The 57671-nt window shown below is 41.1% G+C and carries 46 protein-coding genes and 4 pseudogenes (1 of these 50 running past the window's edge); 12 read left to right on the forward strand and 38 right to left on the reverse strand.

From position 1 onward, the window contains the following. A partial coding sequence (locus I8751_RS29975) for a HEAT repeat domain-containing protein (RefSeq protein ID WP_225894471.1) occupies nucleotides 1-548 on the forward strand: 548 nt, incomplete at its 5' end. A 261-nt stretch (nucleotides 549-809) separates the two neighbouring features. Here I8751_RS29975 and I8751_RS28110 read toward each other — a convergent pair. The 5 genes and pseudogenes from I8751_RS28110 to I8751_RS28130 form a co-directional block, all read right to left on the reverse strand. Beyond that, nucleotides 810-3191: a phosphoketolase family protein gene (locus I8751_RS28110; protein WP_214442367.1), complete on the reverse strand. Its 2382-nt coding sequence runs from the start codon at nucleotides 3189-3191 to the stop codon at nucleotides 810-812. Between the two features lie 524 nt (nucleotides 3192-3715). Continuing rightward, nucleotides 3716-3955: pseudogene (locus I8751_RS28115) on the reverse strand (DUF4351 domain-containing protein); the annotation flags it as partial. Nucleotides 3956-4166: 211 nt separating this feature from the next. Further along, complete coding sequence (locus tag I8751_RS28120; RefSeq protein WP_214442368.1) at nucleotides 4167-5072, reverse strand: peptidoglycan-binding domain-containing protein; 906 nt, start codon at nucleotides 5070-5072, stop codon at nucleotides 4167-4169. Between the two features lie 254 nt (nucleotides 5073-5326). Continuing rightward, nucleotides 5327-8119, reverse strand: a complete 2793-nt coding sequence (gene secA / locus I8751_RS28125) for a preprotein translocase subunit SecA (RefSeq protein WP_214442369.1) — start codon at nucleotides 8117-8119, stop codon at nucleotides 5327-5329. Nucleotides 8120-8442: 323 nt separating this feature from the next. Beyond that, the gene (locus I8751_RS28130; RefSeq protein ID WP_214442370.1) at nucleotides 8443-8979 is read right to left on the reverse strand and encodes a diheme cytochrome c; all 537 of its coding nucleotides are present in this window, start codon (nucleotides 8977-8979) and stop codon (nucleotides 8443-8445) included. On the opposite strand from I8751_RS28130, the gene I8751_RS28135 reads away from it, so the two are divergent. Continuing rightward, the gene (locus I8751_RS28135) at nucleotides 8912-9127 is read left to right on the forward strand and encodes a hypothetical protein (protein WP_214442458.1); all 216 of its coding nucleotides are present in this window, start codon (nucleotides 8912-8914) and stop codon (nucleotides 9125-9127) included. The two genes, I8751_RS28130 and I8751_RS28135, sit on opposite strands and share 68 nt — an antisense overlap. A gap of 24 nt (nucleotides 9128-9151) precedes the next feature. Here I8751_RS28135 and I8751_RS28140 read toward each other — a convergent pair whose 3' ends face one another. The 4 genes from I8751_RS28140 to I8751_RS28155 all read right to left on the reverse strand — a co-directional run bounded on the left by I8751_RS28140 (nucleotide 9152) and on the right by I8751_RS28155 (nucleotide 11877). Beyond that, nucleotides 9152-9514, reverse strand: coding sequence for a type II toxin-antitoxin system RelE family toxin (locus I8751_RS28140; RefSeq protein WP_214442371.1), 363 nt, complete (start codon nucleotides 9512-9514; stop codon nucleotides 9152-9154). Next, on the reverse strand, nucleotides 9504-9761 hold the full coding sequence (locus tag I8751_RS28145; RefSeq protein WP_214442372.1) for a type II toxin-antitoxin system RelN family antitoxin: 258 nt from the start codon (nucleotides 9759-9761) through the stop codon (nucleotides 9504-9506). The genes I8751_RS28140 and I8751_RS28145 overlap by 11 nt, the downstream gene beginning before the upstream one ends. A gap of 73 nt (nucleotides 9762-9834) precedes the next feature. Beyond that, nucleotides 9835-10743, reverse strand: a complete 909-nt coding sequence (locus I8751_RS28150) for an AAA family ATPase (RefSeq protein ID WP_214442373.1) — start codon at nucleotides 10741-10743, stop codon at nucleotides 9835-9837. Between the two features lie 105 nt (nucleotides 10744-10848). Next, entirely contained in the window at nucleotides 10849-11877 is a 1029-nt protein-coding gene (locus tag I8751_RS28155; RefSeq protein ID WP_214442374.1) for a bifunctional riboflavin kinase/FAD synthetase, read from the reverse strand. A gap of 50 nt (nucleotides 11878-11927) precedes the next feature. Here I8751_RS28155 and I8751_RS28160 point away from each other — a divergent pair, with 50 nt between their 5' ends. After that, the gene (locus tag I8751_RS28160; RefSeq protein ID WP_214442375.1) at nucleotides 11928-12128 is read left to right on the forward strand and encodes a hypothetical protein; all 201 of its coding nucleotides are present in this window, start codon (nucleotides 11928-11930) and stop codon (nucleotides 12126-12128) included. 72 nt (nucleotides 12129-12200) lie between these two features. Here the strand turns inward: I8751_RS28160 and I8751_RS28165 are convergent, their stop codons facing one another. Together I8751_RS28165 and surE are read right to left on the reverse strand one after the other, a co-directional pair. Further along, a complete protein-coding gene (locus I8751_RS28165) occupies nucleotides 12201-13097 on the reverse strand; it encodes an MBL fold metallo-hydrolase (RefSeq protein ID WP_214442376.1) in 897 nt (298 codons plus the stop codon). A 302-nt stretch (nucleotides 13098-13399) separates the two neighbouring features. After that, nucleotides 13400-14197 carry a 5'/3'-nucleotidase SurE gene (surE, locus tag I8751_RS28170; RefSeq protein WP_214442377.1) on the reverse strand — a complete coding sequence of 266 codons (798 nt, stop codon included), beginning with the start codon at nucleotides 14195-14197 and terminating at the stop codon, nucleotides 13400-13402. Nucleotides 14198-14469: 272 nt separating this feature from the next. Here surE and pheS point away from each other — a divergent pair, with 272 nt between their 5' ends. Then, a complete protein-coding gene (pheS, locus tag I8751_RS28175; RefSeq protein WP_214442378.1) occupies nucleotides 14470-15462 on the forward strand; it encodes a phenylalanine--tRNA ligase subunit alpha in 993 nt (330 codons plus the stop codon). 39 nt (nucleotides 15463-15501) lie between these two features. On the opposite strand, the pseudogene I8751_RS28180 reads toward pheS, so the two are convergent. The 5 genes and pseudogenes from I8751_RS28180 to I8751_RS28200 form a co-directional block, all read right to left on the reverse strand. Continuing rightward, nucleotides 15502-15774: pseudogene (locus I8751_RS28180) on the reverse strand (hypothetical protein); the annotation flags it as partial. Nucleotides 15775-15876: 102 nt separating this feature from the next. Continuing rightward, a pseudogene (locus I8751_RS30545) lies at nucleotides 15877-15981 on the reverse strand (Uma2 family endonuclease); the annotation flags it as partial. Nucleotides 15982-16271: 290 nt separating this feature from the next. Next, a pseudogene (locus I8751_RS28190) lies at nucleotides 16272-16694 on the reverse strand (transposase); the annotation flags it as partial. A gap of 85 nt (nucleotides 16695-16779) precedes the next feature. Continuing rightward, nucleotides 16780-20391 (reverse strand): pyruvate:ferredoxin (flavodoxin) oxidoreductase, encoded by a 3612-nt coding sequence (gene nifJ, locus I8751_RS28195; protein ID WP_214442451.1) that lies wholly within the window; start codon nucleotides 20389-20391, stop codon nucleotides 16780-16782. 863 nt (nucleotides 20392-21254) lie between these two features. Then, on the reverse strand, nucleotides 21255-21467 hold the full coding sequence (locus I8751_RS28200; RefSeq protein ID WP_214442379.1) for a helix-turn-helix domain-containing protein: 213 nt from the start codon (nucleotides 21465-21467) through the stop codon (nucleotides 21255-21257). A 459-nt stretch (nucleotides 21468-21926) separates the two neighbouring features. On the opposite strand from I8751_RS28200, the gene I8751_RS28205 reads away from it, so the two are divergent. After that, nucleotides 21927-22994: an SGNH/GDSL hydrolase family protein gene (locus tag I8751_RS28205; protein ID WP_214442380.1), complete on the forward strand. Its 1068-nt coding sequence runs from the start codon at nucleotides 21927-21929 to the stop codon at nucleotides 22992-22994. Nucleotides 22995-23013: 19 nt separating this feature from the next. Beyond that, nucleotides 23014-23376: a DUF4864 domain-containing protein gene (locus tag I8751_RS28210; protein WP_214442381.1), complete on the forward strand. Its 363-nt coding sequence runs from the start codon at nucleotides 23014-23016 to the stop codon at nucleotides 23374-23376. Nucleotides 23377-23388: 12 nt separating this feature from the next. On the opposite strand, the gene larE is transcribed toward I8751_RS28210, so the two are convergent. Next, nucleotides 23389-24216, reverse strand: coding sequence for an ATP-dependent sacrificial sulfur transferase LarE (larE, locus tag I8751_RS28215; protein WP_214442382.1), 828 nt, complete (start codon nucleotides 24214-24216; stop codon nucleotides 23389-23391). Between the two features lie 199 nt (nucleotides 24217-24415). Here larE and I8751_RS28220 point away from each other — a divergent pair, with 199 nt between their 5' ends. Beyond that, the gene (locus I8751_RS28220) at nucleotides 24416-24640 is read left to right on the forward strand and encodes a DUF433 domain-containing protein (RefSeq protein WP_214442383.1); all 225 of its coding nucleotides are present in this window, start codon (nucleotides 24416-24418) and stop codon (nucleotides 24638-24640) included. A gap of 56 nt (nucleotides 24641-24696) precedes the next feature. Here the strand turns inward: I8751_RS28220 and hrmK are convergent, their stop codons facing one another. Further along, a complete protein-coding gene (gene hrmK / locus I8751_RS28225; protein ID WP_214442384.1) occupies nucleotides 24697-26499 on the reverse strand; it encodes a hybrid histidine kinase/response regulator HrmK in 1803 nt (600 codons plus the stop codon). Between the two features lie 194 nt (nucleotides 26500-26693). Between hrmK and I8751_RS28230 the strand changes: the two genes are divergently transcribed. Next, entirely contained in the window at nucleotides 26694-27560 is an 867-nt protein-coding gene (locus tag I8751_RS28230) for a branched-chain amino acid ABC transporter permease (RefSeq protein WP_214442385.1), read from the forward strand. A gap of 22 nt (nucleotides 27561-27582) precedes the next feature. Here the strand turns inward: I8751_RS28230 and psaX are convergent, their stop codons facing one another. Both psaX and lipA read right to left on the reverse strand, forming a co-directional pair. After that, nucleotides 27583-27720 (reverse strand): photosystem I protein PsaX, encoded by a 138-nt coding sequence (gene psaX / locus I8751_RS28235; RefSeq protein WP_214442386.1) that lies wholly within the window; start codon nucleotides 27718-27720, stop codon nucleotides 27583-27585. Between the two features lie 221 nt (nucleotides 27721-27941). Next, a complete protein-coding gene (gene lipA, locus I8751_RS28240; RefSeq protein ID WP_214442387.1) occupies nucleotides 27942-28847 on the reverse strand; it encodes a lipoyl synthase in 906 nt (301 codons plus the stop codon). A 259-nt stretch (nucleotides 28848-29106) separates the two neighbouring features. Between lipA and I8751_RS28245 the strand changes: the two genes are divergently transcribed. The 3 genes from I8751_RS28245 (at nucleotide 29107) to rlmN (ending at nucleotide 37360) form a co-directional block, all read left to right on the forward strand. Then, the gene (locus I8751_RS28245; protein ID WP_214442388.1) at nucleotides 29107-29715 is read left to right on the forward strand and encodes a response regulator; all 609 of its coding nucleotides are present in this window, start codon (nucleotides 29107-29109) and stop codon (nucleotides 29713-29715) included. Between the two features lie 639 nt (nucleotides 29716-30354). After that, on the forward strand, nucleotides 30355-35979 hold the full coding sequence (locus tag I8751_RS28250; RefSeq protein ID WP_214442389.1) for a trifunctional serine/threonine-protein kinase/ATP-binding protein/sensor histidine kinase: 5625 nt from the start codon (nucleotides 30355-30357) through the stop codon (nucleotides 35977-35979). Between the two features lie 307 nt (nucleotides 35980-36286). Beyond that, complete coding sequence (rlmN, locus tag I8751_RS28255; protein ID WP_214442390.1) at nucleotides 36287-37360, forward strand: 23S rRNA (adenine(2503)-C(2))-methyltransferase RlmN; 1074 nt, start codon at nucleotides 36287-36289, stop codon at nucleotides 37358-37360. Between the two features lie 19 nt (nucleotides 37361-37379). On the opposite strand, the gene I8751_RS29980 is transcribed toward rlmN, so the two are convergent. The 10 genes from I8751_RS29980 to uvrC form a co-directional block, all read right to left on the reverse strand. Further along, nucleotides 37380-37559, reverse strand: a complete 180-nt coding sequence (locus tag I8751_RS29980; protein ID WP_225894473.1) for a replication restart DNA helicase PriA — start codon at nucleotides 37557-37559, stop codon at nucleotides 37380-37382. A 679-nt stretch (nucleotides 37560-38238) separates the two neighbouring features. Beyond that, a complete protein-coding gene (locus tag I8751_RS28260) occupies nucleotides 38239-38703 on the reverse strand; it encodes a hypothetical protein (RefSeq protein ID WP_214442391.1) in 465 nt (154 codons plus the stop codon). Between the two features lie 58 nt (nucleotides 38704-38761). After that, entirely contained in the window at nucleotides 38762-41887 is a 3126-nt protein-coding gene (locus I8751_RS28265; RefSeq protein WP_214442392.1) for an efflux RND transporter permease subunit, read from the reverse strand. Between the two features lie 21 nt (nucleotides 41888-41908). Beyond that, nucleotides 41909-43483 (reverse strand): efflux RND transporter periplasmic adaptor subunit, encoded by a 1575-nt coding sequence (locus I8751_RS28270; RefSeq protein WP_214442393.1) that lies wholly within the window; start codon nucleotides 43481-43483, stop codon nucleotides 41909-41911. Nucleotides 43484-43770: 287 nt separating this feature from the next. Next, on the reverse strand, nucleotides 43771-43971 hold the full coding sequence (locus I8751_RS28275) for an SUMF1/EgtB/PvdO family nonheme iron enzyme (RefSeq protein WP_214442452.1): 201 nt from the start codon (nucleotides 43969-43971) through the stop codon (nucleotides 43771-43773). Nucleotides 43972-44019: 48 nt separating this feature from the next. Next, the gene (locus I8751_RS28280) at nucleotides 44020-45093 is read right to left on the reverse strand and encodes an RNA-directed DNA polymerase (protein WP_214442453.1); all 1074 of its coding nucleotides are present in this window, start codon (nucleotides 45091-45093) and stop codon (nucleotides 44020-44022) included. 155 nt (nucleotides 45094-45248) lie between these two features. After that, nucleotides 45249-45602, reverse strand: a complete 354-nt coding sequence (avd, locus tag I8751_RS28285; protein WP_214442394.1) for a diversity-generating retroelement protein Avd — start codon at nucleotides 45600-45602, stop codon at nucleotides 45249-45251. Nucleotides 45603-45609: 7 nt separating this feature from the next. Next, nucleotides 45610-47649, reverse strand: a complete 2040-nt coding sequence (locus I8751_RS28290) for a caspase, EACC1-associated type (protein WP_214442395.1) — start codon at nucleotides 47647-47649, stop codon at nucleotides 45610-45612. Beyond that, nucleotides 47642-48049 (reverse strand): sugar ABC transporter permease, encoded by a 408-nt coding sequence (locus tag I8751_RS28295; protein WP_214442396.1) that lies wholly within the window; start codon nucleotides 48047-48049, stop codon nucleotides 47642-47644. The genes I8751_RS28290 and I8751_RS28295 overlap by 8 nt, the downstream gene beginning before the upstream one ends. A gap of 163 nt (nucleotides 48050-48212) precedes the next feature. After that, nucleotides 48213-50090: an excinuclease ABC subunit UvrC gene (gene uvrC, locus I8751_RS28300; RefSeq protein WP_214442397.1), complete on the reverse strand. Its 1878-nt coding sequence runs from the start codon at nucleotides 50088-50090 to the stop codon at nucleotides 48213-48215. A 466-nt stretch (nucleotides 50091-50556) separates the two neighbouring features. Here uvrC and I8751_RS28305 point away from each other — a divergent pair, with 466 nt between their 5' ends. Continuing rightward, on the forward strand, nucleotides 50557-50736 hold the full coding sequence (locus I8751_RS28305) for a hypothetical protein (protein ID WP_214442398.1): 180 nt from the start codon (nucleotides 50557-50559) through the stop codon (nucleotides 50734-50736). A gap of 21 nt (nucleotides 50737-50757) precedes the next feature. On the opposite strand, the gene I8751_RS28310 is transcribed toward I8751_RS28305, so the two are convergent. The 8 genes from I8751_RS28310 to I8751_RS28345 form a co-directional block, all read right to left on the reverse strand. After that, nucleotides 50758-51180: a response regulator gene (locus I8751_RS28310; protein ID WP_214442399.1), complete on the reverse strand. Its 423-nt coding sequence runs from the start codon at nucleotides 51178-51180 to the stop codon at nucleotides 50758-50760. A gap of 514 nt (nucleotides 51181-51694) precedes the next feature. Then, the gene (locus I8751_RS28315; RefSeq protein WP_214442400.1) at nucleotides 51695-52129 is read right to left on the reverse strand and encodes a hypothetical protein; all 435 of its coding nucleotides are present in this window, start codon (nucleotides 52127-52129) and stop codon (nucleotides 51695-51697) included. Between the two features lie 180 nt (nucleotides 52130-52309). Then, nucleotides 52310-53509, reverse strand: a complete 1200-nt coding sequence (locus I8751_RS28320) for an LL-diaminopimelate aminotransferase (RefSeq protein ID WP_214442401.1) — start codon at nucleotides 53507-53509, stop codon at nucleotides 52310-52312. Between the two features lie 96 nt (nucleotides 53510-53605). Further along, a complete protein-coding gene (locus I8751_RS28325; protein ID WP_214442402.1) occupies nucleotides 53606-53941 on the reverse strand; it encodes a thioredoxin family protein in 336 nt (111 codons plus the stop codon). A 182-nt stretch (nucleotides 53942-54123) separates the two neighbouring features. Continuing rightward, nucleotides 54124-54897, reverse strand: a complete 774-nt coding sequence (locus tag I8751_RS28330) for a PspA/IM30 family protein (RefSeq protein WP_214442403.1) — start codon at nucleotides 54895-54897, stop codon at nucleotides 54124-54126. A 162-nt stretch (nucleotides 54898-55059) separates the two neighbouring features. Further along, nucleotides 55060-55764: a PspA/IM30 family protein gene (locus tag I8751_RS28335; RefSeq protein WP_214442404.1), complete on the reverse strand. Its 705-nt coding sequence runs from the start codon at nucleotides 55762-55764 to the stop codon at nucleotides 55060-55062. A gap of 203 nt (nucleotides 55765-55967) precedes the next feature. Beyond that, nucleotides 55968-57218, reverse strand: coding sequence for a hypothetical protein (locus I8751_RS28340; RefSeq protein ID WP_214442405.1), 1251 nt, complete (start codon nucleotides 57216-57218; stop codon nucleotides 55968-55970). Between the two features lie 183 nt (nucleotides 57219-57401). Beyond that, nucleotides 57402-57671 carry the 3' portion of an HNH endonuclease gene (locus I8751_RS28345; RefSeq protein WP_225894474.1) on the reverse strand. It continues 174 nt past the right edge of the window, so only the last 270 of its 444 coding nucleotides appear in the window; its start codon lies off the right edge, out of view; its stop codon occupies nucleotides 57402-57404.

Genomic DNA, 57671 nt, shown 5'->3' on the forward strand with positions numbered 1-57671 from the left:
ACCCCGACATTCTCCCCATTCTCAAACAACGCGCCACTGCTGATGATAATGAATATGTACGCCGCGCAGCATTACAAGAATTAGCGCGGGGGTTCAAACATGACCCCGATATTCTTCCTATTCTCAAGAAACATGCCACATCTGATAAATATTCTGATGTGCGACAAGCAGCAGTGCAAGAATTAGCGCGGGGGTTCAAACATGATCCTGATACCCTCCCCATCCTCAAAAAGCGGGCGATTGTTGATAAAAATTCAGCTGTGCGACAAGCAGCAATGCAGGAATTAGCGAGAGGATTTAAAGATCACCCCGGCATGTTTGAAGTGTTCTACAACTGTGCTGTCAACGATCCCTTTCAGCGCGAGTACAATTTTCAAGAAAATCCTCGACAAGTAGCTATTGAGGCAATTATTGAACAATATCCTCACCATTCCCAGACCTTGTCACTATTACGCGATAAAGCAGAAAACGACCCAGATGAGCAAGTGCGCGAATTTGCTAAGAAGAAGTTAGCAGATTTTGGGCATGGGCATCCCCTTGGGAATTAAAAATTAAAAATTAAAAATGAAATCGAATTAATTCAATTTTTGGCGTTGCTGAATCATGGAATGAAATTGGATTTATTAGAATCTCAAACTCGTTATCCTCTCTGCGTCTCTGCGCCTCTGCGTGAGGTAAATCATCCCACAATTATGCAACGCCCAATTTTTAATTCTTAATTGAGCAAAGCAGGGGGCATAGAACACTGATTATTATTCTCCTGATATTCCCCTGCTTGCCTCAACAGCTAACTTTGTCAACTAAACCGATTAATACGGCCACTTCCAATCACGAATTTCTGGCATATCTTCACCATGCTCAGAAATGTAGTGTTGGTGTTCGATGAGCTTGTCTTGCAGTCTTTGCTTGACATAAGCCGCCTTAGCCCCCAACTTTGGTACGCGATCAATTACGTCCATCACCAAGTCAAAGCGATCAAGATCGTTGAGAACGACCATATCAAAGGGGGTAGTGGTGGTTCCCTCTTCTTTATAACCCCGTACATGTAGGTTATTGTGGTTGGTATGGCGATAAGTTAGGCGATGGATTAGCCACGGATAACCATGAAAAGCAAAGATGATCGGTTTGTCGGTAGTAAAAATCGTATCGAAGTCTTTACTGCTTAAGCCGTGGGGATGCTCACTTTTTGGTTGTAATGTCATCAAGTCGACTACGTTGACTACCCGCACCTTCAACTCAGGGAAGTTCTGGCGCAAAATATCCACAGCAGCTAAGGTTTCTAAGGTGGGAACATCTCCAGCGCAAGCCATGACTACATCTGGTTCGCTGCCTTGATCATTGCTTGCCCATTCCCAAATACCAATACCTTTAGTGCAATGCTTGATAGCTGCATCCATATCTAAATATTGCAACGATGGTTGCTTCCCAGCAACAATTACGTTGACATATTGGCGGCTGTTCAAGCAATGGTCTGTTACCGACAGCAGAGTATTGGCATCGGGGGGAAGATACACCCGCACTATTTCCGCTTTTTTGTTAAGCACATGATCAATAAAACCGGGGTCTTGGTGCGAGAAACCGTTGTGATCTTGCCGCCAAACGTGGGATGTCAGCAGGTAGTTTAGAGAAGCAATTGGTCTACGCCAGGGAATATCATTGGTGGTTTTGAGCCATTTGGCGTGCTGATTAAGCATGGAATCCACTATATGGATAAATGCTTCATAGCAGGAGAAGAACCCATGACGACCTGTGAGCAAGTAACCTTCTAACCAGCCTTGGCAAGTCGTTTCGCTGAGAATTTCCATCACTCGACCATTAGGAGATAAATTTTCATCTTCTGGAAGAGTTTCGGCAGTCCAAGCCCGATCAGTGACTTCCAACACTGCACTCAGGCGATTGGATGCTGTTTCATCGGGGCCAAAAATCCGGAAGTTTTGGCTTTCCAGATTGAGTTTCATCACATCCCGGAGGAATGTTGACATCACTTTGGTGGCTTCGGCGTAACTTGTACCCGGTTGGGGAACATCTACTCCATAATCTTGAAAGTTGGGCATCTTCAAATCACGCAGCAAAATTCCGCCATTAGCGTGGGGATTATCACCCATGCGTCGATGTCCTTCGGGAGCCAGTTCTGCCAATTCTGCAATTAACTTGCCGTTAGCATCAAAGAGTTCTTCGGGTTTATAACTCTTCATCCACTCTTCTAGCAATTTTAGGTGTTCTGGCTTACTTACTAATTCTCCAAAAGGGACTTGGTGCGATCGCCAGAAACCCTCTGTTTTTTTCCCATCTACATCCTTCGGCCCTGTCCAACCTTTGGGGGTTCTAAGGATAATCATCGGCCACTGGGGACGTTCGGTAAAGCCATGTACGCGGGCTTCTCTTTGGATGCTTTGAATTTCGGCGATCGCTATGTCTAAAGTCGCAGCCATTTGTTGATGCACATCTGCGGGTTCAACACCTTCTACAAAGTAAGGTTTATAACCATAGCCCACAAATAAGCTCTCCAACTCTTGATAGCTTAATCGTGCTAATAAAGTTGGGTTAGCTATTTTATATCCATTGAGATGCAGAATCGGCAGTACTGCACCATCACGCACCGGGTTGAGGAATTTGTTGGAATGCCAGCTAGTAGCTAAAGCACCAGTTTCAGCTTCGCCATCACCAACAACAGCAGCAACCACCAAGTCAGGGTTATCAAAAGCAGCACCATAGGCGTGAACAAGGGCATAACCTAATTCACCACCTTCATGAATAGAACCAGGGGTTTCTGGTGCTACGTGGCTGGGAATACCACCAGGAAATGAAAACTGTTTGAAAAGTTTCTGCATACCCTCAGCATCTTGAGAAATGTTGGGGTAGTATTCGCTGTAAGTACCTTCGAGGTAAGTGTTGGCTACTAATCCAGGGCCGCCATGACCTGGCCCAGCAATGTAGATCGTGTTTAGGTCATACTTTTTGATTACCCGATTCAGGTGAACATAGATAAAGTTCAGCCCTGGTGTTGTTCCCCAGTGACCCAGCAGTCTAGGTTTGACGTGTTCCAACTTTAATGGTTCTTTCAGCAGTGGATTGTCGAGCAAATATATTTGCCCAACTGAAAGATAGTTCGCTGCACGCCAGTAGGCATTCATTTTGTGCAGTTCTTCATCTTTTAAAGGCTTTGTCTGTGGAGTAGTTGTTAATGTCATCTTAAACTCCATTACAAAAGTAAATTGACAAGTTCATTTCGTATGACAGTTTAATCATTTACGGTATGTGAGTCATCTTACTCATGACAAATTTACCAGTTTTAAGCTGGGAAGCTAATGATTACGAGCTACTTAATACACTTTTTCTAATCTAGAAATAAACCTGAACAAATGCCGATAACGTCCTCTCACAAAGGCTAACAGGCTAAGTATAGTACTGAGTATTTTTTAAGATTAATTTTATTTATTTTTAAAAATAAGTAAGATAGAGAATTATCTTGTAATACATTCAAAATATCTAATGAACACAATTTAAAAATATTTCTTTTGATGGACGTTTATTTACACTACGCGGATTAGTTGTTTTTGATCTGGTTTAATACCTCCAAAGCGCAAGTGGCGTAGAGTTTTTATCACCACTGAAGATTAATTTGAGTGTTGTAAGCCAATCTTCAGCGATTGCACTCAAGTTAGTATTGCTAAAAACTACTTGATTTATTAATATTCTGCTCAAGCCAAGCAACTCAATCAGATACATCAGCAAAATCTAAAAACTCCTCTCCTAATACTTCTAATTGTTCAGTAGATAGAACCTTCAGTCGCTCAACTATTGATGAATCTATTTTTCCAAATCGCCGGCTTAAAAGACGTTGTAAAAAACGCAAAGCTTCCTTTTGTTCTCCCTTGTGCAAAATATCTTGATAAATAACTGACTATTGCATCATATCTTCGCTCAGTAGTTGACGAATCAAATCTTTCTTAAAATGGTGATTTGTTGAGGTTGTTGATTCAAGAACCAATGGGCAAAATCAAAAGGATATGTTTCTGCAAGAATTTTACACAAGTTGTCATATTCTGCCATTGTTGAAAATTGCACCTGATTTGACAGTTATAGGACTGGGAATAATAGGGTGGGCAAAACATTTTTTTTATCACCACATACGTTATGCCACACCCCAATTTAGATATAAAAACTCATCCGGGGAACTTCTTTACTAAATCGTCTCCAGGAATGATTGTTGTATAAAAAACATAACTACTATTAGCTACATAGCGGCGATCTTGTTTAATTATTGCCATGAATTCTCGATGCCCTTGGCGCATACGTCCTACTAAACAACCTGCACTAGCATTTTTAATATCATTGCTAGGGGCATCATAACCCCAGTGTTGATTAACGTAAAAAAGACCTGTGTCAGTTTTGTCACCAGTCCGTTGAAAATTTTTGTCGGAATCTCGGTGAACGGTAATCGGCCCAACTTGCACTAATGCTTCGTGACGTTCTGCATTACCGTGCGTCCCAACCGCCCAAGCTTTGTATTGTCCAAACTTAATTCTGGCGGCTCCTCCAGGATTCATCGGATTGACAGTGTAATATTTACCTGGTTCGGTAGTAGCTTGCCAATGATCTACGATTTTGGGAACTCCATCGACTATTTCGATGACAATTCGCCGATCATTAAATTCATTGGCAGCATCACTGTTAAGACTCCAATCACCATTCATTCCTTCTATATAAACGATGTTGTATTCTTTTGGTGCAGTGAATACTTGATATTTCTGTGCCAGCATGTATTTTACAATTCTGCTGGCAATGTCATTGCCTAGTTTTAAAGGAGGTTGAGGAAGATCTTCTGGTTTGGTCTCAATTAATTTTTTGGCTGTGACTGCTCCTAAAAATTCACTTTCTCCAGTCTTTGTCAATTCTTGAAATTTTTTGAGAGAGGCTACAGAAACTGGCCCAAACTTACTATCAGCTGGAGGTTCCAATAGGCTCAAACCAATTAATAATATCTGAATTTGACGAGCCAATTCTAAATCTTGAGCGATCGCCTCAAATCCCCATTTTTCTTCTTTTCCGAGAAAATCTTGTAGTTTCATATTGCACACCTGCCTATATTTACCTATTAATTAGGTATAAACGTCATTTTGACGTGGGTTTGATGTTTGAAACTATACTCTCATGTAAAAATTTCTGCCACAATTATTACTAATACTTTATGATTTATGGCAGGAAGGCAAAGACAATAATTAATTTTGTTTAGTAACATAATGTACCAATACACAAAAATGCAAAGCCTTTTTTAGAGTCTTTGCATCTTTGCGTGAGATTTTTTTATTTATGGAGCTTAACCCTAAACCATCTCGGATGATGTTTGGACTACTGGTTGAGGCTGGGGCTGGAACATAAACAGCGAGTAAACGACATCTCGGCGGATATTGACCATCATATCCAAGAAAAGTTCGTAACCCTCGCTCTTGTATTCAATCAGTGGGTCTTTTTGACCGTATCCACGTAATCCTACTGATTCACGCAAGGCATCCATTTGTTGCAGGTGTTCGCGCCACAAGGTATCAATACGTTGCAAAATAAAGAAGCGTTCGGCTTGCCGCATCAGTCCAGGCTGAATTTGATCAATTTGTGCTTCTTTGAGGTCGTAGGCAATTCGCACCTGTTCGTGGAGGAAAGCTTTGATTTCGCTGACAGACATATCCTCTAATTGATTTGGCTGCATGTCGGCAAGCAGGTAAACAAATTCTTTGACTTTTTCCACCAACTTTTCTAACTCCCATTCTTCCGAGGGTAAGTCTGGGTTGATGTAGAAGTCCACGATGTCATCCATCGTTTTTTCAGCGTACTTGATCACCTGTTCTTTTAAATCTTGACCTTCTAACACTCGACGACGTTCGGCATAGATGGCGCGACGTTGATTGTTCATCACCTCGTCGTACTCAAACACCTGTTTGCGGATGTCGTAGTAGTAGGTTTCAACTTTTTTCTGTGCGCCTTCCAAACTACGAGTCAACATTCCCGATTCGATGGGCATGTCTTCTTCGACTTGGAAAGCGTTCATTAATCCAGCCACGCGATCGCCACCAAAAATCCGCAGCAGATTATCTTCTAAACTTAAGAAAAATCGTGTCGAACCAGGGTCGCCTTGTCGTCCAGCACGTCCGCGTAACTGGTTATCAATCCGCCTTGATTCGTGGCGTTCTGTACCAATTACGTGCAAGCCACCCAGTTCTACTACTTCATTATGCTCTCGTTCAGTGAATTGTTCATACTCTTGCTTCACACAGTTGTAAGCTGCGCGCAATTTTTTAATTACAGGGTCATCGATGGGAGCTTTTTCTGCTGCTACAGCTACTTTGTCTTCTGCTTCTAGTTCTGGCAAACTGCGATCGCCATATTCCCGCACCGCAGTTTCTACTGCTTCTTTTAATAGCTGTTCTGCTTCTTTAGAAAGTTGAGTGGGGAAAATTTCGGGAGAAGCTTTCCAAGTTTTGATTTTTTTACCAGGAACAAAACCTTGACCGCCACCATGTCCTATAGGCAATCCGGCTGCTCTTTGTACACCGAAGACATCTTCATCTTCTGGCATTACAATCCGAGGCAACAAGTATTCCCGCAGTTTCAAACGCGCCATGTATTCGGAGTTACCACCGAGGATGATGTCTGTACCTCTACCTGCCATGTTAGTAGCAATTGTTACAGCACCCCTGCGTCCTGCCTGGGCAACAATTTCGGCTTCCCGTTCCACGTTTTCTGGTCTGGCATTGAGTAATTCGTGGGGAATCTCCATCTGTTTGAGCAGACGGCTGAGTAGTTCAGATTTTTCAACGCTAGTGGTTCCTACCAATACTGGTCTGCCGAGTTCGTGCATTTCGGCACATTCTTTGGCGATCGCCCCCCACTTGCCCATTTCGGTTTTAAATACCATATCAGACAAGTCTTGCCGTCTACGGTTGCGATTGGTGGGAATTACCGCTACTTCTAATTTATAAATTTTTTCAAACTCTGGTTCTTCTGTCTTGGCAGTTCCTGTCATCCCACCCAGTTTAGGATAGAGCAAGAATAAGTTTTGATAAGTAATTGTTGCTAGAGTTTGAGTCTCTGGCTGAATATCTACATGCTCTTTAGCTTCAATTGCCTGATGCAGACCATCACTCCAGCGCCGTCCAGGTAGTACCCGTCCGGTAAATTCATCCACAATTACCACTTCCCCATTCCGAACGATATAGTTCACATCCTTAAGGAACAGTTCTTTGGCTTTAATAGCATTGAACATGAAATGCGCCCACGGATCTTCTGGGTCAAATAAATCTGTGACCCCCAAAAGATTTTCTGATTCCGCAAAACCTTCATCACTTAACAGCACATTACGAGCTTTTTCGTCAACTTCGTAATGCTCATCTTTTTTGAGAGTAAATGCGATTTCGGCTGCTTTTAAATATTTTTCTGTAGGTCTTTCTACCTGTCCAGAAATAATCAGCGGTGTCCGCGCCTCATCAATTAAAATCGAGTCTACTTCGTCAATTACACAATAGTTAAACGGGCGTTGCACCACATCAGCCATTGATGTAGACATATTATCCCGTAGGTAGTCAAAACCTACCTCACTGTTGGTGACATAAGTAATATCACACTCATAGTTTTTCTGGCGTTCTGAGGGAGTCATACTCGCCTGAATTAGCCCCACACTCAGACCCAGAAAACGATGTACCTGCCCCATCCATTCCGCGTCCCGGCGAGCTAGATAATCGTTGACTGTAACAACGTGTACACCCTTGCCAGTCAGGGCATTTAAATAACTCGGTAAGGTGGCAACCAGGGTTTTGCCTTCCCCGGTTTTCATTTCCGCAATTTGTCCAGAGTGGAGAATGACACCACCCAACAACTGGACATCAAAATGCCGCAAACCTAAGACTCTCCTACCTGCTTCCCTGACCACAGCGAAAGCTTCAGGCAAGATATCGTCCAGGGTTTCGCCTTTGGCAATCCGCTGTCTAAACTCTGCTGTTTTGCCTTTTAACTCCTCATCAGAAAGAGCCTTAATATCTTCCTCTAAGAGGTTAACTTCACTGATATAAGGTTGGTATTTTTTAAGTTTACGAGCGTTGGGATCGCCCAACAAGAGTTTTAGCATGGCAGTTTATGGAACTAAATCAAGGGGGATGGGAATTAAAGGTTTGGCATTGATTATAAGAATTTCACCCAACCCAGCCGTTTTGGTTGTGGATGGGTATCAAAGGAGAATTAACTCAAAAACACCAAAAAGCAGATCCAATCATTTAATCAACTGATTGGGTTTATTTTATAGTTTAAATTTGAAACTCTTTTAATAGTATCATTTCACCTCCAACTGAGGCAGAGAACGCCGATCTTGCTGGGTAGCGATTGCCCGCCTTTTGGGGTGGGGAGCAGGGGAGAAGTTTCAATAAATCTTTTTCCTTGTCCCCCTCATCTTCCCTACTTCTCCCATTCTTGGCTGAGTCGGCGGAAATTATAGTCGTTAGCGCTAGGATGACAACTGACACAACTGCTAATTTGCACAGGACGTGGTAAATCTACTTGGGGATGTAAAGCTTTAAAATAACGAGAATTATTAACCCGATAGGGTGTTGCTTCATCTTTTAGCTGTGTGCGAGAAAAAGTAGACAGATATCTCCATACAAGAATGCGAGGCGGATCGATTAAAGGCTTGAGTTGTGCGCCGTAATGCTGTGAGTCTTCTAGGATATTTTTCCAGGTTTGGGTGGGTAATACAGCTGGTGGGAGAGCGATGTGACAGGTAGAACAATTTTCTAAGTATAGTTCTTGTCCTAGCTGGTACTGTGCAGGTACTACGTCAACGGTGCCAACTTCTGAGGCGGGAGTGGCACTGTAAACGTTAGTTGTCGATTCCAGAAGCCAACCCATAGTTAGACTCCAAGCTAAAATGACCAAAAATAAACCCAAGGGACGGCATTTGAGTTGGCGCGATTTACGCTTAACAAGATTTGACATTCCTCACATTCCCAGATACTTAGTTGAGCCTGTAGCTAATAATATGACTTTCCTGGGGTTAGAGGTGTTTCAGGCTTGGAATTTAGGAAAGACTTATTTATGTGCGATCGCTTTCCCAAAAAAATACAAAAAAATTATCAAGATTTAAAAATATCTAACAATCTTAACGGATTTAACCTTCTTGATTATAAAAATCAGCCACAATATCTCGAATTTCATTTGCCCCAATATCTTGTCGGTCAGACTTGGAACAAATTGTTAGTAGCAAAATATTTGTAGGTGACTCAAGTTGATAAATTAAACGATATCCGGCGCTTTTACCTTTTTGGATATTACTGTTGCGAACTCTCACTTTGTAAACAATATACTCCTCACCAAGACCGCCAATGCGATCGCCGACAAAGTTTCCTTGTTGGAGTTCCTCAATAATTGCTTGTACATCAGAGCGAATATTGCGAAATCTCTTTGAGAGTCTGTAAAGTTCCTCCTCAAATTCATCAGAGAAGCGAATTACAACCGCGTCATCACTCTGCATCAATTCTGTCCCATAGCTCACTAATCGGTCTAGTTTGCCCTGCTTTTGCTTGCTGCAAAGCTCTCCTCAAGCTGGCTTTAATCTCTTCAACTGGCGTATCGTCAGGGTCAACTTCTTCTACTTCTACTTGTTCTGGAACTAAGACAATTACCCGCACCTGATGAGGATAAGTCGTTCCCTGAATTGGCTCATCTAGAATTAAATTTCCCTGAGCATCAATTTTGCCAGTAACTTCGATCGCTTTCATTTCTTATCCACCTCGTTTGTAGGAGATCCTAACATGGTGAAATTTAAGCAGGATAAGGAAACCAAAGTTTACCTTAAGGAATAGCAACCGATCGCAATAATCGCTCGACAACAGTTCTAGCACTACGTCCACCCCTGGGAATTAGCCGATGGCAAAGAACGTGAGGTACGAGAAACTTTACATCATCGGGAATGGCATAATCACGCCCCAACAAAAAAGCTAATGCTTGGGTTGCCCGTTGTAGCGCCACAGTACCGCGTGGACTAACGCCCAAAGTGATTTCTTCATCTTGCCTTGTAGCTCTGACCAACTCTAAGATGTACTGTTGTAAAGATGTTTCTACTCGTACTTTGGAGCAGTACTCACGCAATTGAGCCACTTCTGCCAAGGTAATACAAGGTAATAAATCAGCTACATTGGCACTGTATGTTCGTTTTTGCAGCATTTCTAGTTCTTCTGCCGCAGAAGGATAACCCAAACTCAACGACAACATAAACCGATCCATTTGTGCTTCTGGCAACGGAAAAGTGCCTTGGTACTCTATGGGATTTTGGGTAGCAATTACAAAAAAGGGCTGAGGAACTGTACGAGAGACACCATCGACTGTTACTTGATGCTCTTCCATTACTTCTAGTAAAGCTGACTGGGTGCGGGGTGTCGCGCGGTTGATTTCATCGGCTAGCAGTACGTTAGCAAACACTGGCCCAGAGAGAAAAGTAAATTCACCGCTTTTGGGGTTCCAAATATTAGTGCCTGTAATGTCAGTTGGTAGTAAATCGGGTGTACATTGTAGCCGTTGAAACTTACCATCTACTGAACGAGCTAGAGATTTAGCGAGGAGAGTTTTGCCTACTCCAGGGACATCTTCTAGCAAGGCATGACCACCACCTAAGAGGGCGACTAGGACTAATTGTATTGCTTCGTTTTTCCCAACGATGGTACGAGCCAGATTTTGAGTCAGAGCATCAATTTTTTCTCTCATGTACCACAGGGATTGGTAATTGGGTAATTAAGAAATTGGAATGGAGAATAACCTATGCTTTGCTCTCCATTCCCTCATCTAGTATTCCCGCTTAGCAATCAAAATTCAGCATCCAGCACTTAAAATTTCTCTAGCAATGGTGCAATCAAGTTGAATTTGCGTTTTCAAAGCTTCTAGATCAGGAAATTTCTGTTCAGAGCGCAAAAATTCGATCAGCTGCACAGCCAGTTTTTTGCCATATAAATCATTAGCCCAATCAAATAAATGTACTTCTACAGATAAACATGTACCATTTACTGTTGGGCGATCGCCTATATTCATCACACCCAATATTTGAATAGGCGCATGAACATCTGGCGTTTCACTCACAATCGAAACGCGGACAGCGTAAACACCTTTGTGGGGTACAAACTTGTCGTTTGGTAGTTGAAGATTAGCGGTAGGAAAACCAATAGTTCTGCCTAATTGTTGACCTTGAACCACAACACCAACAAGAGTGTAAGGCCGCCCTAGCAGTAGGTTGGCATTTTTAATGTCACCACTTTCTAAAGAATGGCGGATTAGTGAAGTGCTAATGGGGATATCTTTGACGGGAGCGTTGTCTGCATAAGTTTGCAAGGGAACAATAGTAACTGGTATCTGATAATTGGCGGCCAGCAATTGCAAATCTTTGGCAGTACCACGGCGCTGTTTACCAAAACAAAAATCTTGCCCAACACTAACTCGCTGGCATTGCAGTCGTTGCACGAGAATCTTTTCTACGAAGTCTTCGGGAGATAAAGCAGATAGTTCTTTATCGAAGGGCAGTAGTACTAATTGCTCTACCCCAAGCGATCGCAATTGTTCAATTTTTTCATCCAATGGTGTTAATAAAGCACGGGGTTGTCCCGTAAAAAACTCCTGTGGATGGGGATGAAAAGTGACGACTGTGGAGTATGTATGTTCATTTTCATTTGACTGCGGACTAGCTCCTACTGACAACTGATTACCACCGTGTAAGACTGGTTGAATGACTCTATGATGGCCAAGATGCACACCATCAAATTTGCCAAGAGCAACAGCAGTTGGTGTTAGCAGCCCTTTGGTCGAAGAAGCAACCCACACAGAACATCCATTTTGAGACAAATTTAGCACTTGGATTCTGGGATTTTAGGTTTGTTTAGCTATCAGCCACAAGCTACCTTATGGAAAACCGCCACCAAGGAAGTCCAGGGGGAGCAGAGGAAGCAGGGGAAGCAGGGGAAGCAGGGAAAGTACTCTTCATCTTTGATGTGGGTTGGGAAAAAGGGAAAGATTTGAAATTACCCTTTGTGTTTGTACTATCCCTTCTCTCTTCGCTGACCTTTGCGCAAGTGTGTCCTTCTGTTGTTGCAGCATTACCGTGAAGTACGCTTTGGTGCTAACAGCTCTTGATCACCAATCTAATCTAAAATTGATGATTGCTTCGATTGCCACCTTTACACAGAAAACTTGCTGATAGGAAAAGATTCTGATAAGGAAACTGAGGCAGGAACCTGGAGTCGCATTCCTTCTCTTGCCATAATTGCACCAGGAAATTCTTTTGCTGCTTGTTCCCCGACACAATCCAAAAAGTCATCATTGTGGGCGGGATCATGGTGGTAAATCACCAAAGTTTTGACATTAGCAGCTTTGGCCAGTTTCACTGCTTCTTGCCAAGTAGAATGTCCCCAACCGATTTTAGGTGATGATGGTGAATGATATTCCTCATCAGTATAGGTGGAATCGTAGATCAAGATGTCCGCATTCCGAGATAACCAAAGAACATTTTCATCCAGTCGATCCGGAAAATGTTCTGTATCAGTAATATAAACAGCAGCACCACCGTGCCAGTTAACTCGGTATCCGACAGCTTCACCTGGATGGTTTAGCGATGCCGTTTCTATGGTAACGTCATTAATATGTATTGCTTGTCCTGGCTTGATGTCGTGAAAATTTAAATTTGCTTGCATAATCTGCAAGGGCACGGGAAAATTTGGATGGAGCATCTGGTCATTAAGGCGCTGTTCTATGGTGGAACCATCAGGAGCGATCGCGCCATAAATATAAAAATGATTGCCTTTGACAAAACCTGGGACAAAAAAGGGAAAACCCTGCATGTGATCCCAGTGAGAATGGGTAAAAAATATATGACCTTCTATCGGCATTTGAGGCAATAAAGATTGCCCCAAAACATGCAGTCCCGTGCCACCATCGAAAATTAAGCGTTTACCGCCCACTTGCATCTCAACGCAAGGGGTATTTCCACCATAACGGACGGTGTGTGACCCTGGACTGGGGATGCTCCCACGAACGCCCCAAAATTGCACAGTAAATTGGTTTTCTATCCTGGACATGGGTGTTGCTTGCTGGATTAAGCGGGCGATCAATTAAGACAGATGTTATTTGTTTGGTTAAATCTATGCTGTTTTACTGCATTTTGCTGGAAGGGTGTTTTACTGGTAAAACAGCATACACTGTTTAAGGTTGGTTTTGTAAATGCAGGTGAGGTACTGTAAGACAGTCGCCTCAATTTGTGCCAGCTTAGGTGTATCATTAATATCAATAGCGCTCCTACTTTATAGCCTAAATTTTGCGGTAAGGCATTTAACTAGATTTTGCGACTTACCCGTAGCTCAAATCATTTAAGCCAAACAATTTAGGGAAACTGAAACTCCCAATTAGACAATTGCTCCAGTGCATTGCCATAGGTAAGATTGTATTGTAATGGCGTGACGCTAATGTAGTTTTTACGGATTACATGCACATCAATAGGCACATTCTGCGGAAGATTTAAACCTTCTGGAGGTTCTACATCTTCTAAAACTTCTCCAGTCAACCAATAGTAAGTTTTGCCACGAGGATCGACTCGCTGATCAAAAACATCAACATAGCGGCGTATTCCCTGCCGAGTGAAAGTGACACCGGCAATTTCTTCCCACTTGACAGCAGGAACATTGACGTTAAGTAACATCAAACCTGGTAGAGGTTTTAACGCTAGTTGCTCCACGAGAATTTTGGAAAACTTGGCAGCAGATTGAAAGTCTTTGGATGTATGACTGGTAAGACTCAGCGCTATGCTGGGAATACCTTCAATTAGACCTTCCATGGCCGCAGAAACAGTACCGGAATAAAGAATTTCTGTTCCTAAATTTGCACCTTGGTTAATACCAGAGAGTACCAAATCAGGTGGTGACTCTAGTAAAGCCCACAATGCTAACTTTACACAGTCTGAGGGAGTGCCATCGCAAGCCCAAGCCTTAACGGCGGGATGAAAAATCGACTCGACAATTTCAGCGCGAATCGGTTGGTGCATGGTTAATCCATGTCCAGTTGCCGATCGCTCTCGATCTGGGCAAACTACAGTTACATGATGACCTGCTTCTGCCAAGCAGTTGGCTAGGGTACGAATACCTAAGGCAGAAATTCCGTCATCATTACTAATGAGTAATTTCATGGATCAATAGTCAACGGTCAACAGTCAATGGTCGACAGTCAAGGGACAATTGTCAATGTCTGTGATCACAAATATATAAAAAACTATGCTTGGGCATGGGGCATTGGGAATCGGGATAAGGTTTTTTGCAGCTTTCAATAAAGGGAAAAGCGATCGCAAAACTTGATCGCTTCTAAACTGGTAAACAGAAGTATAGTTTTGACTGGGATTTTCCTGTTGCCCGTTGCCTGTTCCCTTTTAATATTGATTAATTGACTAATAACTAATAACTAATGACTAGCAATTTAGAGGCTCAACTTTTAGCACTACGCCAAGAAGGAGAAAAAGCGATCGCCGCCACCGATACCCTAGAACACCTAGAAGAACTCAGAGTTAAATATTTGGGTAAAAAGGGAGAACTGGGGGCGCTGCTGCGAAGTATGGGACAAATGAGTGCAGAGGAACGACCGAAAATTGGGGCGATTGCTAATACTGTCAAAGAATCCCTGCAAACTAGTCTAGACCAGCAACGTGCTGCTTTGGAAGCTGCACAAATTCGCTCCCAGCTAGAAGCAGAAACCTTAGATGTGACTATGCCGGGAATTTTCCGCCCCCAAGGTCGGATTCATCCTCTCAATGGCATTATTGATCGAGCGCTAGATATATTTGTGGGTATGGGCTACACCGTAGCAGAAGGTCCAGAAATGGAAACAGATTATTACAATTTTGAGGCTCTGAACACCCCCCCTGACCATCCCGCCCGTGATATGCAGGATACTTTCTACCTGCCAGATGGCAATCTATTGCGGACTCATACCTCATCTGTACAAATCCGTTACATGGAAAAAGAAGAGCCGCCCGTTCGGGTGATTGCTCCAGGGAGAGTTTATCGGCGAGATAATGTAGATGCAACTCACTCGGCAGTTTTCCACCAGATAGAACTTTTAGCAATTGATGAAGGACTAACATTTACAGACCTCAAAGGCACAATTAAGCTGTTTTTGCAAGCGATGTTTGGCGATTTACCAATTCGTTTTCGTGCAAGTTACTTCCCCTTTACCGAACCGTCTGCTGAGGTGGATTTGCAGTGGAACGGTCGCTGGTTGGAGGTAATGGGCTGCGGTATGGTTGATCCGAATGTCTTAAAAGCTGTTGGTTATGACCCAGAAGTATATACTGGGTTTGCTGCTGGCTTTGGTGTAGAACGCTTTGCAATGGTGTTACACCAAATCGATGATATTCGCCGCTTGTATGCTAGCGATTTGCGGTTTTTGCAACAATTTTAATTTTTCAGTATTACCCGAATTGCGATCGCACTGCTAAGGTTATCTTGGCAGATTTCCAGCTTGAAAAATCTGTTCAGCGGTTAAATTCAACTCCGGGAACGTTGGTGATTGGATGCGTTCCCTGGAAGCATCGGCGTTTCTGAACTGCTGGATTTGGCATTCCCCCTCAACTAACGAGTAAATCGAGATAGTTGGTTGCTTAGGATTGCCGATAAATCGCCTACCACCTAAAGCAACATAATCGACGGACACTTGCTTCAAGCAGGGAAACCCTTCCAACGCAGTGTCCTCATCAACAATCCAGTCTTCTAATACTAGTTCAAATAATGATTGCAACACATCCTTTGGTAGACGCGATGAATCGTGTTTCTACAAGCAGTTTATCTGTCTCATTCTTTTTGCAGATTGGTATAAGATGCCCACTGTTTCATAGTCAACTGCTTTTTTTAAAAAATCATCTCTCCAGTTAGTACTAACTACCTCAACTACTAAGGTAATTGATACTGCTTGATTAACAGTTCATTCTTTTTTTTTACAGAGGTTCATTTACTCAATTAGGACAGTTTAATATCAGCATATTTAATGAATAAGCATTTTTTATATGCACCCTAAATAAGGTAGTTATGCGGAAAAAATCTGTATAATACTTCAAAATTGACGATATTAATAAAATTTCTGGATATTACGATTAAAATAGTCGTAACTCTGTGTATAGCTCAATTGCTGAGTGTCATAAATGGAGAATTTCCGCATAATAAATAGTTATAGATCTATAGAATACTTGTATATGAACTAACGCAATGTGCGACTTAATATTCTGTAACAAGTTCATCGAATTGAAGAGGGTCACAATGATAGGGATTAAGCCAGAAACAGACAGTATGAGCTAAAATCTTGCAATTAAGGCGACTGGTAAGATGCCACATATCTCTGGCACGAATCTTCTCGATGTGGAATCTGTCAACAAGTTGACCAATAACTGTTTCAATTCGGCGACGAAAACGCTCCATCAACCGAACTAAAGATTGGCTACGAGAGTCTGGCATATTAGAACGCACAGGAGTTTGCAAAAAAATACCAACAAGAGCAAGTTCTGAAGACAAAAATTTGCTCAGATATCCCTTATCTCCAATTAATTGACCTTGAATTCGTGAGATTAAATCCCAAAGTGCTTCGCGTTCACTACCGTTTGCCGGAGTGAGAGTAAATCCACTAATCACACCTGTACTACTATCGTTTACCGCAAGGCGCTCAGAGGCAGTGAGCAGGCGAAATTGAGCCAACAAGCAGAGGATGAAAAACAAGCTTAAATAACGATTAACTAATTTTCCTCTGTGCCAAATATTGATACATTTGCCAACGAGCATCAACTTCAGCTTGTGCTTGTTCTAATAACTGCTGGGCAACTTCGGGTTTGCTTTTAGTTAGCATTTTGAAGCGATGTTCTTGATACATTGATTGTTCTACTGATTTTGTAGGCGATCGCATATCTAATTGCAAGGGATTTTTACCTTGTTGAACTAACTCTGGATTGTGACGATACAGCAACCATCGACCTGATTCTATCAGGGCTTTTTGGTGATTCATTCCCGTGGTCATGTTGATGCCGTGGGCTATGCAATGGCTGTAAGCAATAATTAACGAAGGGCCATCGTAAGCCTCTGCTTCTAAAAATGCCTTCAGGGTATGTTCATCTTTTGCACCTAGGGCTACACTTGCTACGTAGACATTACCGTAGGTCATGGCAATCAAGCCTAAATCTTTTTTTGGTGCAGGTTTGCCACTGGCGGCAAATTTAGCCACTGCGGCGCGTGGGGTGGCTTTAGAAGATTGACCGCCTGTGTTGGAATACACTTCTGTATCCATCACCAAAATATTGACATTACGACCACTGGCAATTACATGATCGATACCGCCAAAATCAATGTCATAAGCCCAACCATCACCGCCAATAATCCAGACGCTTTTTTTAACTAAATAATCAGCTAGGGATTTAAGATTTTGGATTTGAGATTTTAAATTTAAGTTTATTACTGTAGTTAAAATTTGATCTAAATTTTGTTTTAAAAGTGCCACCCTTTCGCGCTGTTCCCAAATATCAGCTTCAGATTTTTGTTCAGCAGTGAGGATGGAATCAATAAGTTTTTCATCTATTACATGACTTAATTTTTGTAGTAATTCTGCGGCAAATTCTGTTTGTTTCTCTACTGATAGACGAAAGCCTAAACCGAACTCGGCGTTATCTTCAAATAGACTATTTGACCATGCTGGGCCGCGTCCTTCGGTATTTGTTGTCCAAGGAGTGGTAGGGAGATTGCCACCATAAATTGACGAACAGCCTGTAGCATTGGCAATTACGGAGCGATCGCCAAATAATTGTGTTAATAATTTTAAATAAGGTGTTTCGCCACAACCGGCACACGCACCAGAAAATTCAAATAAAGGTTCTTGTAATTGTTGTTGCCGAATTTGGTTTAATTTCAACTGCCGTCGGTCAGGATTGGGCAAATTTAAGAAATAATCCCAGTTTTTGCGCTCTTGCTCTCGCAAAGGCAACTGCTGTGCCATATTAATCGCTTTACGCAACGGCTCATTTTTATTTTTAGCAGGACAAATAGTTACACAAATAGCGCACCCCGTACAATCTTCCGGGGCGACTTGAATAGTAAATTTTTGATTAGCAAAGTCTTTATCTCTAGTATCGGTTGACTTAAAGGTAGGCGGTGCATTAATCAACTCATTTGGTTGATAAGCCTTAGCACGGATGGCGCTATGGGGACAAACCATGACGCACTTACCGCACTGTACGCAAACATCTGGTTCCCATGCAGGTATCTCTTCGGCAACGTTACGTTTTTCCCATTTAGCTGTACCTGTAGGAAAAGTCCCGTCGGCTGGTAGGGCGCTGACGGGTAAGGCATCACCTTGCCATTCTATAATTCGCCCTAACACTTCCTGAACAAATTCGGGAGCATGAACAGAAACGGGGGATTGTCTAGTAATAGTGCTGCTGGTTTGACTTGGTACATCTACCTTATGCAAGTTAGCAAGGGTGTTATCTACAGCTTGCAAATTCATTTGCACAACTTCTGCACCTTTTTTACCGTAAGTCTTTTCGATCGCTTGTTTAATTTTGGCGATCGCTTCTGTTTCTGGCAAGACACCCGCTAAGGCAAAGAAGCATACCTGCATAATGGTGTTAATTCTTCCCCCCATGCCACTTTCACGAGCGACTTGGCTAGCATCAATCACATAAAACTTCAGATGCTTGTCGATAATTTGCTGCTGTACTTTTAAAGGTAAATATTGCCAGACAGTATCCGCATTGTATGGACTGTTGAGGAGCAAAGTTGCCCCAGTCACAGCAGCTTGCAAAACATCAATACGTTCTAAAAAGCCCCAGTGATGACAACCGATGAAGTTGGCTTTGTCAATCAGGTAGGTAGAACGAATCGGTTGGGGGCCGAAGCGTAGGTGAGAAACAGTGATCGAACCTGATTTTTTGGAGTCGTAAACAAAGTAACCTTGGGCGTAGTTATCGGTTTGTTCACCAATAATCTTGATCGAGTTTTTGTTAGCCCCAACTGTACCATCAGAACCTAACCCGTAGAACATTGCCCGAACGACGTTATCGGGTTCAGTGGAGAAGTTCGGGTCAAAATCTAGGGATGTATGACTAACGTCGTCATTAATCCCCACAGTAAAGTGATTTTTTGGCTTAGCTTGGTTCAGATTGTCGAAAATACCCTTTACCATTGCTGGGGTAAATTCTTTAGAAGAAAGACCGTAACGACCACCAACCACTTTAGGAGTGTTGAGTGAAGAGTTAGAAGTATTCTCCTCATCTCCACATCTTCCACTTCCTCTTTCGTCCCAGATTTCATGTATAGCAGTTACCACATCCAAATATAATGGCTCACCCGCGCTACCTGGTTCTTTGGTGCGATCCAGAACAGCGATCGCTTGTACACTTGCAGGCAATGCTGCAACAAATCTGTCAACATCAAAAGGACGATAGAGTCGCACTTTCATAACTCCCACTTTTTCACCACGAGCGTTGAGGTAATCTACTGTTTCATGAACGGTTTCACAGCCTGAACCCATAAGTACAATGACGCGCTTAGCATCACTAGCTCCGTGGTATTCATAGATTTGGTAATGCCTGCCTGTGAGTTCTCCAAATCGCTCCATAATCCGCTGTACAATGGCGGGACAGGCGCTGTAGTAGGGGTTAGCCCCTTCACGGGCTTGGAAGTAAACATCCGAATTTTGGGCTGTACCACGCATTACAGGGCGGTCTGGGGTAAGAGCGCGTGAGCGATGAGCAAGTACTAGCTGATCAGGAATTAGCGATCGTAAATCTTCATCTGATAGCAATTTCACCTTCTGCACTTCATGGGAAGTACGGAACCCATCAAAGAAGTGCATAAACGAGACTCGCGCTTCTAGAGTAGCTGCATGGGCAATCAGAGCAAAGTCTTGACTTTCTTGCACCGAGGCAGAACACAATAAAGCAAAGCCAGTAGCACGAGCCGCCATCACATCGCTATGATCACCAAAAATAGAAAGAGCGTGTGTAGCTAAGGAACGCGCAGCTACATGAACCACGGCGCTAGTTAGCTCACCAGCAATTTTGTAGAGGTTAGGAATCATCAGCAATAGTCCCTGAGATGCTGTAAAGGTGGTACTCAAGGAACCAGTTTGTAACGCCCCATGCACAGCACCAGCAGCTCCCCCTTCGCTCTGCATTTGGATGACACTAGGAATTGTCTGCCAGAGGTTGGGACGACTTTCTGCTGACCAAGCATCTGCCCATTCACCCATTGCCGAAGAGGGGGTAATGGGATAAATGGCAATCACCTCATTTAATTTGTAAGCAACACGAGCGACAGCTTCATTACCATCAATGGTTGCAAAGGTTCTGTTCATCATTTTTCTTCCTGTCTCACTTTCGATCAATTGCTTGGTCTTCTAAACTGCGTGAAGAGAAGAGTTAGAAATAGCCTGAGCCAGGAAGCTGGTGTGTTATGTCTTCTGCCTTGAAGTTTCAACAGAAAATTGCTGAGTTGAAAAAAGAAATCTCTTCCTTAACTCAAGCTTTCTGAAGTTTGCCACAGAGGGAAACTGGCACCAGTTTTCTGGATCGGCAAACCCTCCTACAGCACTGGCTCCTTTTTGCAACTTCTCTCTAGCTTTAGCTATGGAGTAGAACTCAGTACTACTGAAATTCAATATTGACTTAAATGATTTTTTGAGGGCTTTCGGCTATTAATTGAAATTTCCAGAAATGCGTCTTCTATGAGTGTCCCATCCCTGCTAATCCATCTATTAATAAGTATTAATGATGTACTCAAAAGTTGAAGTTATTAACTGATAGACCTTTCAGGCAATTGATGATCTTTTCTGGGGTATAGGTTCGGGGATATTTTATGTTCTTGTTTGCTTGGTACAATCAGTTTCTTAATATGTACTTCTCAAAGATTAAATAAATAAGAAAATGTATAGGTTGATAGCGAATTTATTAAAACTATGAATAATTTGCGATAGGTATAGCAGGGAACAGAGAACAGGGAAGAAGGGGTGGGGGAAAGGGTTAAAGGGTTTGTTTTTTAATCCTTTACCCAAGATTATTGACGTCCTAAGCTAAGTGGCAACTGCTGTATTTTTTCACTTCATATTTAGTATGAGTGGCACAGGAACACGGCTAAAAGATTAGAATATGTGAGAGCATGGGGTGCGATGCGATCGCTTCTCCATTATTTTTTTCAGTGGATATTCTGAGGCTATCAGTGTCAATCTTCCAGAATTTCCACCAAGTCTTCAATCATCACATTAAAGGTACGAGCTAGCTTGTGAATGGCAGTAAAATCAACTGTTGTCATTGCCGAACGCCGAGCATAGCTTCTGACTGTGCTGTAAATCACCCCAGAACGGTCTGAAACTTCTTTCAGTGTCCATCCTTTTTCTTGTGCTAGTTCTCGAATTTTTAATCTAACTAATCCCATATTCGACAAAGTGATGCGATCGCATCGTCTAATTTTATATGAGAAATAAAAAAGCGTAGATGCTTACTCCTAGGTCGAAGTAAGCTATGCACAGTGTCTTATCAGAGTTCGCCTCTGCATTTAGCAAACTTCAGGCGATCGCCGCAGTTTTGAGAATTCCGACTCTTGATTTCAGGTATTCATTATCCTAGCAACATCAACAGCAAAAAAGCTGATCAGTTCTAGTCTTGATAAAATTAGTACTTTCAGCAAAATATCTTAATTGACAAAATTTGCCTACTATTCAGTCAAAATATGCTTTAAAGAAATTGTAAATTGTCAAACATAATCTTGTTAACCCGCTTTACAGAACTATACAGTTTAAATAAAAATAATAACTTAGCAGTAGTAAAATTTTCCCGAATATAGGTAATTGATACTGTCATAGGAAAAAGCAGTAAGTAGAGGATAAACAAAGCGATGAGGGACTCTTATCTGTTGGCAGCGAGCTTGTTAACAGGATTAGCATTACCAGCATCGGCTCTTCCACAGGTGTCGATTATCATCCCAGAAAGTACTAAATTCCTGTCAGATTTACAAAATGGTTCGCAACCAACAGTAGCTCAGAAACATATCCCCAGCTTCGATATCTCTTTACCAGAATTTAGTGGACAGGTATTGCTAGCCCCAGATACTTTGCAATCAACAGCAGATCAGCAAAATATCCCTAGTTCTGATACCGCTTTGCCAGAATTTGATAACCAAGAATTACCAGTGTCAACAGAGGCATTACTTAACCCCAGTTACCAACAGCCTCAAATTTCACTGACATCTGGCAATCAACTTTATTATCAAAGATTGGCGGCTCTGAAAACAGGGCAGATTTATACGCGCATGGATGGCAGTAGTGTGCAATCATCGTGGGAGTCAGTCAATAAGCGTCAACTCACTTATGAGGACTGGAAAAGTTTATTAGTTTTGGAAGCTAAAGCAATCACCCAAGGTCAAGGTGAAAATCATCTCAGTATCTTAGTTGGTGATTCTTTAAGTTTGTGGTTTCCCACGCAAAAATTGCCTACTGGAAAATTGTGGTTAAATCAGGGCATATCTGGAGATACTTCTGGCGGAATTTTAAAAAGATTAGGAGCATTTTCGGCAACACGACCAGATGTAATTTACATCATGGCTGGAATTAACGACTTACGAAAAGGTGCTAGTGATGGTATGATTTTGCGTAATCACCGCCGAATTATCCGTAGTCTACGGCAAAGTCACCCAAAAGCTCAAATCATTGTTCAATCAATTCTGCCTACTCGTTTAGCAACAATTCCTAATAGCCGCATTCGTCGCATCAATATACAACTGGCTTTGATTGCCAATGAAGAAAAAGCTAATTATTTGAATATCTATAGTTGGTTTACAGATTTTGAAGGCAATATGCGTCCAGAGTTAACCACAGATGGTTTGCATCTGTCTCAAGACGGATATGATGTTTGGCGCTCAGCCCTACAGCAGGTACAAATCAAGCTCACACAGCGCGAAAATTGAGCGATCGCAGTTTAAATTTATGAAAGTTACTGATAGCGATTCCGTCGCCATACGTTTTGTAATTGAACACCAATTAGCAGCCTTTCAAAAAGACGATGCTCAAGGTGCTTTTGCCTTTGCTAGTCCCGGAATCCAGGAGCAATTTTTGACTGCTGAAAAATTTATACAGATGGTTAGAATCAGCTACCCAGCGGTGTATCGTCCTCGTTCTGTATTCTTTGAAAAGATTACAACCATCCAAGGCAATATAACTCAGTCAGTATTGCTACTCAGCCCTCATGGGGTTCCCCTGAGAGCTTTATATTTGATGGAAAAACAGCCAGATGATACCTGGAAGATTAACGGTTGCTTTCTTGTTTCTGTGGAAGCTGAAATTATTTAATTTAGGGCATAATTACAATTTAACGCTTAAGGCTTGTTGATTTAAAACCTGATTTAACTTCCCGCTACGATAACCTTCTAAATCGAGAGTTACATAAATAAATCCCAACCCCTGAAATGCCGAAACTATTGTTGGCAAATCAGTCATCAGCGCAAAATCTTTAATTTGTTCTGGCGGTAATTCAATACGTGCTGTATCGCCTTCAGAACGCACACGTAAATTCTGCCAACCCAACTTTCGCAGATAAATTTCTGCTCTCCCTACTCGTTGCAACTTGGCTACAGTAATCTCTTCACCATAGGGAAAGCGGGAACTGAGACAAGGTTGGGCGGGTTTATCCCACCAAGATAATCCTAGTTGTTGTGAAAGTTGACGAACTTCTGCTTTGGTGACACCAACTTCTGCTAAAGGCGATCGCGCACCTCTTTCTTTAGCTGCTTGAATTCCTGGCCGATAATCGTGCAAGTCATCGGCGTTCACCCCATCTACCACATAAGGATAACCCAACTCCCAAGCTAAAGGTTTGAGAGTGTCGTGCAATTCACTTTTGCAAAAATAACAGCGATTGACAGGGTTAGAAGTGTAATTGGGATTGTCCATCTCGTGAGTCTGGACAATTTTATGAAAAATCCCAATGGTTGCGGCTTGAATTTTAGCATCTTCTAACTCTTCGGGTAACAACGAAGGAGAAACCGCTGTGATCGCCAAAGCGCGATCGCCCAGCACATCATAAGCAATTTTGGCAACCAAAGTACTATCAACGCCCCCAGAGTAGGCAATTAAAGCCTGCTCCATTTCTGCAAATAAAGCTTTTAGTTGCTGAAATTTTTCTGTTAACATGATTTCTTAATCCTGGCAGAATCCCTTACTTAGCACCCAATAAATCTATCTTAGCCATTATTTTGGAACAGAAAGTTTACCATAGAGGCTACCCATCACATTGCGAATCAACTTTAGCGGTGTGTCGCATCTGTAAGTGGGAAGTCCAGCATCTGGATATTATTGATGTAAGCAAATATTTCTACCAACTGCTAATTTTATGGATTACCACAACATCATTACAATTGAACCTGGAAAACGTAGCGGTAAACCCTGTATCCGAGGAATGCGAATTACTGTGTACGATGTTTTAGAATATTTAGCAGGTGGTATGACAGAAGCAGAAATTTTGGAAGATTTTTCTGAATTAACCTCTGAAGACATCAAAGCCTGTCTCGCCTTTGCTGCTGATCGTGAGAAAAAATTATTTGTTGTATCTGTGTGAAACTGCTGTTGGACGAAAACCTTTCTGATCGAATTATTACCAAGTAAACTTGATTTTTATCTTGTTGATTGACTATACTTTGCAACCAAACTGGCTAAAAGAGGTAAGTCAATAGGTTTAGAAATATACTCATTAACTCCAGCAGCTAAACAAGTTTCGCGATCGCCTTTCATGGCCATTGCTGTTTGAGCAATTACTGGAATTTGGCAATACTGCTGATTTTTTCGCAGTTGTTGCACTAGATTAAGTCCATTTTCCTCTAATAGTTTTACATCCATTAAAATCACGGCTGGGTTTATCTGTGTGAGAGCTTTCCACATTTCGACGGCGTTATTTACCCAAGTGACCTGATATCCCAATTGATTCAGATAACTTTGCATCAACTCACCATTGGGTAAATCATCTTCCACCAGCAAAACGTCCAAAGAAGAAATAGTTACTTCTTCTACTTTCTCTGCTTCTTCTACTTTCTCTACTTCCTCTACTCCCCCAACTTCTTTAAAAGGTGTAAGGGGAAGAATAATGGTAAAACGTGAACCGCGGTTAACTTCAGATTCTACTTCCACGGAACCGCTATGAATTTCAGCAAGTTTCCGAGTCACTACTAACCCTAAACCAGTACCTTCACCACGACTAGCTACAGAGTTGCTAATTTGGAAATAAGGTTGAAATAGTTGTGCTTGGTCTTCTTGAGAAATACCAATACCTGTATCCCAAACTATAAAATGTATAACTAGGCCTTTGTTTATAACTTGTAACCCAATAGTGCCTGTGCTGGTAAACTTAAGGGCATTAAATAGTAAATTCAACAGCATTTGCTTGAGGCGTAAGGAGTCAGCAACCACGGTTGTAATATCAGGATCTAGTTCTAAGCAAAGTTTTAAACCCTTGTTAGCGGCTTTTTCTTTTACCAGTGCCAAAACGTTGCGGCAAATATCTGGCACATTTACAATTTCCCATTGTACTTCCAGCTGGTTGGCTTCGATTTTGGAGAGATCTAAAATATCGTTGATTAGTGCTAGCAGATGCTTGCCGCTAGACTGAATTATATTTAAATACTCTTGGTGGCGTTCTCTACTTGGCTCGTAACCTTGGGCTAAGAGTAGGTGAGTAAAACCAATAATGGAACTTAGCGGTGTGCGAATTTCATGACTAGTATTTGCCAAAAACTGGTTTTTAAGTTGATTGGTGCGCTCCAGTTCTTGATTAAATTCGTCTAGTTGCTCAGATCGTTGTTGCCAATATTGTATTTGCTTCAGTTGTGCTAGTGCGTTAACACAGTACTGGGCAGATTTTGTGATTAATTGCGATCGCAGTTGAGTTTCTAAAGCTGTAATAACTTCGCAATCAGAACTAGGAGATGTGGTGGCGATAATTATCCAGCCTATAATACCGCCAGCCTTATCAGTCAAACGCCAAGCACTGGGTGGTTGTTGATTTTCCAGTTGCTGCAAATCTTTGAGTTTTATCAACTCTTGCAATCTCAAGCGTAGGTGTTTTGCTTTTTTGGGTATTACCTCTACAAATGGACATTGCAAACCTGGAGATGGCGAACGAGAAACACAGCAAACTTTAGAAACTGTTTTCTCTGGTTGAAACAGTGCGATCGCCACTCTACTATTATTCAAAGCAATGTCGAGTTCCTGCGTCACAATTTGGAAAATTTCCGCTTCTGTGGCTTTTTTTGCCTGCAAACCTGTGTTACTAGCACAAAGCAGGTAATCATTAAGGCGACTTTGCAACTGGTTGAGGCTGCGCTCCAGCCATAGTTCAGTGCGAAGTTGCTGGATTTTTATTAAAGGTGTTGGCGTTGTATCTATCTGTGAGTTCTGTTCTGGTAAGCTTGAATACTGCTGCATGGTCAACTAGACCGCTGAACAAATTTGGTGTCACACAAAAATGTGAACAAGGATTCTATGTATATTAACTCACAATTTTTTGTTGTTTGTGAAAAATAACTTATAGTGCCCATTGTAACTTTTACTTCCACCAGGATTGTTCTGTGAAATTACTTACTTAAAATTTATTGAGAGCAACTTATCTAGTTAAAATTATGGATACACAACTCGTTCAATTAATTGTCAATGGGATTGCTGTAGGTAGTATTATTGCTTTGGCAGCAGTAGGACTCACTCTTACTTACGGAATATTACGGTTATCTAACTTTGCCCACGGTGATTTCCTCACTTTAGGAGCTTATCTAACCCTGCTAGCAAATTCTGTAGGGCTAAATATTTGGCTATCAATGGTTCTGGCGGCAATAGGAACAGTGGTGATGATGCTATTGTCAGAAAAGTTGCTGTGGTCAAGGATGCGCGACCTCCGTGCTAATTCCACTACGCTGATTATTATTTCCATTGGACTGGCCTTATTCCTTCGCAATGGTATCATCTTCCTCTGGGGCGGCAAGAATCAGAACTACAATGTGCCTGTTACCTCTGCTTTGGATCTTTGGGGCGTAAAAGTGCCACAAAACCAATTGTTGGTATTAGGGTTGGCAGTGCTAGCGATTTTGGCCTTACACTACCTTTTGCAAAATACTAAAATCGGTAAAGCAATGCGAGCAGTTGCTGACGATTTAGATCTAGCTAGAGTCTCTGGTATTAACGTAGACCAAGTTATCTTCTGGACTTGGTTAATAGCTGGTACATTCACTTCCTTGGGTGGCAGTATGTACGGGTTGATCACAGCTGTACGCCCGAATATGGGGTGGTTTTTGATTTTACCCTTGTTCGCTTCCGTAATTTTGGGCGGTATTGGTAATCCTTATGGAGCAATCATCGCAGCTTTTATTATTGGCATTGTCCAAGAAGTTAGTACCCTCTGGTTGGGTTCTCAGTACAAACAGGGCGTAGCACTATTGATCATGATTTTGGTGCTGCTCATTCGTCCCAAAGGTTTATTTAAAGGGACGATTTGAGCAGCACCATTCCACTTCTAAACTATTCGATGATGTGGAAGTAATAAGCTGCTACCAAAAAGTTGATAGCTAACAGCAGTATTGCCCAACCTGTACGAAAGGCGTAGGGAGGTTTAGCTCCACTGTCGGCTACTGCGGAACTCTTGCTTTTAGCGGTCATAAGCGTTCTCCTAATGTCATGACTTTTTAAGAAATACCAAACAGACGTACCAATTAGCCAGATTCTTTAAAAATATTTGTGTGGCTGAATGGAAATTGGGCAATTGGGCATTGGGCATGGTGAAGAAGGGTAAAGGGAAAGGGGTAAGGGGGAAAGGGTTTATTTCTTCATCCTTTAACCTTTACCCTTTAACCTTTTGCCCTCTTGTCTTCCCCTGCTCCTCATCCCTCTTCACCTGCATGGTAGGAACTACGAACCAGAGGCCCAGAACGGACGTGGCTGAATCCTATTTTCCATGCTACGCTGCTAAGCGCATCAAATTCCTCTGGTGTCCAGTATTTTTGAACTGGTAGATGCTCTAGGGAGGGGCGCATATATTGGCCAATGGTCAGGCGATCGCATCCTACTGCCCTTAAATCTTTCATGGTTTCTACAACTTCTTCAATAGTTTCTCCATGTCCCAACATCAAACCCGATTTGGTGGGAATGGTCGGATTTATTTCTTTGACTAGGGAAAGCACCCGCAGCGAGCGATCGTATTTAGCTCCTCGGCGCACTGGGCCTGTTAACCGTCGCACCGTCTCGACATTGTGATTAAAACAAGCTGGCTTGGCTTGGACAATCATAGCTATTCGTTGGCGTTGACCTGCCTCCCCAGCACCAGTACCGCCCCAAAAATCTGGTGTTAGCACTTCAATTTGAGTTTCCGGGTTTAACTGGCGGATAGTCTCCATTGTCTTTACAAATTGACCCGCGCCTTGATCTGGCAAATCATCACGGGCGACAGATGTTAGCACCACATAACGTAATCCCAAAAGCTGTACTGCCTCTGCCACTTTTTGGGGTTCCTCTAGATCAACAGGCATCGGTGCATGACCTTTATCTACTTGGCAAAAAGCACAGGAACGTGTACAAATCGGCCCCATTAGTAAAAAAGTTGCAGTCTTTTGAGCGTAGCATTCTCCTCGATTGGGGCAGCGTCCTTCTTCGCAAATTGTGTGAATTTGGCGCTGCTTAATAATACGTTGTACTGTGGATATCTCACTAGCTTTGCCAATCGGGCGACGTAACCAGTCAGGCATTGCCGTAATTTCCGACCTGAGTTGAGCTGATTGTGACGAGTTCATAGACATCTAAAGCAAGATCCAAAGGTGCTGTGGGGCGAGTTTCCTATACCTGAGAGCCAGGTTCCAGCCTTAAATATCACCATGACACAAATTTATAACTACGCAAGCAGAAGTTTTGTCAAATACTTTCCATAATGACATTTATACCGAAATATACTATTCCCCAATCAATAAGAATGTTGGATATAGTGGGAGCATTCTCAAGATCAAGCGGTAAAGCCGCTATTTACACTTAAATTTTCTGTTAGAGCAATCAGTTGTGGCAAGTAACAAAATTTTAGTTATCGATGACACTACAGTTGTCAGGGTAAAAGTCAGAGAAATGTTGCCTCCAGGTAACTTCGAGGTGTTAGAAGCAAAAGACGGTCTAGAAGGGCTAAATCTCATCCGTCAGGAAAAACTCAGCTTGATTATGTTGGATTTTCTGTTACCTAAAATGAGTGGCTGGGAAGTTTTCCAGCAAGTTCAAGCTCATCCTGAGTTGAGAAAGATTCCTTTGGTGATTATGTCTGGTCGCAAAGAAGAGGTGACGGAAAAAATCCCAGAACCTTTTCAATATTTTGATTTTCTTGGCAAGCCTTTTGACCAGAAGCAATTAATTGGTGCGATTAAGTCAGCAATGACAAAGGCTAAACAACCGCGCCAAGAACCAGTAGCAGCTGTTGCCGCCACAAATGGCTCAACAACGACTGTGAGTATTACAAATGGTGCTTCAAATGGCACTATACCAACCTCTAGCGCTGTGACAGGTTCTTCCGCAGAAATTGATGCGCTGAATGAGAAAATTGTCAAAATGCAAGCAGAAATCGATGGCTTGAAGAAACAGCTAACTCAAGTTGTCACCTTTATTAAACAGAAAATTAAGTAGCATCAGTGCTTACTATTATTTTTGTCACCTTTAATCTCGTAATTCCGAAAACGGTTATTTGAGCAAGGGTGTATAGAAATAGTTATTTCCAAGAACTTCAAAACAGACAAAAACGAGTAGCACAAATATATGACTCTAATTTGAAAGTAAGACTTTCCTTACTTTTCATAACTATGTAGAGATTTAATAGATGCGATCGCACTTTAAAGCAGACAAATATTTATTTGAGCGACTATGGCAAAAATAAGTATTTTTGCTATGGTCGCTCAAGCGTACTTAAAATAAAAATATTTGGGTTTTCAGGCTGATAAACATAAGTAGGTAGCATAAACTACTGTGTCATTCAAAGCAACCCACATACATTTTATTAGTCCTGCCGAAATTTACGTTCTAGTAAATTATGGCAGGATTTTTTATTATTTTGATAAATATTATAGAGCAAGTTACCAAATTGAATTCATGGGGATAAAGATATATCTATTAATTAAAAAATTAACACACTTACTTTTATTTAAAAAAATCTATTTTAAATTAATAAACTAAATAAATTCAAGAGAAACTTTGGAATTTCTAATGATAGCGACTGCTTAGAGATGGGAATACTTAACTATAGAAATAAAACTATGAGTATTTGCAGCAATGTCAGTAGTACTAGATACTGTTTATCCTATACTGGGCTATCAAATTACTGAACAAATATATTCAGGAAGCAAAACCCTCGTTTATCGTGGGGTCAGAGAAAAAGATCAGCAATCAGTCATCCTCAAACTGATGCGGAATGAATATCCTACCTTCGTTGAAATTGCTCAGTTTCGTAATCAGTACACTATCACCAAAAACCTTGACATAGCTGGTATAGTCAAACCCCATAGCTTAGAGAACCACCGTAACGGCTATGTTTTAGTGATGGAAGATTTTGGTGGTATATCCTTAAAACATTGGCGACGAGGAGAGCAAGAAAGAGGGGTATATCCTGTTTCCTTAAGCGAGTTTTTTCACATTGCTATTGAAATTTCCTCTACCTTGGAAGGACTGCATCGCCATCGCATCATTCACAAAGACATCAAACCCGCTAATATTCTAATTCATCCTGTGACAAATGATATCAGGCTCATCGATTTTAGTCTTGCAACTCTCTTACCAAAAGAAATTCAAGTTCTCACAAATCCCAACGTTTTAGAAGGTACTTTAGCTTATATTTCTCCCGAACAAACGGGACGCATGAACCGAGGCATCGACTACCGCACCGACTTTTATTCTTTGGGTGTTACCTTCTTTGAACTCCTTACTGGACAGTTGCCCTTCAGTACTACTGAACCGATGGAGTTAGTTTACTCTCACATTGCTAAGGAAGCGCCTAGAGCAAATCGTATTAACTCTCATATTCCTCCGATTTTGTCTGATATCGTCAGCAAATTGATGGCAAAGAATGCTGAAGATCGTTATCAGAGCGCTCATGGTCTCAGGTATGACTTAGAAGTATGTCAAAATCAGTGGCAAGAGACTGGAACTATTGCAAACTTTGATTTAGGAGTTCGTGACATCTCCAACCGTTTTGTCATCCCTGAAAAACTTTATGGTCGCCAGCATGAAGTTGAAACCTTACTCGCTACTTTTGAACGTGTGACTAGCGGTAAAACAGAAATGATATTGGTTGCGGGTTTCTCTGGGATTGGCAAAACTGCTGTAGTTAATGAAGTTCATAAGCCTATTGTGCGACAGCGTAGTTACTTTCTTAAAGGTAAATTTGACCAATTTCAACGTGATATCCCTTTTTCAGGATTCGTACAAGCTTTTCGGGGTTTAATTGGACAAATACTTTCAGAAAGTGATGCTCAAATTCAACAATGGAAAACTAAAATTTTATCGGTATTGGGCACACAAGCCCATGTAATTACTGATGTAATTCCCGAACTTGAAAAAATTATTGGCGACCAACCCTCAGTTACAGAACTTTCTGGTAATGCTGCTCAAAATCGTTTCAATTTATTGTTCCAGAGATTTATTCAGGTTTTTACTAGCGAAGAACATCCTTTGGTGATTTTTCTAGATGACTTACAATGGGCAGATACAGCTTCTTTAAAACTTATCCAGCTATTAATGAGTGAAAATACATCTTCTTATCTTGTTAATAAAAAAGATAAAGTCACTCAAATTCAGGGTAATTTACTGTTAATTGGAGCTTATAGGGATAATGAAGTTTCCAATGCCCATCCATTATATTTAACACTTAAAGATATTGCTAAAATGGGGGTTAACCTTAATACAATCAACCTTTTACCATTAAGCCAGATTGATTTAAATCATTTAATTGCTGATACGCTTCATTGTCGGGAGGTAACTGCTGTTCCTCTGACACAAATGGTATTTGCTAAAACTAAAGGTAATCCTTTTTTTGCAACTCAATTTTTAAAATCTTTACATGATGATGGACTCGTAACATTAAATTTTGAAGCTGGTCATTGGAAGTATGATATTGAAAAAATTAAGGTATTATCTCTTACAGATGATGTAGTAGAGTTCATGGCAATTCAAATAGAAAAATTGCCGAAGAACACTCAAAAAGTTTTAAGGCTAGCTGCTTGTATTGGTAATGAATTCGATTTGAAAACGATTGCGATCATTCATGAAAAGTCTGTAGTAGATACAGCATCAGATTTGTGGATAGCTTTACTAGATGGGTTAGTTTTACCTCAAGCTGATGTTTACAACTTTTTACCAGAAGATGATATACAACAATTAATTTTTAATGATAAAAAATTAGCAGAATCATCAACTAGTAACCATCATTTACCACGGTACAAATTTGTCCATGATCGGGTACAACAAGCTGCTTATTCTCTAATATCGGAAGACAAAAAAAAGCAGATTCACTTAAAAATTGGGCTACTTCTATTAAGCAATACTCCGGTTGGAGAACGGGAAGAAAAGATTTTTGATTTAGTCAATCAATTCAATATTGCAGTGGAATTCATCACTCGTCAGGTTAAGCGTAATGAACTGGCTGTGATGAATTTGACTGCTGGAAATAAAGCGCTAGCATCAACAGCTTATTCAGCTGCGGTTAAGTATTTAAATACTGGAATTGAACTGCTGGCAAATGATAGTTGGGATAGTAAATATGAGTTAACCTTGGCTTTGTATGAAACTGCAACCGAGGCGGCGTATCTCAGTGGCGACTTCAAGCAAATGCAGAAATTGGTAGAAATTGTATTAGTAAAAGCTAAAACACAACTGGAGAAGGTAAAAGTATATGAAGTAATTATTCAGGCATACGGGGCACAGAACAAAGCATTAGAAGGTGTTAAGGCTGGACTAAGTTTCTTAAAGTTATTAGGAGTGGAGTTCCCTGAATATCCGAGCCAGATAGATATTCAAAAAGAAATGGAGCTAACCACTGCAAATCTTGCGAATAAAAGCATTGAAGACTTAATTGATTTACCAGAAATGACGACAGCAGAACCATTAGCAGTGATGCGTATTTTATCTAGTGCGACTGCTTTTGCCTATCAAGCTATGCCTGAGATGATGCCACTGATTTGTTTGAAACAGATCAATTTGTCGCTCAAACATGGAAATTCTCCCTTGTCAGCTTATACATACGTTGTTTACGGACTAATGCTTTGTGGGCCTTTAGATGACATTGAAGTTGGCTATCAGTTTGGAAAATTAGCTGTAAACTTATTGTCACAGTTTAATGTCAGAGAAATTAAAGCTAAAGTCATTCAGACATTTAATGCCCATGTCAGACATTGGAAGGAATCTATTAAGGAAACTCTTAAGCCTCTTTTAGAAGCTTATTCCGTTGCCCTAGAAACAGGAGACTTAGAATTTGCTGCCTATTCTTTGAATGCATACTGCTACATTTCGTATTTTAGCGGTAAGGAACTGACAGAACTTGAACGGGAAATGGCAAACTACAGTGCTGCTAGTAACCAGGTCAAACAAAACGGAGTTTTTTATTGGATTGAGATTTATCGACAGACAGTATTGAATCTCATGGGCGCTAGTCATAATCCTTGCCATTTGATTGGTGAAGCTTATGATGAAAAACATAGCTTGCCAGTTCAGTTGGCAGCTAATGATGGAATTGCGCTTTTATATTTTTATTTATGTAAGCTGCATTTGTGTTATTTATTTGCCGATTATCCTCAAGCGGTAGAAAATGCTGCGAAGGCAGAACAGTATCTACCCAGTGGATCTGGGCAGTTTGTGGTTCCACAATTTTATTTCTACAATTCTTTGGCATTGCTAGCTACATATCTTGATGTTGAGTTATCTCAACAAGCACAAATCTTAACTAAAGTGGTAGCTAATCAAAACAAGATACGCAAATGGGCTGATTATATGCCCATAAATCATTTATATAAATTTTATTTAGTAGAGGCTGAAAGGTGTCGGGTTTTAGGTCAATATCTCGAAGCAATGAATTATTATGATCTTGCTATTTCCTTAGCTAAAGAAAACGAATATCTTCATGAAGAAGCTCTTGCTAATGAATTAGCGGCTAAATTTTATTTAGTATGGGGCAAAATCAAGATTGCCCAAACCTACCTAATTGATGCCTATTATGCTTACGTTCGCTGGGGAGCTTTAGCCAAAGTGAACGACTTGCAAAAATGCTATCCCCGATTACTTGCACCTGTTATTCAGCAAGAAAAACTAAGCTTGCAAACTAGTGAACACAGTACACCTCAACTTAGTACTTCCTTATCTATATCTAGCACCGAATCTAGCCTGAGTACGAACGAAACTGTGATTGGTTCTAACACTAGCATTTCAGACATGCTAGATTTGGCGGCTGTGATTAAAGCTTCTCAAGCAGTCTCTGGGGAAATTGAGCTAGAGGAACTGCTTTCTACCTTAATAGAAGTTTTAATGGAAAATGCCGGAGCATCTAAGTGTGTCTTGATTTTGAGTGATGCTAATAACTTGGATTTAACTATTACCGCAGTTAGTTCTAATTCAACTTTTACACCTACCTATACAGAGTTTCCAGCAATTCCTTTAGAGTCCAGTTATGATGTTCCTATTACTTTGATTAACTATGTCAAACGTACCAAAGAAATATTAGTTATTGATGATATCAAAGCTCAACCTTCTTTTGCGGTAGATCTCTACATTACCCGTGAAGAACCGAAGAGCTTATTATGTATCCCGATGATTAATCAAAATAAATTACTTGGGATTCTTTACCTAGAAAATAATTTGACCACGGGAGCATTTACACGCGATCGCCTAGAAGTTCTCAAACTCTTAACTACCCAAGCAGCAATATCTCTAGAGAATGCCATGCTCTACAAAAATCTGGCGCAAGCTAATGAACGCTTGGAAGAATATAACCATTTGTTAGAAGAAAGAGTAATAGTCAGAACGGCAGAAATTAACGACAAAAATCATAATTTACAAAAAACTCTCCAGGAATTACAACACACTCAATCGCAATTAATTCAAAGTGAAAAAATGTCTTCTTTGGGGCAAATGGTAGCAGGAATTGCCCATGAAATTAATAATCCCATTAACTTCATTCATGGGAATATTGCTCATGCTAGTGATTATGTGCAAGATTTACTGGATTTGATTGCTGTCTATCAGCAGGAATATCCCCAGCCCTCAGTTTTAATTGAGGATAAAGCTGAGGAAATTGATGTAGAGTTTTTAGCCCAAGACTTACCAAAAATTCTCAATTCTATGAAGATTGGAAGTTCGCGGATTCGCAATATTGTTTTGAGTTTACGCAATTTTTCCCGCCTGGATGAATCTGAAATGAAACCAGTAGATATTCATGAAGGTATTGACAACACTTTGATGATTTTACAGCACCGAATTAAAAAAACTAGTACCGATATAAATTCCTCTGAAATCGAAATTATCAAAGAATACGGAAAACTACCAGAAGTTAGTTGTTATGCTAGTCAACTCAATCAAGTATTTATGAATATCCTCAACAATGGGATTGATGCTTTAGAAGAGTTTGTGGTCAATACAAACACAACTGACAAACCACAGATTCGCATTTGCACTGAATTAGTAAATCGCAATATTGTCAGAATTCGGATTGCTGATAATGGCTCTGGGATGAAAGAAACAGTGCGGCAAAAAATATTTGACCCATTTTTTACTACAAAACCAGTAGGTAGTGGCACTGGGTTGGGATTATCAATTAGTTATCAAATTATCGTTGATAGACATAAGGGACATTTAACCTGTGTTTCTGAAGTAGGTCAGGGAACTGAGTTTTTAATTGAGATACCGATGCAATAAAAAAGGGGCTAGGGGTTAGAGGCTAGGGGTTATACCAATTCACGAAAAAAATGAAACATATGAGTAGGTTGGGTTGAACGGAGTGAAACCCAACAATAACAAGACTTTGAGGTATTGGGTTTCGTCCCTCAACCCAACCTATACCTGCATCATATTTTTAATGAAATGGTATTAGGGGCTGGAGTGGTCTATTCCATCCATGTAAAAACCGCTATATTTAAACAGCAAGCTACTCTCTCAACCCTAATTTTGGGTAAGAAGTTATAGGATAGAGATTCAGCATTAACTTTTGATTTCTTGATTCCTTATGTCTGTTACGCCTCTTATTTCTCAGGTTGATTCAGTTAAATTACACGAAATTCCTCCCTTACTAGGTGCTTCCCTTGCTGAATTAACTGCATGGGTACAGCATCAGGGACAACCCGCTTATAGAGGAAAACAACTACATGAGTGGATTTATCAAAAGGGAGTGCGATCGCTTGCTGATATTTCTGTTTTTCCTAAACAATGGCGGGCGGAAGCAGCAGAAGTAACTATCGGGCGTTCAACCATACATCATCGTGCTGTCGCTCCCGATGCTACTGTCAAATATCTTCTGCGACTTGCAGATGGTCAAATCATTGAAACCGTTGGTATTCCCACAGACAAGCGCTTAACAGTATGCGTTTCTACTCAAGTGGGTTGTCCAATGGCGTGTGATTTCTGCGCCACAGGTAAAGGGGGTTACAAACGTAACCTTAAAAGGTATGAAATTGTTGATCAAGTCTTAACTGTGCAAGAAGATTTTCAACAACGCGTGAGCAATGTGGTGTTTATGGGTATGGGTGAACCACTACTAAACACCGAAAATGTTTTAGCATCTCTGAAAGCTTTAAATCAAGATGTTGGTATAGGACAGCGATCGCTGACTGTTTCTACAGTTGGGATTCGCGATCGCATCCGTGAATTTGCTCAGCACAATTTACAAATTACTCTTGCTGTTAGTCTCCACGCACCTAACCAAGCACTGCGGGAACAACTTATCCCTAGCGCCCGTTCTTATCCTCTAGAAGATTTACTTGCTGAATGTCGGGAATATGTAGAAATTACTGGGCGACGTGTGACTTTTGAATACGTCCTGCTTGCTGGGGTGAACGATTTGCCAGAACACGCATTGCAACTGGCAAAATGTCTGCGAGGATTCCAAAGTCATGTGAATTTGATTCCCTACAACCCCATCACAGAAGTTGACTATAAACGCCCTAATCGCGATCGCATTCAAGCTTTTGTTCAAGTCCTCAAACAACAACAAATTGCTGTTAGCGTTCGCTATTCTCGTGGGTTAGAAGCTGATGCTGCGTGTGGACAACTACGTGCAAGTAAAGGAAATAATAATTTCTAATTTTATAAATATCTTACCTTTACCTTTTTGCAAGGATGCCTGGGGCATAAGCTTCAATAACTTTACCGGTACGAGTACAACTGATCATTAAGTAGTCACAAGTCGGGCATTGTGTCCGAGTGATTTGACTCTCATAAATATAGTGGCGCTCTGCTTCACTGCCACAGTTTGGGCAGTGAATTTTTTGTACTGTATGCATTTTTTTATCCCTGGTTGTGTAACTATTTTTGTTTGAAAAACTGTCAATTAAGCCAGTTAATATTTTGGGTTGACCTAACTTAACAAATTGCCACGATATCAGTTGATTATTTTAAACAAGACTTTAGATTTGAAAAAATTTTGATTTCTGTCACCATTATCTTAAAATTTAAGTGATTTTACCATCCTGCTTTAGATACATAAATTATTTTTCTGATAAACTGCTGCTTAGAGATGGAGTGATCCCTATTACTAATGCCTTGAGAGAGACTTATTTATAGTCATTTCAGACAATTAAAAAATAAGCTATTCTTGTATTCAAAAATTAAAGCTTAGAAATTACTGTATCTTAAGACACAAAACCTCTGTCTTAAGATTTAGTTAATGTTTGGGTGGCAACATCACGTGAGTTAGATACACCTATCCCCAACTCCTCTATGACGCGGAATCTAGGTTATATCGTGTTCGGTGAAAGACTTATGACAAAGACCGCAGGGGGCAGGGGAAAAGAGGATTTTCCAATTTTTGCACAGATGGGGTAGTTATCACTAATTAGGCGGACATGATATAAATTATTCGTAAGGGCACAACATTGTTGTGCCCTTACCCATCTGTCGCATTTTTTTAAATTGGTATTAAATATAGAAGGCAAACATTCGATATTTTCTAACTAACCAAATTTATCGATTGAAATTAAAACGCCCATCTACTTTTTTACCTTGAATATCTGCATTAACTTTCACCTGATACTGACCATTGATTTTTTCTTGTAATAAAGCTGCGTAATGTTTACCTTTTACATCATAAGTAAAAGGAACTGTCTTTTTTGTTCCATCAGGTAACTGAATTTGAGCCGTAACTTTGGCATTAGGTATTGCCTCGTGATTGTCTCCTCTTTGTAGATAGAAATCTAGATGAGTACCATTAGTCTCTTGAACTGGGACAAATTCTAAATGGTAAGCTCCTGTCTCTACAATTTGACCTCCATGAGATTTGCCATGTTGCCCCTCTGCTTTAGGAGTAGGTGAAGCTGAGGGTTGAGTATTTGGGCTAGTATTAGCTGCTTGATTACTGTTACTACAAGCTCCCAATAAAAGTAGTCCTGCACTTGCAAGAATAATCAAACTAGATTTGATTGATTTCATGAGTTTACTCCTGAAAATTATTGATAATTGAGTCAAAAGTTGTAATTCTTAGAGTTTATTACCAGTCAAAAGCTGCTCCAATAGTGGTGCTATGCTCTCCATCTGATAGAGTTTGTTTAGGCATCAATAATTTCCCGAACATTGCATACAATGCGGGTAATACCAATAATGTTAAAGCTGTAGAAGTAAACAACCCACCTAACACTACTATGGCAAGTGGTTGCAAGATTTCTTTCCCTGCACCTGTACCAATTACTAAGGGGATCATGCCTAAAGCTGAAGTTAGAGCCGTCATCAAAATGGCAACTAATCGCTCCATTGAACCTTCAACAATAACTTGTTTTAAAGGCATTCCCTGTGCCAACTTGTTGTTGTAGTTGTCTACTAACAACAGTCCATTGCGCGTTGCTACACCAAATAGGGTAATGAATCCTACCAAGGAAGCGACAGATATAATCCCACCTCCCAAAGCAATGGAAAATATACCCCCTACTAAGGCGAGAGGTAGGTTAATCATAATCATCAACATGGCAGTAACAGATTTAACTGCGAAGTACATTAAAACTGCGATGACGACAATTGCCAGTCCTCCAAATACCAGTAGATTTTGCGTAGCTCGTTGCTCTGATTCAAACTGACCGCCGTATTGAATAAAGTAGCCTGTGGGTAATTGGATTGCTTGACTGACTTTAGTTTGAATTTCTTCCACCGCAGAACCCAAATCTCGACCTGAGACATTAGCAGAAACGACAATTAAGCGTGAGACATTTTCCCGGTTAATTGTGTTGGGGCCAGTTCCATAATCAATGCTGGCGAGCTGCGCTAAAGGAATTTTTTGCTCTGTGGGGGTATCTACTAGTAAATTGCGGATTACATCTAAGTTGTTGCGAGATTCTGATTGCAACCAAACTACAAGGTCAAATAATTGTTGCCCTTCGAGTACTTGAGAGACAACTCGCCCATTGAGTGCAGTTTCTAGCATTTCAGTGAGTTGACCTACAGTTAAGCCATAACGCGCTGCGGCTTCCCGGTTAAACTGAATTTGCACCTGTTTAATGGGGACTTGGGGTTCGAGTTGTAAGTCCACAATTCCTGAAATACCTGTCATTGCAGTCTGAACTTCAGAGCCAATGTGGCGCAACTCTGCTAAATCAGGGCCGAAAATTTTAACTGCGATCGCACTTCTTACTCCTGATAATACCTCATCCATGCGATGCGAAATAAATCCGCCAATATTAGAAGCAACTCCAGGTATCTTAGCAAACTCCTGCCGCAGCTTTTCAATACTCCCTTGCCGATCTTTTAATCCTTCTGCACTCAATTCCACATCTAAATGTCCCAAATTCACTCCTCCTGCATCCGCATCACCAGCCGCACGTCCGGCTCGTAATTGCACTGTCTTAAATCGCTTGTCGTCTTTAAGCGCATCTTCCAACGCAAATCCGACTTGGTTTGTCGCCTCCAGAGAACTCCCTGGATAAAGCAAAACTGTGTTTACTAAGGATGGTTCTTGAAACTCTGGCAAAAATACCCTTCCCAAACTCGGTAAAATTACTAAGGAAGCTACTAAGGATGCACCCGCCACTACTAAAATAATTGTCGGGAAACGGATGGAAAAATTGACCAGAGGTCGATAAATTCGTTGTGATAAAGTACTTATCCAGGTATCATCGGCTGGTAGTTGTCGATTTGCTAGCAAAATCGCACAAAGTGCCGGAGATAAAGTCATTGCCACTAAGGTAGAAGCAAAAATTGATACTAAATAAGCAACACCCATTGGCGCAAATATCCGACCTTCCACACCTGTAAGGGTGAAAATTGGTGCAAAGACAACGCCAATAATTATTGTTGAAAAAATAACACTGACTCTAACTTCTATAGAAGTATCATAAACAACTTTAAAGGGATGTACCGGATTGCTTGCTACTTGGTTCTTGCGTAGACCCCGGTAACAGTTTTCCATATCTACAATTGAGTCATCCACGACTGAACCAATGGCAACAGCTAATCCTCCCAATGTCATCGTGTTGATACCTTGGCCGAACAAGCCCAGAATCATCATGCCAATCAGGACTGATAAGGGAATGGCGCTGAGAGTAATAATCGCGGTGCGCCAGTTCATCAAAAACATCAACAAGATGATGGAAACGATGATAATGCCATCGCGCAGAGAACTAGTAACGTTTTCAATCGCGGCCTCGATAAAGCTTTCTTGGCGGAAAGTTTCTGTGACTTTGACATCTTTGGGCAAGCCAGCTTTAATTTCTTCTATAGCCTTTTCAACTACTTTAGTAACTGTGGGAGTATCATTTTGTGGTTGCTTGTTAACCATCACCACAATTGCTGGTTGACCATCCAAACTGCCATCGCCACGTTTTAAGTCGGCTCCAATGCGGACATCTGCCACATCTTGCAACAGTACAGGGGTTCCGTTCCGTGCCGTTATTGCAGATTTACCCAGTTGCTCAATTGACTCGATGCGCCCTAAGCCACGAATAATTAACTCTTGGTCTGGATTGACTAAAAAACCACCCGCAGCATTGACGTTAGCTCCTCTAGCCGCAGCTGTGACTTCACCTAAGGTAACATTAAAAGCTTTTAATTTCGCTGGATTCACCAATATCTGATACTGACGAATATCACCACCATAAGCAATTACTTGGGAAATCCCCGGTACAGCTAGCAATCTATTGGTAACATCCCGGTCAATTAAACGCCGCACTTCCATCAGTGGTGTTGTTTCAGCAGTGAAGGCGTACTGTAAAACTGTGCCAATGGGCGAAGATATGGGCGAAATTTGAGGATTTTCCACGCCCTCTGGTAATTTTTGCTGTACCTGCTGTAATCGTTCTGTTACTAGTTGACGGGCTTGATAAACATCAGTCCCCCATTTAAAGATGACTTTGACAACGGAAATGCTGACAGCAGAGGAAGAACGTACCGTTTCTACTCCTGGTGTACCATTAACGGCGCTTTCAATTGGTAAGGTAATTAGTGTTTCAACTTCTTCTGGTGCTAGTCCTGGGGCTTCGGTTTGAATTTCAACTTGGGGCGGGGCGAAGTCAGGGAAGACATCTAAGGGCATTTGGGTGAGGTTATATGTACCCCAAATTGTGACTACTATTGCGAGTAGCACGACTATCCAGCGTTGAATAATTGACCACTTGAGGATGGCATTGAGCATATTTGATTTAAACGTAAAAGTTTATTGAGGGGGGGCTGAGGATTGGGAGTTGCTATTGATTATTGGTGTTTCTGGTTTTAGGCAGGATTGAGTACGGCGACTAGCCCAGTAAGTACCGCCGATAAAGCCTACAATGCCTAATACACTTCCTCCCCCAAGCCCAACCCACCAAGGAAGTGAAGAATTAGCAGTTACTTCTTTCTCCCCTACTTTCCCCCCACCTCGCAGAGATTGGGCGTAAAGTTGCGGTGCGCGTTGGATGACAATCATATCTCCCTCAAATAAACCAGTTTTTACCTCAACCATGTCTCCAGAGGTTTGACCTAATGTAACTTCAACTGGTTGATAAGCATTGCCGTTTTGGATGTAGACAACTTTTTTATTATTAGCTTCTACTACAGCCGCACTCTTAATCGCCAAGATAGCTGAGGAGGTTTGGTTTGTCAAAACTTCCAAGTCTGCAAACATTCCTGGTTTTAGTACGCCACCGGGGTTATTGATTTCGGCTTTCACAGGTACAACCTGCGTCTCACCTGTTACTACAGAATTAATTACCGCAATTCGTCCCGTAAAAGTGCGATTCGGCACAGAAGCAACTTTAACCCTAACTTGTTGTCCTGTTTTAATTTTGTTTAAATCTTTTTCATATATATTCGCTGTGGCGAAAACCTGATTGTCATTGACAATCGTCATCAGTTTACCACCTGCATCCTCAAAGGTTTGACCAAGGGTAACTTCTCTATCTGCAACCTTCCCAGAAATGGGAGATGTTACTGTCACCAATCCTTTAGCATTGCCACGGATTCCTAGTTGTTGCAGCCGAGTTTTATACGTGCTGTTACTGAGAGTAATTCGAGATTTTGCTACGTCAACAGATGCCTGAGCGCGTTTAACTTGATTTTCAGCTTCAATAACCTCTCGGCGGCTATTGGCTTTGGTAAGTTCAGCTTTAGCTTGTGCTAGTTGAGTTTGAGATTCGAGAGCATTACGCCGTGGTAAAGCACCTTGAGCAACTAATTGTTGATCTTTATCATACTTTTCTTGGGAAAATGCCACTTGACTTTCGGCTTGGGCGATCTCTGCTGTGGTAATTTGTTGATAGCGATCGCGGTTTTGTTGCGCTAACTTTAAATCAGCTAAGGCTTGTTGTAAATCAGCCTGTCCTTGAGCCAGTTTTTCTTGGGAGTTAACCCGTAGTTCTACCAAATCGGGACTAGATACCACAGCCACCGGTTGACCTTGTTTAACTAATGCACCAGGTTCTACTAATAACTCAACCACCTTTGCACCTGCAATTGGTGTTGTTACTTCTACTTGTTTACTAGGTAGAGTTTCAATTTGTCCTGTGGTTTTTATACCCACAGCTAAACGCTGGCTTTTAACTGGCTCAACTTTAATTCCCAGGCGTTGGGCAGTTTCAGCGTCAACTTGAATAGAGCTAGTTGCTGGGGTGGTTTCAGTTTCTTGGTGAAATTCATCTCCGTGTCCGGCGTGGGCTAAAACTACTATGGGATTTGCTAATAATAGTAAGCTGACAAATGTACCAGAAACACAACGCATGGTTAGAATTGGTTGGAAACGCAGAGAGTTGGGCATCGTTATGAGAAATCCTGGGGTATGGGTGCAAAGGAATTGCGATCGTAATTTTTGATAAACAAAGCTAGCTTTGTTTAGGGGGATTTTTCTGCACCTTATACCCAGTCTTTCATCTCAAAATGAAATTGACATGAAATTGAGAATTGATATGAAAATTTTGGGTTTTGTTCTTCAACCCAACCTTGTATCTTAGAAAGAGTAGTATTAAGATGAATCGGACAACTGTTCGGCCTCGCAGCTTACCAAGCTATCCGACCCGGTTTTATATTCGGAGATTGTTACCAACCTCACTGGAGTAGGTCTGGACTCCTCTTTGGTACGCCTGATAAATTCCCATCTATCAGTTCTGACAGCAGAAGAGTGCTGAGGGGCGCAGCAACCACAACCCGAAAACCCACGTTGTTGTTCCTATTGTCACGCGCGTTCCTGTTGCGATTGGCCGAGCGACAGTTCCTCGGATTGTTGTTCCACGAACCACCGCGCAGCAGCCGGAAATGCCTACCCCAAAGCTGATATTAACACGGCAGTAGTTTATGTTATGAACCTCGAAAGGTTTGTAGTGAGGGATTTATTGCTCTAAATATTTGCTGGCGTAAATGCCATGTATTACCATGTTTTAAATGGGCAACCCAACTCTGCGTTGACTCGGATATTTCTTGATATCCAATTTCGCCTGCATGATAGTCACAGAACATCTGCCGCAATCTTTGCCTTCCCTGACGCAGACTATCGTTGCGGACTCTAATTCGGTCTGGCAAAATGCGAAACCCGACAAAGTTAGCCCCATATTTTGTTTCAAATAACTGGCTTTTTACCGGATGTATTTTGACCCTTAGACCAGCAAGATAATTTTCTATTTCAACTCTGGCATTTTGTAAAAAAGCTTTATCATCTGAGAATAAAGCAAAATCATCAACATAACGAATATATTTAGCAGCCTTAATTTGTTCTTTCACAAAATGGTCAAAGCCGTTGAGATATACATTGGCAAAAAATTGACTGGTTAAATTACCAATTGGTAAGCCATGCCGTCTCTCTAAAGGCATGAGTAAATCATCACCAGGAAAGTAATTAATTACTGGTTCTTGGGGATTACTGCTATCAACAAGGGTGTTAATTAGCCAGAGTGTATCAGGGCATTTAATTTTACTATACACAAATGACTTTAAAATCTCATGGTCGATGCTAGGAAAATATTTTTGAATATCAGCTTGCAAAACATAGCGGCTCGAACGGGCGAATTTAGTAAAGCGACGTAAGGCTCGATGAGAACCAAATCCAATACGGTTAGCGTAGGAATCACTGATAAATGTGCGTTCAAAGATGGGAACAATTACGTTGCAAAGAGCATGATGTACAACTCTGTCACGATAGGGAGCCGCGGAAATCATTCGCGGCTTGGGTTCAAAAATTTGAAATGTGGTGTAATCTCCTGGAAGATATGCTTTTGACTGTAATTCTGCTTGTAGGTGAAATAATTCTTGTTCTAAACTGTAGTTGAATTTTAAAACATTTTCTCGAAAACGCTTACCCCGTTGTGCTTGCTGAGAGGCTTTTAGTAAATTACTAAATGCAATAATTTCATGCCAAAGATTTCCATATCGTTTCATAATTTTAATTACATAAAAAATTTGTAGGTCTGGTTGAGGAACGTAGACGCGTAGCGGCTTCCCGCAGGGTAAACCAAACACCAATAATCCCTGGTTTTGTTGGGTTTCGCAAAGCCTCAACCCAGCCTACGCCTACTACGCCTACTGAATATTTTTTAATTGGAAGTAATGGGTTTAATTTTTTGCTGTTTAATCCAGCCGCCTAAATCTATGCCAATATCATTTAACAATTTTTGTGCATATTCATAACGCTCTGTTTTAATTAAATTAAACTCTAAAAGGAACCGAGTTTGATAACGTAAAATATCTAATTTGCTATTTAAGGCTTCTAACTGAGTTAATTTTTGCTTTGCATACCGTGCTACAATCAAACCATCTAATAGGTCATATAATTCTGTAATTATGCGATTTCCTAGCAAGAATTTTTGATCTCTAGGCAGACGATTTAAAATTGGTACATACCACTTGATTAAATCGTAGGTTTTCTGTATGATTGGTAAATCGCTCATTTAAGATTTAGTTAAAAAAATTTGATCGCGCAGAGCGCGAGAGAAATAAAGAAGGGAAAAGAAGAAAGCGAAGAGTGCAAAAGTGTAAAGGGATACTAAGTCTTGAGGGGCGCAGCAACCACAACCCGAAAACCCACGAAGTCGTCCCTAAGGCCACGCGCGCGCCCCAGTAGCGATCGGCCGAGCGACAGTACCTCGGATTGTTGAACCACGAACCACCGCGCAGCAGCCGATTATCATTATCACTCATCCAAGGGCTGCCGTCTGTTGGCGCTCTATTATAATTTTCGTGCCAAGCATCCTGACACCATTCCCATATATTACCATGCATATCAAATAAACCAAAGGGATTTGGTGGAAATTTTCCCACATCTGTTGTTTGCTGACGATATTTACCTTTTGACCCAGCACCATAAGTATAATTTCCGTCATAATTCGCTAAATCAGTCGTAATCGTCTCACCAAAATAAAATGGGGTAGTCGTTCCGGCACGACAGGCATATTCCCACTCTGCTTCACTAGGCAAGCGATAGGTTTTCCCAGTCTGATTAGATAATCTGGCACAAAACTCAATTGCATCATCCCAAGAAACTCGTTCAACAGGTCGATTAGCACCTTTGAAACGCGAGGGGTCGGAATTTAAATCAATATTTACCTTTTTCATCGCCGCTACAACAGCCCATTGGCTTTGTGTAACTGGATATTTACCCATGAAAAAGGGTTGAATTGTGACGGTATGCTGTGGACTTTCCCAATCTAGTCTTTCTGGCTCATTCTCTGGGGAACCCATCAAAAATTGACCACCAGGAATTGCAACCATTTCTAGAAGTACGCCATTGCCCAAATTTTCTACAAAAAACTCGGCTTGTTTGCGACTGTGATTAATTGGTTCTCCCTTAGCATTTACAGTTACCACCTCAAAATCAAACTGATTAACTGGATTTTGTTCGGAGGGTACAGGCGGTTTTTGTTGACCAATAATTTGTTTTTCAATAAGCGCTACATCTTCATCTCTCAGCCCTAAATGTTGCTGATAATCTATGAGTTCATTTATTGTAGTTTCACTTAGTATTGGTCTAGCTTCAATTTCCTCAATCAGCGCTTCTTCATAATTTTTTAATTTCCGCTGATACTCCTGGTACGGTTGTTGAACTTCGGCTTCAATAGCATCCGCAACTTCAGGAGTCAGTTTTAATTTGAGGCGCAATGAATTTAACAGGCGACGGGCGGTAGGGCTAAATTTGCCATTTTGGAAGCGCTTTTCCACTTCTTTGCGATACTTCAGTTTGGGGTCATCCTTGGGCGACTTTGCCAGCAGAATCTTATGACCTTCTTCAACTGGATAGAATTTAGGAGTCATAGCCGGCGATGCTTCTTGCACCTTCGTACTGGCATACTCATGCAGTTCATCAATGGAAATCCAGCCATCAGTATCTTTATCGGCTGCGCCTGTTTCAATACCTTCAACTAAATAGCGGGTGTAAATGGAGAGTTCTGAGCCTTCTTGCTCAAAGGAATATTGGGCTGAAGTGGAAGAAGTGAGAATTGCTCTGCCTTTACCACCTAGTTGCTCTTTTACATTTACACTACCATCACTCTTAACTGTCATACCTTGGGTAATTGCCCCACTAAAACAACAGTCTAGAATAATCACTTGTTGTAGAGAACGGCTATCATTGATATTTTCATGTAAAATACTAGCTGGTACTGCGGAGGGCGTTACTAGCAGGCCATTTTGTTTTTTAGTTTCACGAGTTGACAAATAGAGGTTGCCTTTTTCGTTTTTAATCCCATGACCAGAAAAATAAAACAGCAGTAAGTCATCTTTTTGGCGATTGGAGAAAAGGTGAAAAATAGCTTCTCTCACAGCTTGCGGTTGAGGATTTTTCAGCACAGTAATATCTGATGCAGCAAAGCCACCCATTTCTGGGTTCACCAACACTCGCTTCATCGCCTCGACATCTTTGACAGCAGCCGATAGTGGTTTTAAATCTTCATCCTGATAGTCATACTCACTAACCCCTATCAGCAGTGCAAACTTAGCCATTGTTACTGTTTTGTATATTTGTCTTGTTCACAAAATCCTCTGCTAGCTGCCTAGCAAATTCCAAATCCTCTCGACTACTGGCTTCTAGGTTTAATTCTCTGCCGTCTGTTACTTTGATTCCCACTTTAATTGTTTTGTTGCCCAACACTCTGCCCAAAAACCCAAACAAAGGTTTGATGAGGGCTGGATTGACTACAGCTTTTAATGTCCCCAACGAAAAACCCCCGAAAGCCTTTGCGCCTTGGGGGGCTTCTGTAACTGCCACTAAATTTGCATCTTCTACTCCATCCACGTCTTTAATTTGTGGAAGCAAATTCTGCACTTCTGTTTGCAACTCATCTTCGTCTAAACCCAGTTCAATCAGGGAAATAGTTACCTCAACATTAGATGTGGTTGCCATTATGAAGCATCTCAGTAGTGTTAACAGTATCTTTGACTAGAGGTTTAGATCCCCGACTTCTTTGAGAAGTCGGGGATCTTATTTGTTTATTTGTTGTTGTGATTGTAATATTTTTTGAGCTTTTGAGCTATATATATTACACTGGGCGAATTTAATTTCGCGGTTAAGCAGGATGAAAATAATCGTAAATTTCTTGAGCCAAACGCGGCCCAATTCCTGAAACTTCAGCTAGTTGTGCAGGTGTAGCTTGACGAATATAGTCAACTGAGCGAAAATGCCCTAAAAGCTGCTTTTGGCGATGATGTCCCAATCCAGGAATTTCATCTAAACGCGATCGCTTTAATTTATCACTACGTTGCTGACGATGGAAACTTACAGCAAAGCGATGTGCTTCATCTCGCAACCGTCGCAACAATTGTACCCCTGGTTGTTCTGCATCCGTTTCTAAAGGTTGAGATTCTCCCGGTAAAAAAATCTCTTCTCGCTGCTTCGCCAAACTGACAACTCGCAAGTCTTCTAATAAGTTATGTTCTTGCAAAACAGCAACAACAGATGATAGTTGACCTTTCCCACCATCAATCATAATTAAATCAGGCCAGTCAGGATTACCTACTCGTTGTAACTGTGGATCTTCGCCATACTTGCGGAACCGTCGTTGAATAACTTCAGCCAAACTAGCAAAATCATCTGAGTGTCCAGCTGTAACTGTAGGATTTTTAATTTTGTAGTGACGATAATGTTGTTTAGCGGGTAATCCATCGATAAACACAACTTGGGAAGCTACAGCATTTGAGCCTTGAATGTGAGAAATATCATAACCTTCAATACGGTGGGGTAAGTCTGGTAAATCGAGAATGGCGGCTAAATCTTGCATGGCTTGATGATTGCGATCGCCTAATTTCTGCATTCTTTGCAATTCATACTGAGCATTGCGCTCTACCATCTCAATTAATTCTGCCTTAGTTTGCCGCTGGGGAGCTAGAATTGTGACTTTTTTTCCCTTACGCTGAGTCAAAACATCAGCCAAGATCGCTGCATCTGGTAATTCATGCTGTACTAAAATCTCTGTAGGAATTTCCACTGAATCAGCAGTTTGGTAATGTTCTTCTAAGACTCGTTGTAAAATAGCTCCTGGCTCTGCATGAGCATCTGCTACAAATGCCAAGCGTCCTACCAATTGTCCAGCGCGAATTTGGAATAATTGAATGCAGGCATATTGTTCACCAGCTGCTAAAGCGATCGCATCTCGTGAAACTGTATCATCTGGTAAAGATACTTTTTGATCCGCAGTTAGCGACTTTAACCCAGCGATTTGATCGCGAATCCGCGCCGCAGACTCAAAATTTAATGCCTCTGCGGCTATTTGCATCTGTTCTGTCAAAATATCAATTAGTTCTTGAGTACGTCCTTGGAATACCATCGCCACTTTTTGTACAGTTTTACGGTATTCTTCTGGTGAAATCAACTGTTGACACACGCCCGGACAGCGTCCTAAATCATAATTTAAGCAAGGACGATCTTTAAACAGTGGTTGAGGTCGTTGTCGGAGTGCAAAAATCCGCTTCGATATTCGCAAAACTTCTCGCAACAAGCCAGCATCAGTATAAGGCCCGTAAAATTTATCTTTTTCTTTACCTAATTGGCGTTTACGGGTGATAAAAATCCGAGGATAGTCTTCTGACCAAGTAATGCAGACATAAGGATATTTTTTATCATCCTTGAGTAGTACATTGAAATATGGCTGGTGCTGCTTGATTAAGTTGGCTTCTAAGGCCAAAGCTTCGGCTTCAGTGTCGGTGACGATAAATTCAATTTCGCTCACCTGCTTAGCCATTGTAGCTATGCGTTCGCTTTTGGTATATCCATCCCGAAAGTAAGAACGAACACGCGATCGCAATTTGCGTGATTTACCTATATAGATTATGCGATCACTTCCGTCCCGCATAAAATAAACTCCCGGTTCCGCCGGAATTTCTGCTAGACGGCTTTCTAGACGCTGTGGATCTTTAAGCAGTGGTGGTATTTGAGCTGATATTGTCACAACTTAAGTTAGGTAAATTTGTATTTGTAAAGTTACCTACTTACTATTTTAAGAAAAAATAACTTTTTGTGTTGATTCAACAGACGATTAAGTACAAATGTTCTGAACTGTGAACATAATTCTTCTTAATCTGGTATGTATCCTCAGCTTACATGCATATTTTTGGCAGTTTTTATAAATTTTTTCGGAGTTTTTAAGAAAAATTTGAATTTTATCTACTTTTTAAATTTCTAAAATTTTTTATTTGTGGTTTTTTTTTAAACTTTGTGTATATTAATAGCCGAGCTATTTTGCTCAAACTGGCTCTATATATCCTTTGACAAATTCAATACAAGTTTTGGCTGGTCGAACCTAAATAGGCAATATTTCGGATGTTCAATCGAAAGTAAACTATTAAGCGAATTAACGGTTTTATTAACTTATATATATGGCTATGATTGTTATTATACAGATCGAGAGCAAATTAATGAATATACAAGAATTTGAATCTAACTATCGTGAGGCTATGGCCGAAGCGCTCAATGAATTACAAACAGCAGTTTTAATGCTGGCCCAAGTACAACGCAAGATTTCAGAAATTGGCAGTTCTATGCAAAATATGAATGAAAGTGTTGAAGAGTTTATTAATAACCAAAAAAATGAGTAAATCTACTTTTAAAAGAAAATTTTAGATGAAGCGGTAAGCTAATTCGTCTTCAATTGTAAGAATTAAAGATGTAAGATTTATTGGTTTAACGAAATAACGGTGAGCGCCTAATTTCATAGCTCGCTCTTGATCGGCTTTAAAAGCAAAGGCTGAAACTACGATAATAGGTATGTTTGACAAATCCGGTTTTTGCTGAATTTGTTCTAACAGCGAATAACCATCAATATCTGGTAATTTTAAATCTAATAACATTAGCTCTGGGCGGAATTTTTCTACAGTTGCAAAAAAATTAGAGCTATTTGATAAACTTTGAACACTGTAACCACAATAGCTTAAATAATCGCTCAGCAACATCCTATTAACATCGTTATCTTCAACTAATAGAATCCGCTTTGGTTGATGCGATTGCAATTGCCTATCTATAGTAAGTAAATGTGCTGTCATTTTTATTTATCATCTGAAGTCAATAGTCAACAGTTTTGCGAAAGCAAAAGTTATGGATTGATATAGACATAAAAACAAAGGAGAACTTCCCTCGTCTGATCATTCAAAGTTTCAATAACTTAAATTTATTTATAATTCTATACCTTAACAATAGTATCCTAATATTTAAAATTCAGCAAAAATTTACTATTGTAAGAGCTAATATTCTTTAATTTTAATAATTTTTTAACTTATATTAATCAGTACGCTTTTCATTATTCTAAGTGAATAAATATATCTAAATTATTGCGTGTTTAGGAATGCATAAAACAATCGTAAATTTACAGCTAAATCATTAAGAATTCATAAAAAATAGTTAGCTGTTCCTTTGTCTATTTTTCGTTCTTCAAATAATAGTTTTAACCCAAATTTTTAGCTGGTGTTGTATGGCTAACGCCAACTAAACTAAGCTTTAATAATTCCCACTGACTGTAGTTGTATTTTAACCATTGCGAACACCACAAGCTCTACTTAACTAGTTTTCGCACTGAGTTTTAAGCCAGCTAACCATAGCTATTAGCCCTACTATTGCTGAGGGTTCCGGGACTTTTCGTTTGCGGAGTAAGTTATTTTGCTGAGTCCAAATATTTCTATAGGAAAGTGTATAAGTTTGTTGTTGACTAGCAGATTGTTTAGCGATGTAGTAGCTACGAGTAGCGTTGCTTATAACTACGTTAGATTCACTAGCTGGAATTATTTCCTGAATATTACGTTTAGCCAACAACAGTAATTCATTTTTTGTATCTGTCACTTCCCCGACGTTCAGTGTATCTACACCTTGGGAACTACCAATGTCAGGACGAGTTTTTGTCAGGGGAGTAGTCAATGCCCAAAGAGGACGATGCTCTAACACACCAATAAATGTAAAAATCGTAGCGCAAATACTTATGTTTTTGAAATTGCTTGCCATGCACACTGTATTACTGAACTTTCAGGGATGAAATCTGAGGTAAGCACTAAAGATAATTGATTACTAGTGTCTTTAATATTTATACTAATTTCACCTGTAGTTTATACTGAAAACTACATTCAATACAGGTAGCATCTGGTAAATTTATTGTGAATCTACAATAAAGACTTCATAAATTAACTACATAAATTCCGCAATTCTTTCAACGGCAATTTCTAATAAAGGTGGCTCATGTACTAAAGCAAAGCGGACATATCCTTCTCCAGATTTGCCAAAGCCAGCACCAGGAGAAGCTGCAACACCGGTTTGTTTGACTAACTCTGTACAAAATTCTACAGAATTTTGATTCCACGGTGAGGGTAACTTAGCCCAAATATACATTGTGGCCTTGGGAGTTGGAACTTGCCAACCAATGCGATGTAAAGCAGTAATAAAAGCATCACGACGTTGACGGAAGGTAGCGACTGCATTGGCTACTCCTGTTTGGGAACCTGTCAAAGCAGCGATCGCTCCATTCAGAATTCCCCGATACTGATTAAAATCAACAGCGGCTTTGACTTGGCGTAAGGCTTGAATTAATTGGGCATTGCCGATGGCGTAGCCGATACGGAAGCCTCCCATATTGTAAGACTTGGAAAGTGTAAAAAATTCTATCGAAACAGTTTTTTCTGGGTCGGCTTGCAAAATAGAAGGTACTAGAGATTTGGGATTGCTCAGATTTTTCCCCCAATTCCCAGTGTCTTTAAATACCAAATCTACATAGGGGAAATCGTGAACCAGGACAAGATTGTGTTGCTGACAAAAAGCGACAGCTTCTTGGAAGAAAGAGAATGGAGCGATCGCCGCAGTGGGATTATGAGGATAGCTCAACACCATCATCCGCGACTGAGCCAAAACAGGGGCAGGAATATCAGCAAATACAGGCAAAAAACCGTTTTCTGCTGTGATTGGCATGGGGTAAATTTGCCCACTAGCTAAGTAAACTCCCCCAGCATGGGAAGGGTAGCCTGGATCGAGCAACAAAGCAAAATCTCCAGGATTAAGCAGCGCTAGGGGTAAATGAGCAGTACCTTCTTGGGAACCAATGAGAGGTAACACCTCAGTTTCCGCATCGACTTTGATGCCAAATTTGTGTTCGTACCAGTTAGCTGCGGCTTGACGAAATGTTTGAGTACCGTGAAACAGTAAGTAGCCGTGGGTACTGCGATCATGCAAAGATTTAGCGATCACTTCAATAACGTGCGCCTGGGCTGGCAAATCAGAAGAACCTAATGATAAATCAATTAACTCTCGTCCTGCTGCCAAAGCCACTGCCTTGGCTCTGTCCATATCAGCAAATACGTTAGATTGCAGGGGTTGTAAACGCTTCGCAAATTCCATATTAGTCAATGGTCAATCTTCAAAAATCAACGGTCAATGGTCAAGAGTCAAAAGTCAAAAACTCTTCACTGTTGACTCAAGACTGTTGACTAATGACTAATTACTATTTAAATACGTATCTAAGAGACTGAGTAATTTATCTTTGCCAATGACTCCCTCAGTGGATACTAAAATTTTTTCTCCTTGAATTAACCTGAGGGCTGGCACACCTTCCACCTGATACTGCTTAACAGTGACAGGATTAGGGTCTACTTCTATTTTGACAACTTTTAGGCGATCGCTGTATGTACTAGCAGCTAAGTTCATTAGTGGCGACATCAATTGACACGGCCCACACCAGGAAGCCCAAAAGTAAACTAATACAGGCTGCTCGGCTTTCAACACTTGGGTTTCAAACTCAGCATCAGTTATGGTGATTACACCTTTACTCATTGCAGTCTCCATTAGGTGGCATCGATCAAAGTTGGCACACAAAATACTTTATCCCAATCTGAGAGCCAGTGGTCAGTGGATAATCACTAATAACTGATAACTGACAACTGACAATTGACTTCTGATGCAAAATCCCACAACCAATAGGCGTGGGACTAATACAAATTAGTATTCAGCAAATTTTACATTTGATCCAATTGCTTGCGTAGGGATTCCAACTCGCTATCTACTACTTCATTAGATTTGGGAGTTGTGGTTTGTTCTGGGGGCAGTTGGGGTTGATTGGGTGCAGTTGCAGGTGGTAGCATTTGCGCTTTTAAAGCTGCCAATTCATCATCAACATCACTACCAGATTCCAACCGAGCAAATTGGGTTTCTAAATCTGCACCTGCCAATTCTGCTGCTGATTGGGCACGAGCTTCTTGCATTAAGACTTTTTCTTCCATCCTCTCAAAGGCAGCCATAGCGCTGCTGCTATTCATCCCACGTACCATGCCTTCGAGTTGTTCTTGGGCTTTGGCAGTCGTAATCCGAGCTTTGAGCATTTCTTTCTTAGTTTTAGCTTCAGAAATTTTGCTTTCTAGCTGAATTAAGTTGCGCTTAAGGGTTTCAACCTGACCACTTTGCTGATCTAGGCTAGTTTTGAGTGCCGTGCTGGTGTCGGTGAAAGTCTTTTTGCGCTCCAAGGCTTGCCGCGCTAGGTTTTCGTCGCCTTTTTGCAGTGCTAATTGAGCATTGCGTTGCCACTTATTAATTTCATTTTGGGCATCATTGTACTGTTTCTCTGTACGTTTTTGGGCAGCGATCGCCTGGGCAACTCCCTGGCGCAACTGTACCAAGTCTTCCTGCATTTCCAGGATGGCTTGTTCCAGCATTTTTTCCGGATCTTCAGCTTTATTTACTAGGTCGTTGAGGTTTGCGCCGACTACTCGCTTAATGCGATCAAATAATCCCATAACTTTGTTTTTCCTTTTGGAGTTTACGCGTTTTGTTGGACAGTTCGCTTTGTTACTATTTAATAGCTTCCTATTTCAATGTAATCTTTCCGGTTGGGTTCGGTACCTGCCGACACCAGTTAATTGTTAAGATATATCCTAGCTTTGGTAGTTCCCCAATTTTCAAGAGTCTTGAGCTTTGGGTAATTGTTGTTGGGGATTTTGACCTTCATTTAAAACCTGTACTTTCATCGCTGCCAGTTCATTATCAATATCACCAGCTGATTCTAGAGAATCAAATTGTTTTTGCAAGTCGTCACTGCCTAGAGTAGCGATCGCTTCTGATTGGGCTTCTATCTGGAAAACTTTCTCTTCCATGCGTTCAAAGGCACCAAGACTACTTGTGGCAGAACTTCCGTCGAGCATTTCCTGGAGTCGATAGGATGCCTCAGCCGAACGGGCGCGAGCAATATACATATCTTTTTTGGTTTTCGCTTCGGAAATTTTTAACTCTAGCGATCGCATATCTTTTTTCAGCCTTGCGACCACATCATTTTGTTCCCCTATCTGGTTAGAAAGGGCTGTGGCAGTTTCTTTGTAGGCTTGACGTTTAGTGAGAGCTTCCCGTGCTAGAGGTTCGTTGCCTTGTTGCAGTGCTAATTGAGCGCGGCGATACCATTCTTCTGCTGTTGACCCAGCTGCTGCGGCTTGGCGTTCCGTGCGTTTTTGGGTAGCGATCGCTTGGGCTACTCCCTGTCGCAATCGCACTAAATTTTCCTGCATCTCCATCACAGCTTGTTCCAAAATCTTTTCTGGATCTTCTGCGCTGCCCATCAGGCTATTGAGGTTAGCGCGAATCACCCGCAGGATACGTTTGATTATTTCCATGTCAGATCTCCATTCACTTTCAAAGAAAAATTCACCTGCATGGGTAGTTTTCCCACACTAGCCAGCACATCAAGGGTTAAAAAGAAGCAGGGGAGCAGAGGAGAGAACTTGCACAAAATATTCTCCTGTGCCCCTCTGCTTTCTAGTCAACAGGCAGGGCATTTCGTAGATGTTTTCCTCATCCTATCGTAGATTTTTACAACTCATGGCTGTTGTACCCGTGCTTTAATTCCTTTCGTCTGTAGCTGTTGCAACCTTTGTAGTGCTTCCTCTTTTGTCTTCAAGGAAGCCAGATATATGAATTTTTTACTAGGTGATAAATAAGCATCGGGGACTACTTTTCGGGCTGCGGCTAAAGCGCGATCGCCTTGATTGTCTGTCACTATATGATAAAATCCATCTGCTGCGGGTGTGATTTCTGCATTTGCCTGGGGCAAAGTTGTAGTTGGTTCGGGTGAGGGTTTGACCGTGGGTACTATAGGCGAACCCAAAGGCGGCAAAGGTTGTTGTATCTGTGGTAGTGGTTCTACCAACAAAGGGTTAATCGGCGTTTGAGCAACAATAGGATTAGACGGTGCTGTAGGAGTTGGTTGAGATTTGGGTTGTAAGCCGACTATATCATTGGGGTCTTTCACCTCTGGAAACTCTTTGGCGGCTAAATTAGGATACCTGGGTATGGATGTAATCTCTGGCTGGGGCTGAGGTTGAGGATTACTACCAACTTCCGGAGCATTTGCCACGTTAGGAGATGAGTTGCTGTTAAACAATTTGCCTAGATTCAACTGAGGCAAGCTTTTAGGATTGAAAACTACATAACCTAAAGTAAGACTCGCTACTAACAGTAGCAGCATAGAGCCTATACCTAAAGGTGATAACAAACTATCGCTAGAATTATGAGGCTTACTGGTTCGCGGTTGTTCATCTGCCAAACTTCGCAGTAATGCTTCACTCGATTCTAAGTAGTCATCTGGCTGTTTGGTAGTGCCATTTACCTGCGTTAGATGATCTTCTTGAGGAGCCTTAATTACCGCAGGTACAATGCTGCTGCTAGAACTCAACGAGGGTAATGGAACTTGTGCTTCCTTAGATTCAGAGTTAGAAGAGACTTCTGGATTATCTACTGCCTCAGACTTTACCGTAACTGGTGCTGGCTTCTCTTGAGGAGCCTCATCTGACACAGAAGTAGGCTGTGTATAAGTTTTAATTTCTGCTACAGATGGCTGAGTTTTGCCTACTATCAAAGTCCTATCAATCAACTCTTGGGGTTGACTGCTGATATAATTGCCCACGCGGGCTTGATTTGGTGTCCTTGTGCCAATTCGTGTACGTCGGTATCGGGTTAACTCTTGATCTAGCTGCACTTCTAAACTCGCCAATGCTGCTGCTAATGCTGGCTTCAACCCAGATGTTTTTGACGATTGAGTACCGGAGTCTATCGGTGGGTTTTGACTCATTGCCTGTCTGCCTGAAACGTGTACTGCTGGATTAACTTTAGATATATTTGTGCCAATGCTAGCGAAAAATAGATTTAGATAGAATGAACTACCTCTAACTGGCTGCTTCCTCTCTACTGGTTTCTACATTGTCTAATTCATTATTTTATTAGAGAAAATTTTGATAGCAATACTAATATCACCTTATTTGAATTGGGTCATTTGGTGGGGATGCCGTCCAGTTTCTCTATCGGCAGCACGAATATTAAGTACTCTGGCTCGGTTGAATGCTAATACTGCGACTGTAGCGCGTCCTGTTGGTGTCAAGCCGATAACCCTGAGTGTATCTGTTGACCAAATAAAATGTTCTTGCCAAATATCAGTACGGGGATTAAATAAAATTACTTCTGATAATGATTGTTCATCAAAGGCTTTAAGTTTATCGGATTTTTGGCGATTGCAATGAAAACACGC

The sequence above is a fragment of the Atlanticothrix silvestris CENA357 genome (assembly GCF_016056295.1).
Classification (GTDB): domain Bacteria; phylum Cyanobacteriota; class Cyanobacteriia; order Cyanobacteriales; family Nostocaceae; genus Atlanticothrix; species Atlanticothrix silvestris.

Bases quoted from the DNA above. Each gene is read 5' to 3' on its own strand.
- I8751_RS28110 (WP_214442367.1), bottom strand. From the start codon at position 3,191: ATGACATTAACAACTACTCCACAGACAAAGCCTTTAAAAGATGAAGAA.
- I8751_RS28120 (WP_214442368.1), bottom strand. From the start codon at position 5,072: ATGAAACTACAAGATTTTCTCGGAAAAGAAGAAAAATGGGGATTTGAG.
- secA (WP_214442369.1), bottom strand. From the start codon at position 8,119: ATGCTAAAACTCTTGTTGGGCGATCCCAACGCTCGTAAACTTAAAAAA.
- I8751_RS28135 (WP_214442458.1), top strand. From the start codon at position 8,912: ATGACCAAAAATAAACCCAAGGGACGGCATTTGAGTTGGCGCGATTTA.
- I8751_RS28130 (WP_214442370.1), bottom strand. From the start codon at position 8,979: ATGTCAAATCTTGTTAAGCGTAAATCGCGCCAACTCAAATGCCGTCCC.
- I8751_RS28140 (WP_214442371.1), bottom strand. From the start codon at position 9,514: ATGCAGAGTGATGACGCGGTTGTAATTCGCTTCTCTGATGAATTTGAG.
- I8751_RS28145 (WP_214442372.1), bottom strand. From the start codon at position 9,761: ATGAAAGCGATCGAAGTTACTGGCAAAATTGATGCTCAGGGAAATTTA.
- I8751_RS28150 (WP_214442373.1), bottom strand. From the start codon at position 10,743: ATGAGAGAAAAAATTGATGCTCTGACTCAAAATCTGGCTCGTACCATC.
- I8751_RS28160 (WP_214442375.1), top strand. From the start codon at position 11,928: ATGGAAAACCGCCACCAAGGAAGTCCAGGGGGAGCAGAGGAAGCAGGG.
- I8751_RS28165 (WP_214442376.1), bottom strand. From the start codon at position 13,097: ATGTCCAGGATAGAAAACCAATTTACTGTGCAATTTTGGGGCGTTCGT.
- surE (WP_214442377.1), bottom strand. From the start codon at position 14,197: ATGAAATTACTCATTAGTAATGATGACGGAATTTCTGCCTTAGGTATT.
- pheS (WP_214442378.1), top strand. From the start codon at position 14,470: ATGACTAGCAATTTAGAGGCTCAACTTTTAGCACTACGCCAAGAAGGA.
- nifJ (WP_214442451.1), bottom strand. From the start codon at position 20,391: ATGAACAGAACCTTTGCAACCATTGATGGTAATGAAGCTGTCGCTCGT.
- I8751_RS28200 (WP_214442379.1), bottom strand. From the start codon at position 21,467: ATGGGATTAGTTAGATTAAAAATTCGAGAACTAGCACAAGAAAAAGGA.
- I8751_RS28205 (WP_214442380.1), top strand. From the start codon at position 21,927: ATGAGGGACTCTTATCTGTTGGCAGCGAGCTTGTTAACAGGATTAGCA.
- I8751_RS28210 (WP_214442381.1), top strand. From the start codon at position 23,014: ATGAAAGTTACTGATAGCGATTCCGTCGCCATACGTTTTGTAATTGAA.
- larE (WP_214442382.1), bottom strand. From the start codon at position 24,216: ATGTTAACAGAAAAATTTCAGCAACTAAAAGCTTTATTTGCAGAAATG.
- I8751_RS28220 (WP_214442383.1), top strand. From the start codon at position 24,416: ATGGATTACCACAACATCATTACAATTGAACCTGGAAAACGTAGCGGT.
- hrmK (WP_214442384.1), bottom strand. From the start codon at position 26,499: ATGCAGCAGTATTCAAGCTTACCAGAACAGAACTCACAGATAGATACA.
- I8751_RS28230 (WP_214442385.1), top strand. From the start codon at position 26,694: ATGGATACACAACTCGTTCAATTAATTGTCAATGGGATTGCTGTAGGT.
- psaX (WP_214442386.1), bottom strand. From the start codon at position 27,720: ATGACCGCTAAAAGCAAGAGTTCCGCAGTAGCCGACAGTGGAGCTAAA.
- lipA (WP_214442387.1), bottom strand. From the start codon at position 28,847: ATGAACTCGTCACAATCAGCTCAACTCAGGTCGGAAATTACGGCAATG.
- I8751_RS28250 (WP_214442389.1), top strand. From the start codon at position 30,355: ATGTCAGTAGTACTAGATACTGTTTATCCTATACTGGGCTATCAAATT.
- rlmN (WP_214442390.1), top strand. From the start codon at position 36,287: ATGTCTGTTACGCCTCTTATTTCTCAGGTTGATTCAGTTAAATTACAC.
- I8751_RS29980 (WP_225894473.1), bottom strand. From the start codon at position 37,559: ATGCATACAGTACAAAAAATTCACTGCCCAAACTGTGGCAGTGAAGCA.
- I8751_RS28260 (WP_214442391.1), bottom strand. From the start codon at position 38,703: ATGAAATCAATCAAATCTAGTTTGATTATTCTTGCAAGTGCAGGACTA.
- I8751_RS28265 (WP_214442392.1), bottom strand. From the start codon at position 41,887: ATGCTCAATGCCATCCTCAAGTGGTCAATTATTCAACGCTGGATAGTC.
- I8751_RS28270 (WP_214442393.1), bottom strand. From the start codon at position 43,483: ATGCCCAACTCTCTGCGTTTCCAACCAATTCTAACCATGCGTTGTGTT.
- I8751_RS28280 (WP_214442453.1), bottom strand. From the start codon at position 45,093: ATGAAACGATATGGAAATCTTTGGCATGAAATTATTGCATTTAGTAAT.
- avd (WP_214442394.1), bottom strand. From the start codon at position 45,602: ATGAGCGATTTACCAATCATACAGAAAACCTACGATTTAATCAAGTGG.
- I8751_RS28290 (WP_214442395.1), bottom strand. From the start codon at position 47,649: ATGGCTAAGTTTGCACTGCTGATAGGGGTTAGTGAGTATGACTATCAG.
- I8751_RS28295 (WP_214442396.1), bottom strand. From the start codon at position 48,049: ATGGCAACCACATCTAATGTTGAGGTAACTATTTCCCTGATTGAACTG.
- I8751_RS28305 (WP_214442398.1), top strand. From the start codon at position 50,557: ATGAATATACAAGAATTTGAATCTAACTATCGTGAGGCTATGGCCGAA.
- I8751_RS28310 (WP_214442399.1), bottom strand. From the start codon at position 51,180: ATGACAGCACATTTACTTACTATAGATAGGCAATTGCAATCGCATCAA.
- I8751_RS28315 (WP_214442400.1), bottom strand. From the start codon at position 52,129: ATGGCAAGCAATTTCAAAAACATAAGTATTTGCGCTACGATTTTTACA.
- I8751_RS28320 (WP_214442401.1), bottom strand. From the start codon at position 53,509: ATGGAATTTGCGAAGCGTTTACAACCCCTGCAATCTAACGTATTTGCT.
- I8751_RS28325 (WP_214442402.1), bottom strand. From the start codon at position 53,941: ATGAGTAAAGGTGTAATCACCATAACTGATGCTGAGTTTGAAACCCAA.
- I8751_RS28330 (WP_214442403.1), bottom strand. From the start codon at position 54,897: ATGGGATTATTTGATCGCATTAAGCGAGTAGTCGGCGCAAACCTCAAC.
- I8751_RS28335 (WP_214442404.1), bottom strand. From the start codon at position 55,764: ATGGAAATAATCAAACGTATCCTGCGGGTGATTCGCGCTAACCTCAAT.
- I8751_RS28340 (WP_214442405.1), bottom strand. From the start codon at position 57,218: ATGAGTCAAAACCCACCGATAGACTCCGGTACTCAATCGTCAAAAACA.